A 52,702-nucleotide genomic window follows, 5' to 3' on the forward strand; every position below is an offset into this window, starting at 1 on the left:
ATCTGCACGCCGCGCAGCACCGTTCACGTCATATTGCGATGGTCTGGCCGGCCACGCTCAAGACTTTGACCGTCGTGCATGCCTTGGCTACGCTGGTGCGTTGGCACGAAGGCGATAAGCAGGGCGTTCGAGGCCTGCTCTTCCCAACGAAGACCAACGTTTTCTATCGGCTAAACCACCTACACTTAGACCGAAAGTCTCTGTTGCACATTGCTAACGACCTAGTCGAGGGCAACGGCAACGCCAAAGTCATTCGGTCGATGCGAGACAAGGATGCTTTCCTTTTCTCGCTCGCTGACAAATGTCTTCCTGAGATTTCGGGGGAGCCCTTCAATCCGACCATTGGTGAATTGTTGCCGCTTTTCTTGGCCACGCCCGACTCCAACGGTTGGAGTGCTTGTGATGGCCGATTGCTCGCGCTCGTTCGAGCCAAGCTTGCCAGGCGAGCGCATGCGAAGGCGTTGCAGATGAATTGCGCCGTCATTGGCGACCCCCATACCGCACCGGACGCGCTTTTCGCGCTTGATGGGCGAATGAGAGAGGAGGAGCTCCGTAAGGCCTGCAAGGCGCTGTCGAAACTCGGCCCGCCAGAGGTGGTGCTGGTGCAAGCAACGCGCTCGGTGCGTTTCGCGGCTCCAGGCTGGAAAGGGCAATTGGCACGCTTTTGCCTCATGCTCGAAGATATTTTTCAGAGTGCTATGCCGGGAGTGGTCGTCGTCACGGATGAGCCGCATGCCGCCTACCGGCTCAAGGATGAGCTCTGGGAGCGAAATCATAAGCGTGACCTTCACCATCGCTGGCACACGCCGAACGAGTTTCGCGTTTCCGGTATTCCAAGCACTGTGGGCAATGAAGGGCTGCTCACGCCAGGAACTCGCGAGGCTGCTCATCCGTCTCCTCGCGAATTCGATGTACATATCGTGGATGCCGATGCGGCCAAGGTGGCGAACAGACTCATTCGCATTGCCGGTGCTGCCCCGGGTGGGCAAGCATCAGCGAAGCCGCTTGCCGACGCTGCCGCCTTCATTTCGCGTTTGGCTGCCCTCCCTTGCGGCATACGCCATATGTCGGAATATTTAGCCGGCCCGGACGTGACCGACCGCACACGTAGGGAGTTCGACTGGCCTACTCATTTGGGCGCCGCCCTCGAGTTCGACCGCAGCGTTGGTGTCGGAGACGACCGGCCGTTCCTACTTGATTACTTGGAGCGCGGCTCGAAGCTCTTCGGCAACTACTATGCTGCGACTCCCTTTGCCCACAAGCTGGCCACCCTCGTCGGGAATGCCGCTATGGGAAAGAAGCGCAGCGTGGCCATCGTGTTCCCCAATGCGCTTTACCGGCGCTTGGCCGAGCGCTTCCTCACCGAGTATGACCAGTACCCGGCAGGTGCAACTTACGATTCCTTCGGCGACCGCGTGCATCTACTGCCTTCTGCGCAACTGGAGGAGCACATTGATGACCTGCGTGGTGCGACGCTTGTGTTCGCTGGACTCAACGAAGATTGTCTGCGCGTGCTGTTGACCGACGACCGAGTCCCCGCGCACTCGGTGCTCTTGCTGACGCAGCGGGCTGGTCAGTTTCTGCGAGCAACCCTCAAGCCCATCGTAGAGCGCATGCCGGAGTTCAAATCCTACAAACCGCGGATAGAGTCCATTCTGCGGCAACTAAAGGACTTGCCTGAGGACGCATCTGTACTTTCTACCGGCGACTATGTGTTGCCGACCTTCCGGGTCGAGCTGTCGTCCGATATTGCGTCGCACGAGCAGGAGGTCGACCCTGATTCATGGGGCATCCGGTTCGACAACGGCCTCACGCAATATCGCCGTGGTACATCGGACGTGTACGTCTATGAGCCGGCTTCGCAACATGCCACTGAAGCGGGATTCAGGACGTGTCAGGTACGCTCTTTGGAAGTCGGAGACAGGGTCTTCCTGATGTCTGCGGAGCTGCGCGAGATGGTCGAGCAGGTATTGTGTGACGCAGGGGTATCCATCCAGTCCGACAAGACGTTCGAGTCAGCACTTCGTAGCTACCACGAGCTGGTGCAAAAGCGCCTTGCGCAGCGGTTTCCGCAAGCTACAGTGGCAGACCAAGTACGCGCCGTTCGCCAGTCGATGGTGGAACTTGATGCTAGCTTGGAACGCAGATTGCCTACATTGAAGGCGATGCGCCACTGGATTGACCTAGGGCGCTCTCCCGACACTCCCTTCGAGCAATTAAGGCCGCAAGCGCCAAATCGCGAAGACGTATTCAAAGCCTTCGCAGAGGTGCTCGGTTTTTCTTCACTTGAAGCTGCCTATCATTGGCAACGTGTCATCACGGCCGTCCGCACCTCGCGCCGGCTAGACGGACGCCATGTTTCCGACATCTACGCATACATGCTCTTGCAGCCCGAGTCGGTTATGGCTCATTCCAGCATCAGAAGGAAGACGCTTCAACAGTTGTTCGACAAGGCACGTGAGAACGTTGCTACCGTCGAAATCGTTGGCCCCCTGAAGGAGTCGAAAGAATGAGCCAGTCTGTTTTGCGCGCTGACCCTGCGAAAATCTCCCCCACGCTGAAGGAGGCGGTGGTCGACAGTCTCCTCAACTTGACTTATGCACAACTCAGCGGTCAAGGACCAACCGGACAATACATCTTCGGCGCCCGGCCGCGAGCACTACTCAATTCAGGCTTTCTGCTGCCCCAGCGCAGTGTCGCGGGCGACGATGAGGTGACTTCTCCCATTTGGGTCTCGTCGCATGGCCTACAGATGCAGCTCAACACTGTGACACCGGCAGTGATGACAGTCTTGCCTCGGTTTAGCGTTTATGTACGCGTGCTGCCCCGCGAGGAGGACCTAAGGCGACCGAACTGCCGCCCGGTTTTCATGTTGCGACAAGCGCTGGTCGATGAAATCAAAGCCGAGCGTGACCGCAGACTGGAGGACGAGTGGGAGAAGGTCAAGGGGGAGTACACCTCCAAGTTGAAGCACCCAGACTGGCCCATGATTCGAGCCCGGGTTGTCGACGAAGTCTACAAAGCCAAGGGTGTCCCTCGGCATCTCCTGACCGTTGATGCCCCGCAAGACGAGGGTGACTCCGAGGTCAATGAGGCGCGAGACGAAGCTGACAGTGCAGGGGAGAGCGCGAAGGAAGGGGTACTAGTCAAAGCTGACGAGTCTTTGCCCATCAAGGACGAGCATTTTGAGCCATTGACCATCCCGCACAAATGGATACGACTGGATGTGCAGCTCCCGCCGCTTGAGCTTGATACCGCGAAGAGCGCAGAAGAACTGCGGCACGACCTCAACGCCCACGCTGTATACATGAATGCTGCCGTGGCCAAGCGCCTAGCAGAGTGGGCGCAAAGCGACGACTCAGACACCGGTGGCAAGGCGTGGGGCTACCGGCACGACCTGCGCATCCCTGCAAGCCGTTATACTAAATGGGCCGATTTCCTCGACTTGGCCCGCCAGTCGAACTTGCGCATCACGTTGCCCCAGATTCAGCTCAATTGGGACCTTGAGCTGCACTCCGACTGGCTGGACTCGTCAAAGCGCAGCTTGTTTCTTGCGCTTGAGAATATCAGCAAGATGCCTGAGCAGCACAGCGACGAGACCGAAGAAGCCGTCTTTCTCGTGTCGCTTCGCGTTGAGTTACCTGCCGCGCTCCATCACCCCCTTAAACTCGAGCGCGTCGAACCCTCCTATCGGTACAACAAGTACCTGACTTATCCAGCGATGGGCCACAACTGTGGCATCGTGCAGGTACAGTCTAATCCCGCGGTTTGCGTGCTTGAGACGACGTGGACACCTCGCTACACGCAACCGCGCATTGTCCCGACGAGTTCGAACGGAGTCCAGCGGCGAGTGCGGGCGCTCGCGCGGCCTGACGGACTAGACGGCTTGTCGCCGCTCTTGCCTGCAATGCGGGAGTGGCTGAAGAGTCTACCAGCGGAGGTTAACCCAGGCGAAGGCCTCGACTCATCCGACATGGCGGGCATTGCTCGGGAGGAGGAAGCGTTCCGGCAGGACTTGGGCAAATGGGAGGCGGAGATTAAGGCGGTCGAGGCAGGCTTGAAATGTCTACGCGAGTCACACGACACCTGGCGCAATCGGGGTCTCCAGACAGACCCGAGAGCGGTTGTCTACGAAGCGTGGTTGGCCACGAACGAGACGATGGCCGACTTCATGCAGATGCGTTTCGGGGGGGACGACAACGAATGGCGCCTGTTCCAGTTGGCTTTCATTGTCGCCAACATTCCAGCACTCGCCTCGCGCGTCCCGGAATTATCGCACTTCTACGATGAGCGCCGCGACGACGCGGTGACGCTGCTGTACTTCGCCACTGGTGGCGGCAAGTCCGAGGCGTTCTTCGGACTGCTCGTATTCAACCTGATGCTCGACCGTCTGCGCGGCAAGCACCGTGGGGTGACGGCCCTGATTCGCTACCCGTTGCGCCTGCTGACGATTCAGCAGGCGCAACGGGGCGCGCGCGTGCTAGCGCATGGCGAGCGTGTACGCCGTCGTCATGGCTACGGTGGAGACCCGCTATCCATTGGCTTCTGGGTGGGAAGTGGCGGCTCACCCAACCGCCATAGCGCCAAAGGGGTCAAGAGTATTCCGCCTGTGTCGGAGGCACCTCCTGCTCTTGCTGATGAGCAGTCCCTTCGGGAGCGCGACAGCAAATACATGTTGGCCATGCGCGCGTGGAGAAAGCTACCCCAGTGCCCATTTTGCGGCAGCGAAACCGCACTGCGATTGTTCGGCGACTCCAAGAACCAGACGCTGGGCCATGTCTGCACCGACATCCAGTGTGATTCCAACGGAGGGCAGTGGAAGCCGCTCCCCTTCTACATCGTCGATGAGGACATCTACGACCTGGCGCCATCGGTCCTGCTCGGCACGGTCGATAAGTTAGCGCTCATTGGTCACTCGAACCACACCATCCGCCGTATCTACGGCATGTTCGGTGTTGCACCTTGGGTCAATCCGTCTAACGGGCGGCTGTACGTTCCCATCGACAACCGTGAACTCGCGGCTGGTCCTGCCGCAAAAGGTATGGAGGGTGTGTACCCGGCCTATCTGGCGGGCAAGCGCGTTTTCCACGACCCGTTTCCGAGCCTCATAATCCAGGATGAAGCGCACCTGCTTGACGAATCCCTCGGCACATTCGCCGGTCTTTTCGAGTCTACGCTGGACGCTGTCTTCGAGTATCTGGCGAGGCCGCTTGACGGCCTGATAGCGGTCGACGGGCAAGGCCGCCGACGACGAGCGAAGGTCATCGCCGCGTCAGCCACCGTGTCCGACCCCGAGCGACAGCTGGAGCATCTCTATCAGCGCTCGATTCCCGCTACTCAGTTCCCGGAACCTGGGCCGTCGCTCTATGAGTCCTTCTACGCCCGGCCCGCACAAGCGAAGGAGGCGCAGCGCCAGGCTTATCCGGATGTCGAAGTGGCGAGTCAGCAGGCACGGGTGTACACAGCCTTTATGACCAACGGTAAGCCGCACACGTCGACCAGCGTGGCAGTGCTGTCCGGATTTCACCTGACCGTTACGCGGCTCTTCGACAACCTCACGAGCGATGTGGCCGCGCATTTCCATGCGGCACAGAGAATGTTGGTCAATCATGTCTCCGCAGGGCCGCTTGAGCAACTGCACAAGCAGGTGTTGGCTGCTGCAGATGCTTCGCAGTTGGTCACGCTAATTGACCTGCACCGTATTGCGCTCACCTATGTCACCAACAAGAAGGGCGGCGACCAAATCATGGCCGCTGAAGCTGAAGAGACTCGAAAGCGCCACCTCAACGAGGGCATCGCGCTGGAAGGCCTCGATACGCGCCTGATTACCGGCTCGGTGGAGCAAGGCGAAATTCAGGCAGTCGTCGACACCGCACAGCGTCGAGTAGGGCCCGGCCAGCCGTTGCCGTCGATTCGAGAGCAGCTTCGCTCGGTCATCGCGACCTCAGCCATCTCGCATGGTGTAGACGTCGACGAATTTAACTCAATGTTTTTTGCCGGCATGCCTTCCGACATCGCGGAGTACATTCAGGCCTCGTCACGTGTTGGACGTACGCACATCGGTTTCGTGGTACTGGTTCCCACGCCACAGCGTCGTCGCGACCGTCACATCGTGCATGTCTTCGACATCTTTCATCGCTTCTTGGAGCGCATGGTGCAGCCAGCAGCTATCGACCGCTGGGCGGAGCGTGCCGTGGAACGAGTCTTCCCGAGCCTGCTGCAGGCATACCTGCTCGGTGTCGTTCCAAGCCGCGAGCTGATTCGCCTGCCGGAGCACGAGAAAGGCAGAACGCCGGATTTCAGCTTCATCCCCAACGTGCGCAAGGAACTTAATTCCCGCGGCGACGCCTTCATCCACGAAATCGACAAGTTCGTCGAATTGGCCATCGGACTGCGCGGTGCCTTCGCGCCAGAGGGCGAGGAGCATTACCGTGCCCGCGTCGACCAAAAGACCCGCGACCTTATTGTCAATGCGTGGAGTAGTCCGGTTTGGGGCAGCGGAAATATGGATGGCTACTTCAAGACTCAAACGGACCTAATGCTTAAGCCTATGACATCGCTGCGCGACGTCGACCAAGGTGGTGTTATTCAGGCGTCTATCCGTGATGCGGAAGGCAATACCCAGACGTCCGGGGAAGTTCTGCTGGTGATGGACTTCGTCCGACACGGCGTGGCCAACAATGACGGTGCTGACAACGCGCAGGCAGGGGGCTGAGATGGCAATTCGCAGGAATTTCTTGAGTACCGAAGACGACGAAAGAACGCTCAACGCGCCCACGATGGCACGGTCCCGTGGGCAACTCGGCTCTGCGTATGCACCTGGCGCCTTCTTCACCTTTGAAGGCGGCCTTGGCGCCTGCATTTCGTTGCCGGATTTCTCGGCAACGGTCGACGACGCTCCGATTGACGCGGTCACGAAAGCACAAATCATCCTGCGACTGCAGGAGATTTGGCAGAGTTGGTTCACGCGGGCTTATGCGGTAGGTACCGGCGGCCGAAAAATTGACCCACGCCAATGCCTGGATGAAGCGCTTCTCAGAGGCGCTACGGTCGTGCCTTTGGGAGTAGACCAATTGGCGTTCCTAACTCCGGTCCGCATGGGATACGCGCCAGCGCCGCTGACCTTCGTGTGCAACAAGTGTCGGCTCTTCAAGCGATTCGAATCAGCGCGCGACTTGGCGCAAAACATCGACCGTTTGCGCAAGATGCATTGCACCGCAACTGATGTCAAGACAGCTTGCCAGTGGCGCCAGCTCGACGTCGTCTTTGTACACTGGTCCGGCGAATGGATGCCTGCGACTCCTGGTCGATGGGAGTGGGACGACCGTAGGAATGTCCTGAGGCTTTTCAGAGAGGAGTGTGCTGTATGCGGCAAAAGCGACTTCAAACTGAACACTGACTCGCCGCGCATCGGTCAGTGGCACTTCTACTGCGCCAACCCGACATGTGGCCATAAAGGGTCGGCTGAGTGGCGACAAAACGACCCGTTCACAACGGAGGTATTCAGGGAAAGCGCAGGTGGGCGCATGAGCGAGCGTCGTATGGAACCCATTTCGTACCGTGCTTCTTCCGCCTATTACGCCCAATCCGAACAGTTCGTTCTATTTCCGGCGTCCGAGCATCAGCTGATGGCGATGCTTGAACCTCAACGACAGTCCGAGCTCGCCGCATTTATCGGCAAGCAGTTTCGATTTGGAGGGGGCGAGCTCACTCCTGACGAGATGAAGGTGGCGCTCCTAGCGGTGGGCAAAGCTAGCGAGTGGGAGACGTACGAGAGCCTCTCTGGAATCAGAAAGAGCGCTAGGGAATCTGGAGACACGAGCATTCAACAAATGATGGATGCGGAGCTTAAAAAGCTCGTAGACAGATGGACGGCAAGCGACCCGCCGCTTGTGCGACCACGTGTCGACCTGCCGCCGGCAATCAACGCACAGCTTGCCGTCCGTAGCGAGTATACGAGCCGCTTCGACCCCTTTGTTTTAGCGGTAGAGCATGAGGCGCTCAACCGGGGCAAGCTCTCCGCTGCACCAGACGGTATTCGCGCTAAGTTTGTGCGTTTCAACCATCTCGATGACGACCTCGCACCGAAAAATGCCATCGATAAGGCAGCCCAAGAGTCGCAGACCCAACATCTGATGACCAAGCTCGGCATCGCCGACCTCGGCCTGATTCGTGAGTTCGACCTGTGTCGATTCACGCACGGCTATACGCGAGTTAGCGCGACGCCGACTTTGGAGAAGCGCAGGCAGTTTATGCCCGTACGCTTGCGTTTGTTCGAACCGCTGCGGAGTCGCAAACGCCCTGTCTATGTTGTGACGCAAGCCAACGAAGCGCTGTATGTGCGCCTCGACCCGGGCGCTGTTTACAGGTGGCTGCAAACCGTCGGCGTCGTTGACCTGCCAGATTGGGACGAAAGCGGCACTGTCAAACTCGGTGGAAAGATTCTGGAGGTTGCACAGCCTTTCGGGCGGTACTTCTCTTTGCTCAAGGAAGGCGACGCAGCTACCTATCGCTACGTCTACACTTTGCTCCATACCTACGCTCATTCCATGATGAAGAACGTGGCTGAGCTCTCTGGTCTGGACTTGGGTTCGATGGGAGAGTACCTTTTCCCCCTGGACTTGGCGTTCGTCGTCTACCGAAACGGTACGACCATGGACTTGGGCAACCTTTCGTCGCTGTGGCGTAACGAGAACAACCGGTTCCTGTCTCGCTTGCTTGAACCGTCCACGCATCGCTGCAACTCGGGCCGCCTCTGTGACACGGCCGGCGGGGCCTGCCCTGACTGCATCATGATTCCCGAGACATCATGTCTCGCACAGAATCAACTGTTGTCTCGCGCCGTTCTCAAAGGCGGCCCACCGCCGCGCGAGGACGCCACACACAAGGGCACGCGAATCCCCGGGTTTCTCGAGGTGGCTAACGAAGGGATTATGGACTGAACAGCTGAACGCGTTCGACATGTTGACCTCTCACTCTGAGGTGACCGCTGCTCTATGCGTGGAAGCCGCTCGACGCGCGCTGGACGTGCCCGCGACCGTGCACTCCATCTGCACCAGGCCGGACGTGCCGCAAGAGCGCGCTGCCGAAGTTGGAGAGATTCTTGACCGGGCAAACGAGCGGGCTGTTCGAAAAGAGCACGCTCCCGACCAGGTGCGTGCGAAACTGCGCTCTAGCACTGGGGTTGGCACCCTTGTACCAGAGCGCAACGCTGTACCCTCTTATCGAGACATACGCCTCTATTCGCCGAAAACACGGACGAAGCCGGCTTGGAGTCGCTCGTACAACTCGGCGGAAAGCAATCGATTCTCGTCGAGCTCAATGACGGTCGAGTCTTTCTCCAGAGTTTGCATCGCGGCATGGCGTGTCGCACATACAAACAACTGAGTGTCCTTCGTCGCACGGCGCTTGAGTTCTTCCGAAACGAGGCCATAATTCAGCGCCCCTTGGTCTTGCTGATTTGGCGTGTCGAGAATCAACGGTGCGAGTACCTCAGTCTTGAAATGACGAATGAGGCGATGCATCGTCAAGTGATAGGCCAATTGCATCCGAGAGCTGTCTGCTCCGCCACCTGAGACGGCAAGTTCTCTATATCCAGTTGGTAGGGCCGTGCGTACATCGAAGGCCGGTGAGAGCCGAAGGGTGTCGCAAAGGCCGGCCAGCTCGCTCTGGTAATAGGCGTTGATGCTCTCTTCTTTTCCATCCTCAATGAGCTCACTCTGTGCTGCTCGCTGCTCAGCGAGAGTTTTCTTGTTGGCACGCAATCGCAATCTCGCAGTGGTGGTCACCTCCTCCGCGCGTCGTCGTACTGAATCGGTCCCCATGGTCTCGAGGATGCTCTTGACGGTCACGTCTTTGTCGAGTCGCTTGAAGCGCCGGTTGAGCTTGGCTAATTCTTCGCGAACGGCGTCGAGCCGCCTGAGTGTCGTTTCGATTGCCGCCTCGATTTTCGACTGCGTAGCCGTGAGCGACGCAACCTGCTGTTCGGCCTGTGCGCGGTCTTGCAAGAGCGACGCGCGCTCTAGGAGAGTGTTGTCATGCAATGTGCCGCATAGAGGGCAGACAAGAACATCATCGCGCAGTTGGGTAGATGCGAAATCGTAGTCCTTCTCGATGTCATCCACGGCCGCTTGTGCAATTCCCCGCTGGACCTTGGTAATTTCGAGTTCTTCATGCTTGGCACGTAAAACGGACAATGCACGCTGCTCACGCCGCTTAACGGCGACCATTGAATTCTGGATGTCTGCAATGGCCGAATCGAGTTCGGCGTCGGTCGTTGGAAGTTCTTCTGGTGGAGCGAGCAGCGTCAAGACCTCAACCGCGCGGCCATACTTTTCAATGAGTCCCTCGTCGGCGTCGATGTGCTGAAGGCCTTTCGCTATCTCGGCACCTACCTCGAAATAGGCTGCGGAATGATAGCCCACGTGGAAGTTGATAACAGGGCGTCGCCAGTCCTCATATTTGTGGATGACGAAACTTCCCCACGGCTCAGTCCATCCGCGTCGCTGGTCGACGTAGAAAGCGGAGAAATAGCAGGCAGGCGGCGGCACTTCATGAATCCACTTTTCTTTGCGGCGTGGTAACACCGCACCGAATTGGACGATGCTGGCGAATGCCTGCTCATAAGCATCGCTCGTACTGTGGTAGACCGTCCACGGCTCCTCGCCACCCTTGAGACGAATTTGGTTGCGATGACGTGCAGCAAGGTATGTACGACCGTCAACCTCGAACTCCAGAATCGTTCTGGCATCGAAGGGGGCCCAGAGAGTGTCAAAATCAAAATCGCAGCCTAGAGTCCACAGCGGCAATCGCACCAGCGTAGACTTGCCGATGGAATTGTCATCACCTGTTATCAGATTTAAGCCGGGTTCGAATCGGAATCGTCCTGCGAGCTTTTGGGAAGTCGATTGAACGAACAGTTGCTTGAATATCAATGCGCTCATAGGCTTTGGTACGTAGCTTTCTGACGAGCAGTTTATAGTTCGGAAGGGCCATTTCAGGCTCGCAGGTATTCAATGATGTATGCGGCGACCAACGAGGTTTCGTCGACAAGGTGTTCACGCACGACATCCGGGGATGCCGCTACGAGGCTCGTCAACAGGTCAGTGGTCAGCCTTATCGGGAAGTCGGCCTGCAAATGTCTTGACACCGCAGCTCGTACCTGCAGATGTGCGAGAGACCCGCCGTCAAGAGTGTTCAGGACGTAAGTCCGAGCGGACTGCCGGAGTTTTCGCCGTTCTCTCGGTTCGTATTGGAGCTGAGCCGTCGCGTACTCAAAGTCCGAGAGGAGGTCGTCGACCGTGGCGGACGACGCAAACTGTTCGAACAGTGCGTCCACTCGTTGGCCAGTGAGGCCCTTGTTGCGGACAAGGCTTTCCCAGTCGGAATAGTCCCAGGTATGGACACCCTTCCGGCGGAGTTCGTCTTGCAGAACATGGTAAATGGCCTGGCAGTCTCCGCCTCCATTCGGGACCCGTTCACTGATAAGGTCGGCTATCAGCCCGATGACGGCTCTGCGGTGTTGCAGTTCGGGAAGCTGTGGCTTATGGAAATGGAGCTTTTCCAGCGCGCAGTCAGTCCCGAGTTCCGCCGCGAGAGCTGCGCTTATCTCGTTCGCTGTCTCTTGGTGCAGCGCATCCCATGGGATTTCTTCGAGTTGAAAGCCTTTTTCTGCTAACTCAAGCTTGAAACCACCGGTTGCCACAAGCCGAACCTTGTCCACCCGGGCGGCAATTTTCTTGTCGCCCACGCTTGTGAACATTTTCCCAAGCACTGATGGCTTCTGCTTTATTCGTTTGACGAGCGATTTCTTGTTGAAGTTCGCGCTCGCACCGGCCTTAACTTGGCAGAACACGAATCTGGCGTCGGCAGCGTCCAGAGAAGAGCTGAAGACGACGTCTTCGTGAAACTCGACGAATACGATGCTCACCTGATTGAGCTTGTGCTGCTCCAGGAACTCATAAAGCGCCCAGTCGTACTGGAAGTTGAAGCGGTCGAAAGTAGCAGCGCCGGCTTTCTCCCGCTGAGACACGTAGAGCGGGTTGCTCGCGGGCGTACCACTCGATGCCGCTGCCGTCTTGGTCAGGCGCGGTTTGGGGTCTCTCACGATAGTGTTCGGGCTCGAAATTTGAACTGATTATAGCGACTGCGCACATGAGGCGAACTGCCTTCGTGCAACCGTACAGAAGCTCGTTGGTCCACCAGAACCCAACTGGGCTGGCGGGGGCTAGGTAGCCTCCATCACCTGTCGCGGCCCTCCCCAGTATCAGGCTTAGATTCACAAGAAGGGCTATGGCCGAGCCTGCGGGCGATTGTTAAGCTGCTCGCTCGCATACTTTGCGTCAGCGCCTACGTACAAAATCCTCCAGCGCTTGAAACTCGAGCTCGCGCATCAGTTTCTCGTCTGCGGATGCTATTTGGCGGAGAATTTCGTTAAGGTCGGACGGGGCGAAACGGTTTTTGTCGATAACAGCGACCAGAAGTGATAGCGCTGGCCTAGGAAACCGTTCGCCGATTTTCTCCACGTTCATCTCTTTGAGCAGCTGGTAGGGGTACGAAATCGGTTTGAGCCATGACTTGACGGTGTCGAGAGCATCTGGAAACTCCCTGTCTGCGGCTACCGCTATCCTTGCCAAAATCTCGGGCAGCCGCGCATCCATCGACGCCGTGGTTTTTGGCCAGATACTTGCGAAATACGGCTGCACTGCCAATGTCCAGTATTCGTTCTGCCTCGCATTGGCACCTTTTAATGCGCTGTGCACTGCATGGGCACTGGCAACAAGTCCATCGTCCGGCAGTGCCCGCACTGCCTTCTGCAGCTCTGCGCGGCTGAAAATGTCTGTCGTATCCAGTGCGGCAAGCGTCAGCATTGAAGCGTAATTCACCCGGGCATCACCGAATCGCATGTACTGTTGCGCCGAATCCAAGAACGGCGTCTTCAGTTCGACGAGTAGGTCCTTGTGCAGCCGTGGCGCCCACAGATAACCCATCCACGTGGCGTATGCCTCCCGGTCTGACTTCCGCCAGTCGAAGAGCGGGAGCAGGTGCGCTTGCGTCCATAGCCGGTCAACCCTGTAGAGGGCGACCACATTGGAAGCGAGCAAAGTTCGCCCGTGACGGAAGCGATGGACCGCGGGGTCGCACAGCCGCGTGAAAATCGAAGCTATGGTTCGCGGCAGCCCTTGATTGTCTTTAAGCGGTTCGCTGAACCACCAGTTGAGCAGAGCCTGAGTGACCTGCCCGAGAGGATTGCTCATCGACCGCATCACCGCGTCGTCGGTGTCAGGAAAATCGTCGGTCGGCAATCGCAGTACGCGCTCGCAGATTGAAATGAATGTCGCTTGATGTACATCCAATTGCTTACCGACTTCGTGCAGCCACCAGGCAGTCGCGCTAACGACTTCCCTAAAGACATCATCTGGCATCGAGAGCACGCAGTTCGCGAGTCGACTCCATGAGCGTCTGACAAAACCGTCGTTGCTCCACGTGCTCAATGCTTCGCTCCAGCGCTCTCTTGGCCACACGTCACGCGCAGCGAGTTCAAGCAAGGAGGCGATGGCGACACGGGAGTCGGTACGGCAGAGTTCTCGCCAGTCATCTTCCCTGAAGAGCGCTCTTTCGGGCTCTTTTTGAAGCCAGGTCGTCAAAGCGCTCCGCCGTCTAGGAGCGAGGTCAATTTGGGGCTGGAAGTGGTAGTCTGGGTCACCGGTTCCGCTCATCCAGTGAGCAAACTCTTCCCGCTCGAAATCGCTGCCAATATGCCATTGCGGATGCTTAGTCTCCAGTCCAGCGAGTCGCTCTGTGGTGCCGGCGACAAGTGCTCCACCCCCAGCTTTGAACTTTGCGAGCCGTAACCACTGCATCCGCTCAACGATATCCTCCCAGCGCGCGTCGTCGACGTCTTCCCTAAACATTCGTCGAGGAGGCCCCGTGAGAATTGCCTGCTGCAAGCGTTCTGCCGAGTCCAGCGTCAACCACTTTGAGCTGGTGGCCAAAAGCCGCATCGTCTCACGCTGTGTTTCGGTCGACCATAGCCACCATGCGTCGTCCTCAAGGAGCCATTTGACCCAAGCGCCGGTCGACTTGTCACCTTCCTCGCGTGCCGCGTTGAGCGCAAGTCTCATAAACGTCGGATACGGCATCTGTCGCAACGTATTCATGAGGTCGTGCGCTCGTTCGGGATTAGACTGAAATATCGCGCTCCAGGAATCGCGGACAAGCTCAATCAGAAGTGTCCAATCTTTGTAGTGTCGGTTCTGCCAGTGCGCAATGATGGAGGGCATGTCCCACATGCTGGCGTCACTACGTTCATTTGCTTGTCCAATTTCTCTCATCAGGTCCAGCACGTCACGGAGCGCCTCGCACGCAATTCCAAATAGCTCCGGAAGGGCGTTTTGCCATTGAAGCGAGTCTTTGACTTCTTCCATCGCTATTCGCAGATGGTCATCCGTCAGGACAACTTCGGCGTTCACAAGGTGTCGGAGTTGTTGCTCGCGCTCGATATCAACGGATGTTTCGCTCAGGAGCCGGATTGGCTTGCGCAGAATCACTCGGGCACCCAGAAATTGCTTGAATTGCAAGCGCAGCGCCGTGGTCATGCCTTCTCGCAGGAAGTGCCTCACCCACTCGAAAATGTGAAAGTCAGTATTGGCTGACCCGACGCGCCCCAGCAGAACCAGGTTCCACAGCGTGCGCATCGCGGGTCTAGGAATGCCGTGCGGGGAGTCATCCTTGAATCGCTTAATCTCTTCGGCGCTCTCCCGCTCCTCCATTTGTGCCGTTTCTTCGAGCCTCTTGCGAACCTGGCTGGCAAACGGCTCGCTAAGGTGGCCGCCGCGACTGGCAAGCCAAAGGAGCAGTTCTGGGGCATCGAGATATCGCACCAGCCACAGAGCGAGATAGGACATCACGCGGTCCATGGCGCGCGGGTTGCCCCCGTGGCTGACGATGCTCATCTCGGCCGCCAGGCTGTATGGCATCGGCCGATGTGCCAAGCTGAATCGTAGTTTCACATCGACCTCTTTGTCTGGACTAACGCCGAATCGAGGGAGGTCCCTGTGCTCGAACCGCGTGTCGCAAAAGTGCGGAAGCCAGTCCAGCGTCGGTGCTGGGGAGTGCTCCGCAAACAGTCTTGCAGGCGTTCCGTCAGGCTCGCTAATGGCCCATAGCATGCGGCCGATTAGGTCATCTTCGACTGTGCTCGCGAGCGGGCCTGCAAGGATGCAATCCTGGACGATTTTTCCTTTGCCGCGAGCGCCAGCGCTGTATGTCTTTTCCCAAGCTCGGATGGTCTTGTGAAGGTAGGAATGGTCTTTCGTTTCCTTGTACAGCAGAGGAATGACATTCTTCGCCCGCCATTCCCGTGATGCTTTGTCATGAGACGCCTTTGTTCCGGCATAAGAGGCGAAAGCAAACATCTCCGGAGATGCTTCTCCGCGAAGACGGTCGGCGGCCAGTGCATCTGTCATATAGCGGAGCACAGGGTCGGCGAGACTATAACCGACGAAGCAGACGACATAGTTTCGGAAGAGTTCGCTTACGAAGCGTGCAGCCCATCTTTCGGTAAGGTAGGCGAGGCCAAAGTCGCCGCTTGAAATGACTAGGCGGTCGAGCTCATCCCGGGACGGACTCGTGCTGAGGAGCCCATGCAGATACACGAGTCCGTTCCATCTGTTTTTCGGGACCGGTAGCAGAGGAGCACAAAAGGGTTCCAGCTTTAGACCGTCGCGTGCAATGACCTCTTCAAATAGTCGGTCAAAGTTCGTCGTGATGAGCCGCGTCGACCCCTTTCTAGTTTTTGCCAGCGATAACAGCGCGCGATGCGTGGTGAAAGCATCACGAGCGCTCAGGTCCGGCGTCAGGACTTTTGCCATTTCGCGGCGGACTACTTCTCTGCTCCCGAGTTCGTCTTCTAGTAGGCCGACGGCAATGTCGTACTGCTGGTTGGTGATGGCGGCTTCTTGCACGTCGTTCGGAGCTGGCTGTAGCGAATCGTACAGCTTATTCACGAGGGTCTTGAAACCTGGTAACCCCGCGGGAAACGAGATGCCCGCGCCGCAAAAGAACACGACCCGGCCCTCCTCATGCGCTAGGAGAAGAGTCTCGGGGATGGTCGGCCCATTCTTGATGAACTGCACTGGCTGTCTCTCAGAAGTTATACAACGCCAACCTGGTCTCTATGCTGGCTGTATGAATACTAGTTGTAGCTCGGCAGGATGCGGTTGATTATTCGTCAAGCTCGCCGCGAGCTCCTAAAAGCGTGACAATGCCTGAGGTAGGGATGTGTGGCAATTGTTCTCACCATCACCAGCGTTCTCGTGAACAACACGCGCAGGGAAGCCGAATAACCGTCACGGCCGCTCGGATGCTGGGCGTCGTCACCGAAGAACAGGACGGACGGTGCTACGTGCGCCGTGCGTCCGGACGGTACTTGCGGATGCAGCGCAAGGTGTGCGTATCGAGCGGCCCAGAGTATTACCTCGACAGACATCAACGAGAGACGTGGCAGCCCGCACCACACGACGTCGCGGGCGCGCTTTTCCGACACATCTACGAGCTTGAATCCGAGCCGGCCGATGTACGCCATGCAATACGACAGAATGACTGCAATCTTCGAGTTGCTCGAGTTGATGTAGGAGTCAAGCCGAGTGATGATTTCAAGGAACAACTTCTGCAGGTCATCGCATTCACGCGGGTTCGCCGTCTAGATTTCCTTTAACTTCCGGCGAGGCGCCGCGTTGAAATTGTGACGCTCTCGCCAGCCAGGGGTGTGTGAGTGTGCGTGTTAGCAGGCCCGTCATGCGGTGCGACGTCCCGGACTAGCAAACATAAGTTCGAGTTCGTCAAACCAGTTGCGCGTATGGATGAGGCGCCGCTGGTGCGCTCCGGCGGAGAGGATTTCCGCTTTGGACATTTGCGAAACGCGCTCCCAGTCCGTGTCCGAAAGCACATAGGTAGCGTTGTTCACCTGACGGCTCTCGAGCAGGCAGAATCCTTGACGGGGAAACCCGAACACGGCATAGCCGTCGAATCCGGCCGCGCCAACCGCAACGAAGTCAGGCGAGTGGCTGCCAATGGCCGCAAACCGTGCGGCGATAACGTCGCGATTACCTGCCGGTGCGCTCGAGACGATTCGGTCGAGCGCGGGTTTTGCGCTGAGCCAGGGATTGCGACCGGGCGGCAGCAGTTCCCAGTTCAAGCGGCGCACGGGGGTTGCGACCCATGCTCCGAGAGTCACGTTCAGAATCTCGTAGCCGCCAAACTGCTCGCAGAAGACGTTGGCGGTATTGGTAGCGACGGCATCGAGTTCGCTACCGACGGTGAACGGACCGGCGACTACGAATGATGCGCCGTCGCGACGCGTTTGAATCTGCAGCTCGACCGCGTAGGGAGGAATGGACGTGCGGGGATACCGCAGGTACGGCACGTCCTTCACGCCCGTCTTCTCGACGGTGTCGCGGCCGTGGTGTTCCGTCCAGGTCCAACTGATTTGGCGGTACCGCGTTTCCTTCGGCTGGTCGCGGTGGATAATGTCGAACCCATTCGCGTTGCGGCGGCTGGCCGCGCCGCCGGTTGCCGGCGGCAACACGCGGGTGCCGTTTGTGGGACGCGCGCCGAGGCCAGCCCGCTCCAGGCGTTGCGGCTGAATCGTGTTGAGCGGAAGCCCCAGAAGGTACTGCTCGCCTGCGCGCAGATGCGCCAAGTCCCTGTTGATATTACGAGTTTTGCGACTTACCATCATTTTCATTGTCCTTATACAGTGTGGGCGCGGCGCACCTTGCGCTCTTGCCCTTACTAGACAGGACTCTTGAGAAGCAGTCCGTGGACGCCGGCAGAAATTTTTTTTCTCGCGTCCACCGAAGGCGGTTGAAGAGTCATATTTCAGGAGCGGGTACGGGGATGTCCGATACCGTGGAGAACGACAGTCGGCTGAGCAAACGCGAGGTCGAGGAAGAGTTGCAGAAGCTTAGCGAAGCTGACTGGACGCGGGCGGAGATTTATGCCGACTTCTTGTCGAGAAGCCTCGCCGGGTGCGACGGCAACGACTTACTGCAAATGGCGATGGAAAAGTTTCTCAACATGCGCCGCAGGTGGCCGAGGGGCCTCGAACCGCTCAAGGCCTTGTTCGGCGCGATGAGGAGCATTTCTTCGAATGAGCTGAAGAAAGAGACGAACGGTCCAATCGATACGTTCGCGGTCGTATCGACGACCGACGAGTCTCCCGACGAGGGGCAGGTCCAGCCGTACGCGGTCGCAACGACTCTGGAGACCCCGGAAGACGTGCTCGTCGGGCGGCAACTGGTAGAGCAGATTGAAGCGGAACTTTCCGACGACGAGGAAGCTGGTTTGTTATTTATGTTTTGGATTGAGGGAACACGCGGGGCCGAAGCGGCCGCCGAATTGGGTTGGGACCAGAAGCGCTTTGACGCGGCGAGAAAGCGCTTGCTGCGTCGGCTCGCACCTCACGATAGGCAGGGGTGAAGCAATGAATATAACGAAGAAACCCGAGCCATTCGACCATCTAGCTGACGCCTTGGAGCGTGAGCTCCTGAACATGTCCGACGAAGACGTCCTTGAAGGAAGAAACGGGGATGCGGCGAAGGCAAATGGGTTGAGGCTACTGAAAGCTGCAAAGGCCACCGCTGGCAAACAACGGCTGGCTGCGGCCAAGGAGGCCGTAGCGTTGGCTCGTAGCGGGGTTTTATCTGTCCCGCTCGAAGTCAAGTTGGATGACATCAAAGCCTATATACGGAACGCGTCGAATGATGGCCGATATACACTCGCCGCGCGAAGTCTGGACGAGATGACCGAGTCCGACTTGCGACGAATCTATGCCCAGCTTAAGAGGCTAGAGTCCTCTCTGGACTCAAGCGAGGATGACGGTCAATGAGTCCGGGTGAGCGAGCTGAAAACCTCATAGCAGAGTTTGGTATTACCTCGCCTGACGAGTTGGATGTTAGGGCTTTCGCCTACGACGCCGGTCTCGAAGTTGAGTTCGACGACTTGGAGGGGTGCGAGGCAACTCTTGTGGGAGTCGGAAATCGAGGAATTGCGACCATTCGACCGTCAAACGTTGTCGGACGGGAACGCTTTTCCATTGGTCACGAACTCGGCCATTGGGAAATGCATCGGGGCAAGTCATTCCGTTGTCGCGTTGACGACCCGAGTGACAATCTTGCGTCGAACAGTGAGCAAGAGAAGCACGCGGATGAATATGCATCTCATCTTTTGATGCCGCGCCCGTTGCTGCAGCCAATGGTTAAGAGCGTTGGATGCCCTGGTTTCAAGCACATCAACGAATTCGCGGAAATTTTCCAAACGAGTCGCACCGCAACGTGTATCCGACTGGCACAAATCGATACGCTACCGATTATCGCCGCCTGTTACCGCGGGAACGACCTGCGGTGGCTGTCTCGGGCGCCGGACGTGCCTAGAAAGTGGTTTCTCAAGCGCCGCCTAGACGAAGACAGCTTTGCTTACGACGTCTTGCAGCACGGTAGGGAAGCACAAGGAAAACAGCCTGCAGAAGTCTGGTTCGACGATGACGGTGCGGACGAGTACGAAGTCATGGAGCACAGTGCTCGCGGCCGGGACGGTGAAGTGCTTGTGCTCGTCTACCTGACCGATGTCGAAATGATGACTTCACGAAGCAGTCGCTCGCGAGACGCTGAAGGGGCGTGGCGGTCCAGAGGGGGCTATTAAGAGACGGGGGCTAGGTCCGACGCCGAAGTGGCTGCTCGAGGTAAAGCCCACAGGTCGGCAGAGCGGAGTTTCTCAGAGCAAGCGTCACGGGAGCACGCTTTCGCTATATACATATAGGCGTCGGTCAGGCGAGCTCGTTATAGTGCCTATAAAAAGGGCGTGACTACGTGGATTTGACGTGTCGCTGACTTTGGCATCAGAAGGGCAAGCGCTATGCATTGGGGACCGTGCGGCAAGGCCGGTAGGAAGAGCAGCGAGTACTCACGCTGCTCTTCTTCGGCGGCTACTACTTAGTCGTCGCCCGTTTCTTCCTCATTAGCAGCGGGATACAACTGCTCATACTTCATTTCGATGTGTTCTTCGCTAGCAGCCAGGAGGTCGTCGTTAGCTTCCTTCAAACGCTTAAAGCCCAGCTTGACCCATGAGTCAGCTTTGGATAGGTCAACGACAGCGTACTCGCCCGGAAGGCGCACGAGCAGCAAGTTCAGCTCGGCTAGTTCCTCTTCGAGTTCATTCAGAAAGCTCTCACGAATCGCGGTGCGGTTCGCCAGACGGCGAAGGGTGTTGGCTGAAAAGCGGTAGCGCGTAATCTGGCGGTCGCGCTCCTTCTCATACAGCTTGGCATTGATTGCAAGCAACTGGGCAGTTGCTCGGGTGGAGCGGCGTTTTTTCATCATCGAGTCCTAATTAGGAGAGGAAAGTAGAGGTGCCTTTCAAGGCTGAACTGCGACTGCGGGTGAATTGTATATGGCGCCGTATTCGGTGTCAATTCACATGAATTAGATGGCCATGTTGAGATTTTAGTGCCGATCTCCTGTCGAGGTGCGTGGCGTTCGTAAGGCTGCGGAAATAAAGGGGAGTGATTGAGGTCTTTTGAAGCGGCTGCTGACAAACGCGACGAGAACAGCTTGTGTTTGTGGTGGGGCGGTCTTGCGGAAGTCTGATTTGCCTAGTGGAACGACAAGAACAGGTTGTCTTGGAGCGACAACAACAGCTTAACTGCACACTTCAATCCATTCCCCCAATTCCCTGAAGCGTCGCATCGCGCATTCGTTCGCGTTCGCACGGCTTTCCCGCGCCGTTTTGCCGCCGGACCGTTATGCGAGACGTCAACGCAGCGACAACGCCAAGCGTCGATCGCGACGGCTGTCCGCGCATCGCGCGGACTCTCGCGCCGCCACGAACCGCCCGGGCACGAACGACCAAGACCCGGTCAGTCCTGCATCCAAGCGCCCCCCGTCTCCTCCCCCGATGCAACGAATTACGGGTGTTTTGCTCGACTGATCGACCCTTCGAAACCCCGCGAACGTCGCGACAATATCCGCGAGTTTCCTGCCGTCGGCGCTGATACGCCGGCATGTCCGCGCCCGCCTTTCAAGCGACCGGCGCCCCCGGCCTCACGGCACGGGCGCCGGCTGCCGCACGCCTGAAGCGCCGTCCGGGCATCGTCCGGGGCTATCGCCCGGGCGGCTGGCTCGTCATCCATGCCTATCGCAGACCCAGCGGACCCAGCGGAAGCCCGGCCTATGAACGAACACCTGCTCGAACGCGGACACCCGTCCGACGGCCTGTCCGGCGCGGACACGCCAGTCGAGGCACTGCTGGCATGCGCGCTCGAACATTACGACGCAGGCCGGCTCGATGCCGCCGCGCGCCTATGCCGGGAGGCCCTGCAACGCGAACCCGAACGCGCCGACGCGCTGCACGTGCAAGGACTGCTCGCGTTTCGTCGCGGCGACTTCGACGGCGCGGTCGCGGCGATCGCGGACGCGATCCGGCGCGATCCGCAGGCACGCTATTACTACAACCTGGGCACCGTGATGGCCGCCCACAATCGGCCCGCGGCGGCCGCCGAGTGTTTCCGGCAGGCGCTTGCGCTGCAACCGGACAATGCCGATACATACAACAACCTCGGCAACGCGTTGCGCGCGCTGAAGGATTGCGAAGGCGCGGTGGAGGCGCTGGGCACGGCGATCCGGCTGCGGCCCGACCACGCGCAGGCGTACAACAATCTCGCGAACGCGATGCTCGATGCGGGCGAACTGGAGGCCGCGCTCGATGGCTACCGCGCCGCGATCGCATTGCGGCCGGACCTTCTCGAGCCGCACGACAACCTGCTGTTCGCGTTGAATTACAGCGCGGCCGCCGCGCCGCAAGTTCATTTCGATGCCGCGCGGCGCTACGGCGCACAGGCGGCCGCGCGCGCGGTGCCGTACCGCTCGTGGCCGACCAGTGACGGCGCGAGACCACTGCGGGTCGGCATCGTATCGGGTGACCTGAAGCATCACCCGGTCGGCTATTTCCTCGAAAGCGTGCTGCGCGCGACCGATCGCACGCGCGTCGTGTTCGTCGCGTATCCGACCCGCGACGTCGAGGACGACCTGACGCAGCGGCTGCGCCCGCTGTTCGCCGGCTGGACGAGCCTCGCCGCGTTGAGCGACGAGGCCGCGGCCCGGCGAATTCGCGACGATGCGATCGACATCCTGGTCGACGCGGCGGGCCACACGATCTTCAACCGGCTCGCGCTGTTCGCGTGGAAGCCGGCGCCGGTGCAGGTTTCGTGGATCGGCTATGTCGCGACCACCGGGCTGGACGCGATCGATTACGTGCTGGGCGACCGCCATGTGCTGCCGCCCGAAGAGGAAGCGCATTTCGTCGAGCGGCCGTGGCGGCTGCCCGACAGCTACCTGTGCTACACGCCGCCGCGCGATGCGATCGTGCCCGGCCCGCTGCCGCAACTGACGGGCGGCGCGGTGACGTTCGGCTATTTCGGCAAGCTCGGCAAGATGAGCGACACGGTCGTGCGCGTGTGGTCGCGGGTGCTCGCGGCGGTGCCCCGGTCGCGGCTGCTGCTCAAGGCGAGCGAGCTGGCCGGCGCATATGCGGTGCGCCGCACGCGCGAGCGGTTCGCGCAGCACGGCATCGATCCGGCGCGGCTGCTGCTCGAACCGAATGCGCCGCGCGGCGAATACCTGGCGTCGTACCGTCGCGTCGACGTGATGCTCAGCCCGTTTCCGTATTCGGGCGGCACGACGACCGCCGATGCGCTGTGGATGGGCGTGCCCGTGCTCGGCATCCGGGGCGACCGGTTCGTCACGCACATCTGCGAAAGCCTGCTGCACACGGTCGGCCTGTCCGACTGGATCGCGTGCGACGAAGACGACTACGTCGCGAAAGCCGCGACGTTCGCGACCGATCCGGCGCAACTGCGGCTGCTGCGGACCGGCCTGCGCATGCAGTTGATCGCATCGCCGCTGTGCAACGCGCCGCGCTTCGCACGGCACCTCGAGGACGCATTTCACGAAATGTGGGCTCGTCGCGCGGACCGGGCCGGCGATGTCGCCAGCCCGCGCGACTGACCGATCGACCGAACCGCGCGCGAACGACGCAACGACGACATGCAACAGACCACGGACATTCTCGGCGCCGCACTGGCGCATCACCAGGCGGGCCGGCTGGGCGACGCGAAGGCGGGCTACGAGCAGCTGCTCGCGCGCGAGCCCGCGCATCCGGACGCGCTGCATTTCCTCGGACTGCTGACTTGTCAGGCAGGGCAGCCGGAAGAAGGAATCGCACTGATGCGCCGCTCGATCGACGCGTATCCGAGCGCGATCTATCACAACAACCTGGGCAATGCGCTGCGCGAGCGCGGCCGGCTCGACGATGCGATCGCGCAGTACCGCGAAGCGGTGCGGCGGCAGCCGGACTACGCGGAAGCGCACAACAACCTGGGCGACGCGTTGCGCGAGGCGCGGCAGCCGGATGCGTCGATGCAGCACTGCGCGCAGGCGATCGCGTTGCGGCCGGACTACGCGCAGGCGTACAACAACCTGGGCAACGCGCTGAAGGATCTCGGCCAGTCGGATGCGGCGGTGCTCGCGTACGGCAAGGCGATCGAACACGACCCGCGTTACGCGGACGCGTACAACAACCTCGGCAACGTGCTGACGACGCAGCGCAAGTTCGACGCGGCGGTGGACAGCTATCGCGTGGCCGTCGCGCTCGCCCCCGAAAACCCGATCGCGCACCGCAATCTCGGTGCCGCGCTGCTCGCGCGCGGCGACCTCGACGAGGCGATCGCGACCTTGCACCGTCTCGTCGAACTGGCGCCTGCCGACGCGCAGGCGCGTGTCGATCTCGGTACCGCGTTGCGCGACGCCGGGCAGGCCGACGCGGCAACCGCACAGTTCGAACGCGCCGCGCAACTGTCGCCGTTGCGTGCCGACGCGCACGCGGGCCTTGCCGAGGTGCTGTACCGCCGCCGGCAGACGGCGCGTGCGGCCGAGTCCATGACGCGCGCGCTCGAACTGGCGCCCGATCACGGTCCCGCCTATCGCATGCTCGGCGACATGTATCACGATCTGGGCAAGTACGACGCATCCGTCATGTGCTACCGCGCCGCGACCGAGCTCGATGCGAACGACATCGACGCGCATCATCGCTGCGCGATGGTGCTGTTGAAGCAGAACCGCGCCGACGACGCGCTGCATCACGCGCGCGCGGCGCTCGCATTGAACGACCGCGCCGCGCCCGCGCACATGACGCTCGGCGACGTGCTGGGCATGCTCGGCGATGTGGACGGTGAGCTCGCGCATTACCGCCGCGCGGTCGAGCTCGACGTGACGAACCCGGTCCTGCACGACCGGCTGATCTTCGCGCTCGCCACGCATCCGTCGATCGACCAGCAAGAGACGCGCCGGGCGGCGCGCCGTTTCGGCGAATACGTCGAAGCCGATGCGCGGCCGCTCGCGGATATCGACACCAGCGTGCGCGCGTCGAACCGACGGTTGCGCATCGGCTGGGTGTCGGGCGACCTGGTGACGCATCCGGTCGGCATTTTCCTCGAAGGCGTGCTGGCGCATCTCGATCGACACCGGCTCGAATTGATCGCGTATCCGACGTCGGCGGCGGAAGACGACACGACCGCGCGCCTGAAGCCGCACTTCGACGCGTGGCATCCACTGCTCGAGCTGTCGGACGGGCAGGCGGCGCAGCGGATCCGCGCGGACGGCATCGACGTCCTCGTCGACCTGTCGGGCCACACGGCGCAAAACCGGCTTGGCGTGTTCGCGTGGAAGCCCGCGCCGGTGCAGGTCACGTGGATCGGCTTCTTCGCGTCGACGGGGCTGCGCGCGATCGACTACGTGCTGGGCGACCGGCACGTGCTGCCGCCGGGCGAGGAAGCGCATTTCGTCGAGCGGCCGTGGCGGCTGCCCGACAGCTATCTGTGCTTCACGCCGCCGCATGCGGCGCCCGACGTCGGCCCGTTGCCGCAACGCGAGAACGGTGCGATGACGTTCGGCTATTTCGGCAAGCTCGGGAAGATGAACGATGCGGTCGTGCGCGTGTGGTCGCGGGTGCTTGCCGCGGTACCGGGCGCGCGGCTGTTCCTGAAGGCGGGCGAGCTCGACGGCGAGCGTGCGCTGCGCCGGACGGCCGAGCGGTTCGCGCGCAACGGAATCGACGCGAGCCGGCTGGTGATGGAAGGCCGCTCGCCGCGCACCGATTACCTGACGGCCTATCGCCGCGTCGACATGATGCTGAGCCCGTTTCCGTATCCGGGCGGCACGACGACGGCCGAGTCGCTGTGGATGGGCGTGCCGGTGCTCGGGATGAAGGGCGAGCGGTTCGTCACGCACATCTGCGAGAGCGTGCTGCAGACGGCCGGGCTGGCCGACTGGATCGCGCGCGACGAAGACGACTACGTCGCGAAGGCGGTGGCCGCCGCGGCCGATCCCGAGCGGCTCGACGCGCTGCGGCACGCATTGCGGGCGCGGCTGCTCGCGTCGCCGCTGTGCGATGCGCCGCGCTTCGCGAAACATCTCGAGGACGCGTTTTACGGAATGTGGATGGACAGGGCCAACGCCGGCGCCGACGAGCGGGTTGCCGCAGGCGACGAACGGAATTGAGCCGCCCGGCAGGGCGGCGCGCGAACGACGAAACGACGCAACGACGCAACGACGATATGCAACAGACCACGGACATTCTCGGCGCCGCACTGGCGCATCACCAGGCGGGCCGGCTGGGCGACGCGAAGGCGGGCTACGAGCAGCTGCTCGCGCGCGAGCCCGCGCATCCGGACGCGCTGCATTTCCTCGGACTGCTGACCTGTCAGGCAGGGCAGCCGGATGAAGGCATCGCGCTGATGCGCCGCTCGATCGACGCGTATCCGAGCGCGATCTATCACAACAACCTGGGCAATGCGCTGCGCGAGCGCGGCCGGCTCGACGACGCGATCGCGCAGTACCGCGAAGCGGTGCGTCGGCAGCCGGACTACGCGGAAGCGCACAACAACCTGGGCGACGCGCTGCGCGAAGCGCGGCAGCCGGATGCGTCGATGCAGCACTGCGCGCAGGCGATCGCGTTGCGGCCGGACTACGCGCAGGCGTACAACAACCTGGGCAACGCGCTGAAGGATCTCGGCCAGTCGGATGCGGCGGTGCTCGCGTACGGCAAGGCGATCGAACACGACCCGCGCTACGCGGACGCGTACAACAACCTCGGCAACGTGCTGACGACGCAGCGCAAGTTCGACGCGGCGGTGGACAGCTATCGCGCAGCCGTCGCGCTGAATCCGGGCCGGGCGATCGTGCACGGCAATCTCGGCACCGCGCTGCTCGCGCGCGGCGACCTCGACGAATCCATCGCGACGCTGCGCCGCGCGGTCGAACTCGATCCGCTGGATCCGCAAGTCCACAACTGTCTGGGCAGCGCGCTGCGCGAAGCGGGCCGCAACGACGAAGCGATCGTGCATTTCGAACGGGTAATCGAGCTGTCCGGCGGCGACGTCGATGCGCACCTGAATCTGAGCCGGGCGCTGAAGAGCCAGAACCGGATCGAGGAATCCGTCGAGGCCGGCAAGCGGGCCATCGAGCTCGATCCGCGCCGCGCGGAGGGCTACGTGAACCTGGCCCACGCGTATTACTGGCTAGACCGTGTCGACGACGCGATCGTGCAGTACCGGCGCGCGCTCGAATTCGATCCGGATTCGGCGGACATTCACCAGAACCTGTCGATCGCGCTGTGCCAGGCGCGACGCGTCCATGAGGCGCTGGAAAGCGCGCAAGCCGCCGTGGCGCTGGAACCCGGCACCGCGCGCCGGCATGCGCATCTCGCGGACGTGCTGCGCAAGACCGGCGACGTCGACGCGGCGATCAAGTGCTATCGCCGCGCGCTGGAATGCGATCCCGACAATCCGGGCACCTACACGTCGCTGCTGTTCTGCCTCGCGGGCCAGACCGACTTCGATCCCGACGCGTATCTGGCGGATGCGCGCGTGTTCGGCGCGCGCATGTCGATGCACGCGAAGCCGTGGCGGCACCAGCCGGCGCCGTTGAACGGGCGCAGGTTGCGTGTCGGATTCGTGTCGGGCGATTTCCGGCGGCACCCGGTCGGCATCTTTCTCGAAAGCGTCGTCGCGCATCTCGATCGGTCGCGCGTCGAACTGGTCGCGTTCACGACCTTCGACACCGAGGACGACTACACCGCGCGGCTGAAGCCGCATTTCGACGGCTGGCATCGCATCACGGATCTCGGCACGGAGCAGACGGCCCGGCGCATCCACGACGAGCGCATCGACGTGCTCGTCGATCTGGCCGGGCATACGGCGCACAACCGGCTGCCGGCCTTTGCGTGGAAGCCGGCGCCGATCCAGGTGAGCTGGCTCGGCTTTTTCGCGTCGACCGGTATCGCGGAGATGGACTATTTCCTCGGCGATGCGCACGTGCTGCCGGCCGCCGAGGAAGCGCACTTCGTCGAGCGGCCGTGGCGGCTGCCCGACAGCTACCTGTGTTTCACGCCGCCGCCGCACGACGTGCAGGTCGGCCCGCTGCCGATGCTGCGCAACGGGCACATCACGTTCGGCTGCTTCGGCAAGCTGGTGAAGGTGACCGACGAAGTGGTGCGCGTCTGGTCGCGCCTGCTGCATGCCGTGCCGGGCGCGAAGCTGCTGCTCAAGGCGTACGAACTCGCGGTCGAGGACATCTGCGATGCAACGCGTGCGCGTTTCGCGGCGCACGGCATCGGCGCCGACCGGCTGATCCTCGAGCAGGGCTCGTCGCGCGACGCGTACTTCGCTGCGTACAACCGCGCGGACGTGATGCTCAGCCCGTTCCCGTATCCGGGCGGCACGACGACGGCCGAGTCTCTGTGGATGGGCGTGCCGGTGCTCGGGATGAAAGGCGAGCGGTTCGTCACGCACATCTGCGAGAGCCTGCTGCATGCGGCCGGGCTCGGCGACTGGATCGCAAGCGACGAAGCGGACTACATCGCGAAGGCCGTCGCGTTCTCCCGCGATCGCGGCGAGCTCGCGGCAATGCGCGCCGGGTTGCGCCAGCAGATGCAGCGTTCGCCGCTCGGCGACGCGAAGCGGTTCGCCCGCCACCTCGAGGATGCGTTTCACGGCATGTGGGACGCATGGCTCGCCGGCACGCCGGAAGACTCGCCGGCGCGGTAACGGCGGCGCCCAGCCGCTCCCGGCCACGCGCCGCGCCGCCGGGTATCGCGGTGCGGTGCGGTTCGGACGCACCAAAAAAAGAAGCCGCATCGCTGCGGCTCTTCGAGGAGAGCGCCCTCGCGGGCGTCGTTGTTGTTCTCGTTCGTTGGTTCGGCGCTAGTGCGGCTCAGCCGAGCATGCCGGTGGACTGATAACGCGACGCCGCGTCGATGCGCTGCATCGCCACCCGGTGATTCGTCATCAATCGCTCGCGGCCGGCCATCGCCAGTTCGGTGATGTGCGCATCGAGCCGCTGGATCTCGCGGATGATCGCGAGTGCATCGGGCGTCTGGTCCGCGTCGAGCGACATCAGCAGCGCGGCGCGCTCGTTGACGAGTTCGGCGGCGCGCTCCCATGCGTCGTGCGAGACGGCGTCCGCGAGCGCGTGCGTGAGCGCCAGCGCGCGTGTCAGCGAAGTATGTTCCATGGCGGGATGTCCTCGTGGGCGGCGGCCGGATGCCGGTCCGTCACTTGTTGGTGGCGAGCGTGCCGGCGCTGTTCGACCCGCCGAACAGCTGCGTCAGGTACTGCTGGTTGTTCTGCATCTGCGTCATCAGCGTGTTGAGCGCGGTGAACTGCGCGTTGTACTGGGCCGTGAGCGCGGTCTGGTAGTTCTTCAGTTGCGTCGCCTGATCCTGCAGGTTCGACAGGTCCTTGTTCAGCGAGGCCGTGCGCTGGTCGATCAGCCCGCCCGTCTGCGAGTACGAATTCGCGAAGTTGTTCAGCGCGACCCCGACGCCGTTCGTCGAGTTGAAGATCGCGGAGACGGCCGAGCCGTTGGTCGTGAGCGCGGTCTGCAGCTTCGTGCTGTCGACCGTCAACGTGCCGTCGGTGTTCAGGTTGATGCCGATCGACGACAGGCTGTAGGTCTTGCCGCCCGTCGTGACGCCGCCGCTGAGCGCGGTCGCGAGGCCGTTCGTGATCGAGTTCAGCATCGCGTCGCCGAGCAGCGGGCCGGCCGTCGAGCCCGACGACGAGGTCGTGTACGACGACAGGCTCGATGCCGTCGTGACGAAGGTCGAGTACGCCTTCGCGAAATTGTTGATCGCCGTCGTGATGCCGGTCGTATCCTGCGCGATCGTGAGCGTTTGCGTCGTGTTGACCGCGGCTGCCGTCAGGTTCAGCGTGACGCCCGTCAGTGCGTTGGAGATCTGGTTGGTCGCGCTCGTCACGGTGCTGCCGGCGATCGTGATGTTCGCGTCCGCGGCGGGCGTCACCGTGTTGTAGGTCGACTGGGTCGAGTCGAGCTTGCTGTTCAGGCCGGCGCCGGCGGTGATCGACACCGTGTTCGCTGCGCCGGTGTTGTTCGACGAGAGCACCAGGTGCTGGCCGTCGGACGCATTGATCACCGTGGCGGTCACGCCCGGGTTGTTCGAGGCCTTGTTGATGTTCGCGGCGATCGTCGCGAGCGTATCGGTCGACGAGACCGACACCTGCATCGAGCCGGTGCCGACGCCGACGGTCAGCGTGCCGCTGCCGATGGTATCGGCCGACGTGATCGCCGGCGACGAAATCGAGTTGGCGGTCGCGACGGCATTGACCTTCACCGCGTACGTGCCGGCGGCCGCGCCGCTCGCGGTGGTGGCGGTGAGGCCGGAGCCGCTCGCCGTCGCGGTCAGCGCCGACAGCGCCGTGCCGTCGGTGAGGCCCTGCAGCGCGGTCTGCAGCGCCGCGAGCTGCGACTTGATCTGCCCGATCGCGGACAGTTCGGTGTTGTCGGAGGTCTGCTTGTTCGCGAGCGCGGTCGATTGCGCGGCGGTCTTCGCGGTGACGAGCGCCGAGACGAGCGAATTGACGTCGAGCGACGACTTCGTCGAGCCGCTGATGATGGACTGCGCAGCCTGCTGGAGCGCGGTGTTCAGGTCGCTGGAGGACGTGGTGGTGGTAGTCGTCGAGGTCATTCGGGGGCTCCGGTCCGCGTCGCCGGGCAGTGTCGGGCGAATCGCGCGTCGGTGTCGAACAAGCGCGCAACGGGAGGCCAGCCTCCCGGGTGCGCGATGAAAAGGCGCGGGCGCCGGACCCAGGTCGCGGCGCCCGTGCCGGCGGACGGCGCGTCGCGAGACGCGCGCCGCCGGTCGTGGGGTATTAACCCAGGAGCTTCAGGACTTGCTGCGGCAGCGAGTTCGCCTGTGCCAGCACCGAGATGCCTGCTTGCTGGAGCACTTGCGCCTTGCTCAGGTTCGCCGTTTCCGTCGCGAAGTCCGCGTCGGTGATCTGCGAACGGGCTGCCGACATGTTGGTCGACTGCGTCTGCGTGTTCGTGATCGCCGACTGGAACGTGTTCTGCGTTGCGCCGAGCGTTGCCTGGAACGTGTTGACCTTCGTCAGCACTGCATCGATCGAGCCCATCGCAGCTTGCGAATCGGTGACGCTCGAAACCGTCAGCGCGGACAGGCCGAGGTTGGCCGAGTCCCAGCTTTGCGTGCCGAAGTCAGCGGCGATCGTCTGGCCGTTGACCGCGCCGATCTGGAAGCTGACCGTGCTCAGGCCTTGCAGGACCGACTGGCCGTTGAACGTCGTTTGCGTTGCGACGCGCGAGATTTCCGTCAGGCGGGTCGAGACTTCCGATTGCAGGTTTGCACGTGCGTTGGAGTCGAGCGAGCCGTCGCCTGCTTCAACTGCCAGCTGGCGGATACGCTGCAGGTTGTCGACGATCGACTGGAGCGCGCCGGCCGTCGTCTGGACCATCGAGATGCCGTTGTTCGCGTTCGACACGCCCTGGTTCAGCGCGTTGATCGCGGCCGTCTGGGTCGTCGCGATTGCGAGGCCCGCTGCGTCGTCTGCCGCGCTGTTCACTCGCTTGCCCGACGACAGGCGGTTGATCGCTTGCGACAGCGCGTTTTGCGAGCCCGACAGGTTCGTCTGCGTCGACAGCGAAAGGATGTTGGTGTTGATGTTCAGCATTTGCTTCCTCGTTTTGGAAAATGCCTGAGTACAGACAGGGATCAGGTTCGTTTTCGGCGTTGCGCTTTATCGCGAGTGGCGCTGCCCGCCTTTCCTGGTTGACGGCGGCACCCGGCGAAAACTTTAGAGGGATGCGTGACGAAAATCGGGACGGAAGCATGCCGCTGCCGCGAAGTCCGCGCCCGGCGTGGCTGGCAGCGATTTTGGCCGGCGTGCGCGACGGCTCGTTCGACGGTGCGGGTGGCCGTGCCGCGCGGGGCGGCGAACCGGAAGCGACAAAAGGATGGTTTTGTCTGTGATTTCCTGATATGATGGCGGGCTGAATTGAGATTTTCTGTCAAGCCTGTGCCGTCCCGGCACTCTTGCTGGCAGTCAAACGCGGCGCTGCACGCGGCTTGTGAAGCGTACTCGCGGTGCTTTGTGCCTCTCTTTTCCGGCCTCCGAGGCCGTATTTCCGCTCGTTTCGCCTGTTGTGGGGACGCCCGGATGGCCGGTGCGTGGCGCTTGGCCGCTACGTTTTTGACCGTTTAAGCAATTTAGGAACGACATGACGACGATTCTTCTGAAAGAAAACGAGCCGTTCGAAGTGGCGATTCGCCGCTTTCGCCGTGCTATCGAAAAAAATGGCCTGATCGCTGAACTGCGCGAACGCCAGTCCTACGAAAAGCCGACCGCAGTCCGCAAGCGCAAGAAGGCAGCAGCCGTCAAGCGCCTGCACAAGCGTCTGCGCAGCCAGATGCTGCCGAAGAAGCTCCACTAAGAGCATCTACGGTTCGCCGCGAAACGGCGGAGCGTGCTTCGAAAGAAGCCGCTCCGCCGTTTTGCTTTTCGGCGCCGGGAAACGGGCATCGGTCTCGGGATTCAAGCGCCGGCGCAGCGGCCGCTGAGCGCGACGCGGCGGTTTCGATGGATTGCCGGGCTTCGGGCCGCCGCGGCCGGGTGCGCTCCGGAGTCGTCATCGCAACGTTCGGCAGCGGCGTGACGGCGGCGGCGCGTGCGTGAAGAATGAAGAGAAAAGTGCAGCGCGTGCGCGCCGGGCCACGCATGACCCGATGACGTGCCGAATGCCCCCCGCCCGGCGCGCGGAGCGGGTTTCGCGCCGTCAGCCTGCCTTGCGGCGCCCCGCCGGCTGCTGCTTGCCGCCGAGCGCCGCGCATCTGGCGTGGCACGGACAGCCGGTCTCGTGGTCGTTGACCATCCCGGTTGCCTGCATCAGCGCGTAGCAGATCGTCGAGCCGACGAACTTGCAGCCGTATTCCTTCAGCGCCTTGCTGAGCGCATCCGACTGGGCCGTCGATGCGGGCGCGTCGCGATACGACTGCCACGCGTTCTGCACCGGCGTGTGGTCGACGAACGACCACAGGAACTGCGCGAGCGACCCGTGGTCGTCCCGAATGCGCTGCACGGCCCGCGCATTGGTTACCGCGGATTCCACCTTCGCCCGATTGCGCACGATGCCGGGATTTTCGAGCAGTTTCTCGATGCGCTTCGGCGTGAAGCGCGCGACCGCGTCGACATCGAACTCGGCGAACGCCTCGCGATAGCCGGCGCGCTTGTTCAGGATCGTCGACCAGGACAGCCCCGCCTGCGCGCCTTCCAGAATCAGCATTTCGAACAGGTGACGATCGTCATGCGACGGCACGCCCCACTCGGTATCGTGATAGTGAGCATCCGCTTCCGTCTTTACCCAGTTGCACCGCTGCGACATCGTCCGCCTCGTTCCAGTGTCGATTCGATCGTGCCAGCATAGCGGAACGGCCATTCGCGGCATAGCCGGCCGAACGGCAGATGGGCGCGCGGCGCCGATCCGGTTAAGCTTGGCGCCTGTTCGAATCAGCAGGATCAACGCATGACGGCATTACTTTTCGCGATCGGCATCGACGGCGGCGGCACCGGCACCCGCGCGGTACTGGCCGACCGGCACGGGCGCGAGCTCGCGCAGGGGCGCGGCGGCCCGTCGGGGCTCGGCCTCGGCATCGAGCGCGCGTGGGCATCGATCGGCGCGGCCTGTGCCGACGCCTTCGCGCGGGCGGGGCTCGCTTTCGACTGGTCGCAATGCGCGCTCGGCTGCGGGCTCGCGGGCGTCAACAATGCCGCGTGGCTCGCCGCGTTCCGTGCGCAGGCGCCGCTCGGCGCGCTCGCGATCGAGAGCGACGCGTATACGACCGTCGTCGGCGCGCACGGCGGCGCACCGGGCCTCATCGTCGCGCTCGGCACGGGCAGTATCGCCGCGGCGCTCGACGCGGCGGGCGATTGCCGCATCGCGGGCGGCTTCGGCTTTCCGTCCGGCGACGAGGCGAGCGGCGCGTGGCTCGGCATGCGCGCGCTGGCCTACGCTCAGCAGGCGCTGGACGGCCGGGCGCCGCGCGACGCGTTTGCCGACGCGCTGCTCGCGGAAACGGGCGCGCACGATCGCGATGCCCTCGTCCAGTGGTCGTGCGATGCGAACCAGACGATCTACGCGCGCCTCGCGCCGATCGTGTTCGCGCACCGCAACCATCCTTGCGCGGCGGCGCTGATCGCGCAGGCCGGCGACGAGATCGGCAAGATGATCGACGCGCTCGATCCTGCACAGGCGCTGCCGGTCGCGCTGTGCGGCGGGCTCGCCGACGCGCTGGCGCCGGCCGTGCCGGCGCGCCACGCGGCCCGGCTGCGCGCGCCGCTCGACGATTCCGCGCACGGCGCGTTGCGGCTCGCGCTGCGGGCGTTGGGGGCGACGCAAGCGGAGTGAGTGGTCCGGACGGCCGGTGTGCGGCGGGCAGGCCGGGCAGGCTGTGCCGGTCGCGCAGCCCGAAACCCGTGCCGGTCGCTAACCGTCCGGCGGCTCCCGGTGCACGACGTTAAAATGGCGGTTCCGCAGCGTCCTGCGCGTCATTCCCCGTCCATGTACAAAGTCATCGCCACCGATCTCGACGGCACTCTGCTGAACAGCGACCACCAGCTCGACCCGTACACGATCGAAACCGTCCGCCGGCTCGACCGCGACGGCCTGCAGTTCGTGATCGCGACGGGGCGCCACTACGCGGACGTCGCCGGTATCCGCGACGTGCTGGGCATCCGGCCTTACCTGATCACGTCGAACGGCGCGCGCGTGCATGCGCCGGACGACACGGCGATCCATGCGCAGGACATCGATCCCGCGATCGTGCGCGGCCTCGTGCAGCCGGAGGTGACGGGCGCGCACGGGCGGGTGATCGTCAACCTGTTCACCGATCGCGGCTGGCTGATCGATCGCGACGCGCCGCACCTGCTCGAATTCCACCAGGATTCGGGGTTCCGCTACGACGTGATCGACATGACCGCGCACGACGGTGCCGATATCGCGAAGGTGCTGTACATCGGCGAGCCGGCCGATCTGGCGGTGGTCGCCGAGCAGATGCGCGTGCGGTACGGCGACGCGCTGTACGTCACGTACTCGCTGCCGGACTGTCTGGAGGTGATGACCGCCAACGTGTCGAAGGGCCGCGCGCTGCGTGCGGTGCTTGCGCGGCTCGGCGTCGATGCCGGCCACTGCATCGCCTTCGGCGACAACATGAACGACATCGATCTGCTCGAAACGGCCGGCCACGCGTTCATGATGAACAACGCGAACCCCGACCTGATCGCGCAACTGCCGCATATTCCGCGGATCGGCAACAACTTCGACGCGGGCGTCGCCCGTCACCTGCGCACGCTGTTCGCGCTCGAGGACACCCTCGACGGCGTCGCCGCTTCCTGAGCGGCCGAGACGAGCGGCCATGAAAAACGGGCGCCAGCGGCGCCCGTCCAAATTACCTGCCTCGATGTTGTTCGACAGCGTGAGGCTCGCTGCTCTGCTCGCGCGACCCCGTAGTGTTTATTCGCTGGTGCGAGCGGATGCGGGCAGCAGGGAGACAGCATCGTCGCGCCCGGCGATCAGCGGGTAGACGATCCCTGCGATGGCCGCACCGATGATCGGCGCGACCCAGAACAGCCACAACTGACCGATCGCGTCGCCGCCGACGAACAGCGCAGGGCCGGTCGAGCGAGCCGGGTTCACCGACGTGTTGGTGACCGGGATCGAGATCAGGTGAATCAACGTGAGGCACAGGCCGATCGCGATCGGCGCGAAGCCGGCCGGCGCGCGCTTGTCGGTGGCGCCGAGAATCACGAACAGGAAGAAGCCCGTCATCACGACTTCGCAGATGAACGCCGCGCCGAGCGAGTAGTGGCCGGGCGAGCGCTCGCCGAAGCCGTTCGTCGCGAAGCCGCTGCCGACGACGTCGAAGCCGGGCTTGCCGGTCGCGATCAGGTACAGCACGAATGCACCCAGCGTGGCGCCGACCACCTGCGCAACGATGTACGGCGCGAGATCGCGCGCCGGGAAGCGGCCGGCGACCGTCAGACCGACGCTCACCGCCGGATTCAGATGGCAGCCCGAAATATGGCCGATCGCGAATGCCATCGTCAGCACGGTCAGGCCGAAGGCAAGCGCGACGCCGGCAAAGCCGATGCCGAGGCCCGGAAAGGCGGCGGCCAGCACGGCGCTTCCGCACCCGCCGAGCACCAGCCAGAACGTGCCGAATACCTCTGCAGCCAGACGCTGAGAAAGATTCATGTAAGGACCTCGTTCAAGTGGGTTGAAGACAAACGGACGGCCGGATGATTTATTCCGACGCCCGAATTGGTCTGGATTATAGGAAATGAATCGGCTTCGAGAGGGTCAACGATTGTTAAATTTGAATGAGCGGCGAATGGCTTTTATTAGAATAAGTCCGCATTCTCGATATCGACGAATCGGTTAAAGATGACGGCATTAATTTCGAAGCGCAGGGCGGCAGTACGATGACGTAACGGATGTTGGTGTTCCGGCCGGACTCGCCGGAGCCGCATCATGGAAAAGGGGAGTCGAAAAATGTCTCAATACGCGAAACTCAAGGCGCAGATCGCCGAGTTGCAGGCCCAGGCGGATGATGTGCGTCGCCAGGAAGTGGCGGCGGTGATCGCCGATGTCCAGCGAATGATTGCCGAATATGGCCTGACGGCCGAGGACCTGGGCTTCGCGGAGCGAGCGCGGCGCGGCCGTCCGCCGAAAAAGGCACCGCTGCCCCCGAAATACCGCGATCCGAAGTCGGGCGCAACCTGGAGCGGGCGCGGCAAGCCGCCGAATTGGATCGTCGGGAAAAACCGCGACCGTTTCCTGATCGAATGACCGCAAAAAGAAAGAGCCGCATCGACGATGCGGCTCTTTCGCGTGTTCGGGATTTTCACGCCGATTTCGGCGCAAATTTTGCCCGATATTTCCTGACGAATTTCAGCGTCACGCGCCTGCGACCTGACGCAACACCGGCCGTTTTGCCGCCGTGCAAAGCGATTCGTAAGTTTCGACATAACGCCGCGCCATCGCTTTCGCGCTGAAGCGCGTCTCGAAACGTGCGCGGATCGCGTCGCGCGACAGGCTGTCGATCCGGTGCAGCGCACCCACGGCGCCCTGCACGTCCTCGACGATGAAGCCGGTCATGCCGTCCTCGATCACTTCCGGCACCGAGCCGCGGTTGAACGCGACGACCGGCGTGCCGCAGGCCATCGCCTCGATCATCACCAGCCCGAACGGCTCCGGCCAGTCGATCGGGAACAGCAGCGCCTTCGCGCCCGACAGGAACGCGGGCTTCTGCGCCTCGTTGATCTCGCCGATGAATTCGACGTGCGCCTCGCCCAGCAGCGGTTCGATCACTTCCTTGAAGTAGTCGGCGTCGGCCTTGTCGACCTTCGCGGCGATCTTCAGCGGCAGCCCGCTTTGCGCGGCGATCCGGATCGCGGTGTCGACCCGCTTTTCGGGACAGATCCGGCCGAGGAATGCGAGATATTCGGGCTTCACGTCCGGTTGCGGCGTGAGCAGCGTGTCGGGCAGCCCGTGATACACGGTGCCGGCCCACGCGGCCTGCGGCAGCGGCTTGCGCTGGTTGTTCGAGATCGACACGACCGGCGCGTCCGGGAATGCGTCGAATACCGGCTGCAGCTCCGGCAGGTCGAGGCGGCCGTGCAGCGTCGTCACGTACGGCGTATCGAGGCGCGACATCAGCGAGAACGGCAGGTAGTCGAGATGGAAGTGCAGCACGTCGAATTCGTGCGCGACACGGGCGACCTGCTCGATCAGGCGCATATGGGGCGCCATCGAATCGCGAATCGACGGGTCGAGCCGCAGTGCGCGCGGCCATGCCGCCTCGAGACGGGCGGACGTGACCGAGTCGCCGCTCGCGAACAGCGTCACGTCGTGGCCGAGCTCGACGAGCGCCTCGGTGAGGTAGGACACGACACGCTCGGTGCCGCCATAGAGTTTCGGCGGGACAGCTTCGTAAAGCGGCGCGATCTGGGCAATACGCATGGGCGTTCTCCGGTGTCGACCAGCGCGGGGCGCTCTGGTGCGCACGCTGGTCCGATGCAAGGTTGCGGAACTCGCCGACGCACGCGCTGTGCGGTACGTGGCCCGGTCCGGCGCGCGGTGCGCGGAAGGCGGGCGGCAAGCTGCGGGGCGGGCCGGCGCGGCTACAGCCACCGCCCATTGGAGTCCATTATCGATATCGCCTTCGGGGGTTCGAGTGTTTTTTCAAACACTTAAGGCTTGTTACACCGTGAAATACGCGAAAACCCCGATAAAAAGGGTGCGGAAACGCAAAGCGATATGGCAACGAGAATTGTTGCGCTATCGTGAAAAACCACTATAATTTTTACCGATTCATTTCCCGGCAGCCTTGCCGGGACGCCCTCAGCCGGATTCTTCCCATGCGCAAGTGCATCGTCGACGAATTCGCGCATCATTCGCCCCGCCGTTTGTTCCCTTTCAATTCGCTTTGTCGGAAAAATTCCTACACGGTTTACAGACAAATCCTGCGCGGCATACGCCACTTCGCTGATACCGGCATAAATGCCGTTTGGCCAAAATTCGCCCTGTAAGACTATAAACGTGCCGACGGTGCGCCCAACGGGGCCTGATCGAGCAAACGTTTTCATAACATGAAAGGCCAAAGCAAAGCTCTTAACGGGGGAATCATGAGCGCCACCAGCGAAATGCTCAGTGAGATCAAAGAGGTCAACCTGTCGTACCTCCTCCTCGCGCAGCGCCTGCTGCGGGAAGACAAAGCGATGGGCATGTTCCGCATGGGCGTGTCCGAGGAACTGGCCGACGTGCTCGCGAACCTCACGCTCGCCCAGACCGTGAAGCTCGCCGCGTCGAACCAGATGCTGTGCCGCTTCCGCTTCGACGATCACGCGTTGCTGTCGTCGCTCGCCGACAAGGGGCGCAGCGATGTCGTCACGCACGCGCATTCGGCCATCCTGATGGCCGGACAGCCGGTCGAAAGCGTCCGCTGATCACTTCCCGCCTTGCGTTCGTCCCGGCGCGCCGCGCCGGCAGGCGACGTATTGGCCACTCATTCGAACAACGTCAGCGGACGGTTATTCACCATGGCAAGCAAAAGCGTCGTGATCGAGGTGAAGGAAATCACCCTCGCCATCGAACTGATCGAACTGGGCGCCCGCCTGCAGCTGCTGGAGGCGGAGACGAGCCTGTCGCGCGATCGCCTGATCAAGCTCTACAAGGAGCTCAAGGGTGCGTCGCCGCCGAAGGGGATGCTGCCGTTCTCGACCGACTGGTTCATGACGTGGCAGCCGAACATCCACTCGTCGCTGTTCTACAACATCTACCGGTTCATGCAGGACCACGGCCGTTGCGAGCCGATCCAGTCGATCGTGAAGGCGTACCGGCTGTATCTGGAGCACGTGAACCTGTCCGGCGACGAGGCTGCGCTGAGCCTCACGCGCGCGTGGACGCTGGTGCGCTTCTTCGACTCGGGGATGCTGCAGATGACTCCGTGCACGCGCTGCGGCGGCCACTTCGTCGCGCATGCGCATGATCCGCATCAAGGTTTCGTGTGCGGCCTTTGCCAGCCGCCGTCGCGCGCAGGCAAGACCCGCAAGGCCGCCGCCGCGCGCGCCGAGCTGTCCGCCGCCGCGGCCTGAGCGCCGCCCGGCGGGGCGCGAGCGGTAGCCGCACGGTTGCCGCCCGCCGCGCGAACCGGCCGGGGCTTGCTGGTAAACACCGCCGTGCCGCCGTGGCGCGGCCGCGAAAGTTTTCCTGCCGACTGCCGTAAACCTGATTAACGGCGGTCTCCCCGCCGGTCATTCGTGAGGGACAGGCAGTGCTGATTATCGTGGGAACACTCGTGACGCTGTTGTCCGTCTTCGGCGGTTATGCGCTGGCAGGCGGGCATCTGGGCGCATTGATCCAGCCGGTCGAGATCCTGATGATCGCGGGCGCGGGCGTCGGCGCGTTCATCCTCGGCAACGGCATGAAGACCATCAAGGGGACGCTGCGCGTGCTGCCGACGCTCTTCAAGGGCTCGAAGTACACGAAGGACGTCTACATGGAACTGATGGCGCTCCTCTACGTGCTGCTCGCGAAGGCGCGCAAGGAAGGCACGCTGACCCTCGAGGCCGACATCGACGATCCGGACAAGAGCCCGATCTTCACGCAATACCCGAAGATCCTCGCCGATCGCCACATCGTCGAATTCCTGACCGACTACCTGCGCCTGATGGTGGGCGGCAACATGAACGCGTTCGAGATCGAGAGCCTGATGGACGAGGAGATCGAGACGCACCACGCGGAAGGCGAGGGCCCGGCGCACGCGCTGATGCGCGTCGGCGACGCGATGCCGGCATTCGGGATCGTCGCGGCCGTGATGGGCGTCGTGCACACGATGGCCTCCGCCGACAAGCCGCCCGCAGTGCTCGGCGCGATGATCGCGCAGGCGCTGGTCGGCACGTTCCTCGGGATCCTGCTGTCGTACGGGCTGATCGGCCCGCTCGCGAGCCTCGCCGAGCAGCGCGTGGCCGAGTCGACCAAGATGTTCCAGTGCATCAAGGTGACGATCCTCGCGAGCCTGAACGGCTATGCGCCGGCGATCGCGGTCGAGTTCGGCCGCAAGGTGCTGTTCTCGACCGAGCGGCCGTCGTTTACCGAGCTCGAAGAGCACGTACGCCGCGTGAAGGCGAAGTGACGCGGAGCGTTCGATGAGCAAGAACAAGGATCGCGCGATCGTCGTCAAACGGGTGGCCCCGCAGAAGAAGGGCCACCACGGCGGCGCATGGAAGCTCGCGTATGCGGACTTCATGACCGCGATGATGGCGTTCTTCCTGCTGATGTGGCTGCTGAGCTCGGTCACGCCGGTGCAGCTGAAGGGCATCGCCGAGTACTTCAACACGCCGCTGAAGGCCGCGCTGTTCGGCAGCGGCGACCGCAGCTCGCAGGACTCGAGCATCATCAACGGCGGCGGCCGCGACCTGTCGAGCGTCGATGCCGGCACGCTGCGCCGCACCGACGGCACGACCAACCTCGCCGACCGTGTCGCGAAGGCCGGCGACGACAAGACGCGCTCGCAGGCGCAGGGCGCGCAGGACCGGCTCGAGCAGACGCGCCTGCACGACCTGCAGATCAAGCTGATGGCGGCGATCGAGGCGAACCCGACGCTGCGCCAGTTCAAGCAGCAGATCCGCATCGATTCGACGCTGATGGGGCTGCGCATCGAGATCGTCGATACGCAGAAGCGGCCGATGTTCGCGATGTCGAGCGATCACGTCGAGCCGTACATGCGCGACATCCTGCGCGAGATCGGCAAGACGCTGAACGACGTGCCGAACCGGATCATCGTCCAGGGCCACACCGACGCGGTGCCGTACGCGGGCGGCGAAGGCGGCTACAGCAACTGGGAGCTGTCGGCCGACCGCGCGAACGCGTCGCGCCGCGAGCTGATCGCGGGCGGCATGGACGAGGCGAAGGTGCTGCGCGTGCTCGGCCTCGCGTCGACGCAGAACCTGAACAAGGCCGATCCGCTCGATCCGGAAAACCGCCGGATCAGCGTGATCGTGCTGAACCGCAAATCCGAAGATGCGCTGATGCGCGACGACGCGACGACCACGACGCTGTCGGCCGACGCGGCGGGCTCGAAGCTGCTGGCCCAGCAGCTCGGCGGCCCGGCGCCGGCCGCGCGACCGGCGCTCGCGAGCGCCGTCGCCGTGGCGCCGAAACCCTGACGCTTCCAAGATTCCGGGACACGCATGAAACAACCCTCACGCCCACTTCGTCCGCTGCCCCCCGACGGGGCCGTCAGCCATTCCGGAGCGGACCTGCGGAGGCCGGCATGATCCGCACCATTCTCGCCATCGACGACTCCGCGACGATGCGCGCGCTGCTGCACGCGACGCTCGCGCAGGCCGGCTACGACGTGACGGTGGCGCCGGACGGCGAAGCCGGCTTCGACCTGGCGGCCACCGTGCCGTACGACCTGGTGCTGACCGACCAGAACATGCCGCGCAAGAGCGGGCTGGAGGTGATCGCCGCGCTGCGCAAGCTGACGGCCTACGCAGACACGCCGATCCTCGTGCTGACGACCGAAGGCAGCGATGCCTTCAAGGACGCCGCGCGCGACGCGGGCGCGACGGGCTGGATCGAGAAGCCGATCGACCCGGCCGTGCTGGTTGACCTGGTCGCGACGCTGTCCGAGCAGACCGCCTCCTGACATGAACGCGACGTATCCAACCGGTGACCGGGCATGACTCTCGACATCACGCAGTTCTACCAGACCTTTTTCGACGAAGCGGACGAGTTGCTCGCGCAGATGGAGCAACTGCTGCTGAACCTCGACGTCGGCTCGCCCGACCCCGAGGACCTGGCCGCGATCTTCCGCGCCGCGCATTCGATCAAGGGCGGCGCGGCGACCTTCGGTTTTTCCGCGCTGACCGAGACGACCCACATCCTGGAGTCGCTGCTCGACCGCGCGCGCAACCATGAGCTGACGCTGACCAAGGAAATGGTCGATGCGTTCCTCGAGACCAAGGACGTGTTGTCCGACCAGCTGGCCGACTATCGCGCGAGCGCGGAACCGGATGCGGCGGCTGCCGCGACGATCTGCGCGAAGCTCGAACGCCTGAAGGCAGAAAGCGGCGGCGTGGCCGCGGCGGCGGATGCCGCGCAGGCCGTGCCGTCAGCAACGGCCGTGCCGGCCGAGGCGGCCGCACCGGCGCCGGCGCCTGCCGCAGGCGATCGCGCGCCCGATCACGTGGTCGAACAGGCCGTCGCGGCCGCGCATCCGGCAGAGGACGCCGGCGCGGGCGGCCCGCACCTGAAGATCACGCTCGCAGGCGTCGACGCGAAGGACCAGGCGCTGCTGACCGAAGAACTCGGCAATCTCGGCCGGATCGTCGCCCGCGAGGAAGCGGGTGCCGACCTGACGCTGTGGCTCGAATCGGACGTGCCGTCCGACGACATCGTCGCCGTGTGCTGCTTCGTGATCGACGACAGCCAGATCCGGATCGCGCGCGGGACCGCGCCGGCCGCACCGGCGGCGCCCGCCGCCGCGACGGCCGCGCCCGAACCGGCCGCTGCGCCGGAGCCGGCCGCGCGCGTCGAGGTATTCGCACAAGCCGCCGGTGCCGCACCGGCCGCCGCCGCCGCACCGCAAGCGCCGGCGCAACCGGCGCCGCAAGCCGCCGCGCAACCGCACGCGGAACCTGCCGCGTCGGCTGCGCAGGCCGCCGCGCACCACGACGACAAGCGCCCGCGCCCGGCGGCTGCCGCATCGGGCGCCGAAGGCAGCTCGATCCGCGTCGGCGTCGAGAAGGTCGACCAACTGATCAACCTGGTCGGCGAGCTCGTGATCACGCAGGCGATGCTCGCGGAAACGGCGAGCGCGTTCGATCCGGCGCTGCACGACCGCCTGTTCAACGGGATGGCGCAGCTCGAGCGCAACGCGCGCGACCTGCAGGAAGCGGTGATGTCGATCCGCATGATGCCGATGGACTACGTGTTCAGCCGCTTCCCGCGCCTCGTGCGCGACCTGGCCGGCAAGCTCGGCAAGCAGGTCGAGCTCGTCACGTTCGGTCAGGCGACCGAGCTCGACAAGAGCCTCATCGAGCGGATCATCGACCCGCTCACGCATCTCGTGCGCAACAGCCTCGACCACGGGATCGAGACCGTCGACAAGCGCATCGCCGCGGGCAAGGACGCGGTCGGCCAGCTCGTGCTGTCGGCCGCGCATCACGGCGGCAACATCGTGATCGAAGTCAGCGACGACGGCGGCGGCCTGAACCGCGAACGGATTCTCGCGAAGGCCGCCAAGCAGGGCATGCAGATCCCCGACAACATCAGCGACGACGAAGTCTGGCAGCTGATCTTCGCGCCGGGCTTCTCGACGGCCGAGACGGTGACCGACGTGTCGGGCCGCGGCGTCGGGATGGACGTCGTGAAGCGCAACATCCAGTCGATGGGCGGCCACGTCGAGATCTCGTCGCAGGCCGGCCGCGGCACGACCACGCGGATCGTGCTGCCGCTCACGCTCGCGATCCTCGACGGGATGTCGGTGAAGGTCGGCACGGAGATCTTCATCCTGCCGCTGAACTTCGTGATGGAGTCGCTGCAACCGTCGAACGACGACATCTACACGGTCGGCAACGGCGAGCGCGTGGTGCGCGTGCGCGGCGAATACCTGCCGCTGGTCGCGCTGCACGAAGTGTTCTCGGTCGAGGACGCGCGCACCGACCCGACCCAGGGCATCGTCACGATCATGGAAACCGAGGGGCGCCGCTTCGCGATGCTGATCGACGAGCTCGTCGGCCAGCAGCAGGTGGTCGTGAAGAACCTCGAAACGAACTACCGCAAGGTGCACGGCATCTCGGCGGCGACCATCCTCGGCGACGGCAGCGTCGCACTGATCGTCGACGTCGCGGCGCTGAACCGTGAAACCCGTGCGACGCACGGCGCCCGAGCCGGCGCCGAGCTCGCGATCTTCTGACTCTCGCCATTCAACCGATTGGGGGCAAACGTGTCTGCTGAAGTCCAAATGATCAATCCGGCCGCGGCGAACGCGGCAACCAGCCGCCGCGACGCGGAGCAGGGCGATGCGACGGGCCAGGAGTTCCTCGTCTTCACGCTCGGCGACGAGGAATACGGGATCGACATCCTGAAGGTGCAGGAAATCCGTGGCTACGACAGCGTCACGCGCATCGCGAACGCGCCGGACTTCATCAAGGGCGTGATCAACCTGCGCGGGATCATCGTGCCGATAGTCGACATGCGGATCAAGTTCCATCTGGGCCGCGTCGAGTACGACCACCAGACCGTCGTGATCATCCTGAACGTGTCGAACCGCGTGGTCGGGATGGTGGTCGACGGCGTGTCGGACGTGCTGACGCTGCAGACCGACCAGATCATGCCGGCGCCGGAATTCGGCGCGACGCTGACCACCGAGTACCTGACGGGCCTCGGCACGGTCGACGGCCGGATGCTGATCCTGATGGACATCGAGAAGCTGATGTCGAGCCGGGAAATGGCGCTGATCGAGACGCTCGGCGGGTAAGCGCGCCGCGCGCGCAGGAATTTCGGGAGAATCTGCAATGTTGCATAACTGGTCGATCCGCACGACGCTCACGGCGGTCGGACTCATCCTCGTGGCGCTGGCCGCCGCCGTCGGCGGGCTCGGCCTTTACGCGCTCAATCACGCGAGCCGTTCGCTCGACGAGATCGCGCACGTCGACCTGCCGGCGATTCACACGCTCGACGACACGGCCGCGCACCTGCTGCGCGCCCGTGTCGCGCTCGACCGCTTCCGCACGCTGACCGAAGCCGGCAATTCGGCCGATGCGGCGAAGGTGCTCGACCGCGCGCAGGAGCTGTTCGCGAAGTCGAACCAGAACTGGCAGGCGTTCCAGGCGTTGCCGAAGCCCGGCGTCGAGCAGGCGCTCGTCGACGAGCTCACCGCGCGCTACACGACGATCGTGAAGGAAGGCGTCGAGCCCGAGTTTGCCGCGGCGCGCGCGGGCGACATGGCGGCGTACCACGCGATTGCCGACACGAAGATCAGCCCGATGTTCGTCGCGTTCGACCAGACGGCGGCGGGCGTGATCGCATCGCTGCAAAAGCGCGCGGAAGAACGCCAGACCGCGACGCAATCGCAGATCTCGCTGATGGTCGCGCTGATCGCGGCGGGCATCGCGGTCGCGTTCGTCGTCGTGATCGCGATCCGCTTCGCGCTGCGCGGGTTGATCGTGAAGCCGCTCGAGGACGCGATCGCGCACTTCGAGCGCATCGCCGGCGGCGATCTCACGCAGCCGGTGAACGTGTTCAGCACCAACGAGATCGGCCGCCTGTTCGGCGGCATCAAGCGGATGCAGGACGCCGTGACGGCGATGGTGCAGGCCGTGCATCGCGGCACCGAGTCGATCGATGTCGGCGCGCGCGAGATTTCGACCGGCAACACCGACCTGTCGCAGCGCACCGAGGAACAGGCCGCGTCGCTGCAGGAAACCGCATCGAGCATGGAGCAGCTGACCGGCACCGTGCGGCAGAACGCGGAGAACGCGCGGCAGGCGAGCCAGCTCGCGGTGAACGCGTCGGACATCGCGATGCAGGGCGGCGAGGTCGTCGGCCAGGTCGTGTCGACGATGCAGGACATCGCGGCGAGCTCGGGCAAGGTCGTCGACATCATCGGCACGATCGAAGGCATCGCGTTCCAGACCAACATCCTCGCGCTGAACGCGGCGGTCGAAGCCGCGCGCGCGGGCGAGCAGGGCCGCGGCTTCGCGGTGGTCGCGGGCGAAGTGCGCTCGCTGGCGCAGCGCAGCGCGAGCGCCGCGAAGGAAATCAAGCAACTGATCGGCGACTCGGCCGAGAAGGTCGAAAGCGGCTCGGCGCTCGTCGCGCGCGCCGGCTCGACGATGGACGAGATCGTGCAGGCCGTGCGCCGCGTGACCGACATCATGGGCGAGATCAGCGCCGCGTCGGACGAGCAGTCGACCGGCATCGAGCAGGTCAATCGCGCGGTCGGCCAGATGGATTCGGTCACGCAGCAGAACGCGGCGCTCGTCGAGCAGGCCGCGGCGGCGGCCGCATCGCTCGAGGAGCAGACGCGCCAGATGAAGGCGGTCGTGTCGGCGTGGCGCGTCGCGGGCGGCATCGCGCTCGCGCCGGCGCGCCCTGCCGCGCAATCGGCCGCGCACGCATCGGCGCCGGCGTTGCCGGCGGCGCACCGTCACGAAACCTCGCCGGCCGCGCTGCCGGCACCGCAGCCCGCCGCGCAGCCGGCCCGTCGCGCCGCGCCGACAGCGCATGCGCCGGCGCCGGCACCGGCACCGGCTGCCGGCCACGCCGGCCAGGACGCGAAGCGCGCGCCGGACGCCGCTGCCGCACGCGCATCGAAGGAAGCGCCGGCCGCCGGCGGCTACGGCCCGCGTCTCGCGAAGACGGCCGCCGCACCGGCGCCGAAGCCTGCCGAGAAGCCCGCACTGGTGCGCCCCGCGCTGAACGGCGAGAAGCCGGCGATGGCGGCGGCCGGCACGTCCGACGACGACTGGGAGACTTTCTAAGCCATGCCGTCCGCGCGCGCACCGTTTCGATCCGATGCACCCGACGCCTCGCCCCGCGCGGGCGAGCCCGGGCGCGACTTCGCGTTCACCGGCGCGGATTTCGCACGCATCCGCGCGCTGATTCATCGACGCGCGGGCATTTCGCTGTCCGAGCACAAGCGCGACATGGCGTACAGCCGGCTTGCACGCCGGCTGCGCGCACGCGGCCTCGACACGTTCCGCGACTACCTGGACCTGCTCGAGCAGGAGGACGATCCGCTCGAGTGGGAAGCGTTCACCAACGCGCTGACGACGAACCTGACCGCCTTTTTCCGCGAGTCGCACCATTTCCCGATCCTGGCCGACTTCGTGAAGGGGCGCCCGGCGCCCGTGTCGGTGTGGTGCTCGGCGGCGTCGACCGGCGAGGAGCCTTACTCGATCGCGATCACGCTGATCGAGGCGCTCGGCGAATCGGCCGCGCGCGGCGCATCGATTCTCGCGACCGACCTCGACACGCAGGTGCTCGCGAAGGCCGAGGCCGGCATCTACACGTACGACCAGGTCAAGCATCTGAGCCCCGAGCGGCTCAAGCGCTTCTTCCTGAAAGGCACGGGCGCGCAGGCCGGCCGCGTGAAGGTGCGCCCGGAGCTGCGCGCGATGATCCGCTTCGAGCAGCTGAACCTGACCGATGCCGACTACGGGATCGCGAAGCCGTTCGATGCGATCTTCTGCCGCAACGTGATGATCTATTTCGACAAGCCGACGCAGGGGCAGGTGCTGTCGCGCTTCGAGCCGCTCGTGAAGCCGGGCGGCCTGCTGTTCGCCGGGCATTCGGAGAATTTCACGTACGTGTCGCAGGCGTTCCGGCTGCGCGGGCAGACGGTGTACGAGCTGGCGCACGATGCCGCGCCGGGCGTGCGCCCGCGTGGCGCCGCGCCGGCCGCGCCGGTGCCGCCGCGCGCCCATGCGCGTGCCGCGGGCGCCGCCCCCGCGTATGGAGAACGCGGATGAGCGGCCTGCCGATCGCGACCAATCGCTACTTCGACAACCACTTCGAACGCCCGGGCGTGAAGCTGCTGCCGAACGAGTTCTACACGACGGCCGAGGACATGGTGCTGATGACCGTGCTCGGCTCGTGCGTCGCCGCGTGCCTGCACGATCCGTTCGCGGGCATCGGCGGGATGAATCACTTCATGCTGCCCGACGACGGCGCCGATGCCGGCGCGGCCGCGTCGGAGGCGATGCGCTACGGCGCGTACGCGATGGAAGTGCTCATCAACGAACTGATCAAGGCCGGCGGGCGCCGCGAGCGCTTCGAGGCGAAGGTGTTCGGCGGTGCGGCGGTGCTGGCGGGAATGACGACCATCAACATCGGCGACCGCAACGCGGATTTCGTGCGCCGCTATCTCGCGCTCGAACGCATCCGCATCACCGCGGAGGATTTGCAGGGCGTGCACCCGCGCAAGGTTGCGTTCATGCCGCGCACCGGCCGCGCGATGGTGAAGAAGCTGCGGTTGCAGGTGCCGGGCGTGACCGAGCGCGAAGCCGCGCTCGCGCGCGAGGCCGACCGCCTGCGCGCCGAGCGGCAGCGCGCGCACGTCGAGCTGTTCGCCGCGAAACGGCCGGCCGCGCCGCCGCCGGCCCGCCCGCGCATCGAGCTGTTCGGTGCGCGCGGCGGTGCGGGCGCGCAGACGACGAACACGAAGGCCGGCAGCCCGTATGCGGCCAACCTTTCGAGAAAGCAGGAGGCATGACCGCAGTGCAGAAGATCAAAGTGTTGTGCGTCGACGATTCGGCGCTGATCCGCAGCCTGATGACGGAGATCATCAACAGCCAGCCCGACATGGAAGTGTGCGCGACCGCGCCCGATCCGCTCGTCGCGCGCGAACTCATCAAGCAGCACAACCCGGACGTCCTGACGCTGGACGTCGAAATGCCGCGCATGGACGGGCTCGACTTCCTCGAGAAGCTGATGCGCCTGCGCCCGATGCCGGTCGTGATGGTGTCGTCGCTGACCGAGCGCGGCTCCGAGATCACGCTGCGCGCGCTCGAACTCGGCGCGGTCGATTTCGTCACGAAGCCGCGCGTCGGGATTCGCGACGGCATGCTCGACTACGCGGAAAAGCTCGCGGACAAGATCCGCGCGGCCTCGCGCGCGCGCGTGCGCCAGGCGCCGCAACCGCAGGCAGCCGTGCGCGCGGCGAGCGGCCAGAGCGCCGCGCCGATGGTCAACAACCCGCTCGTCAGTACCGAGAAGCTGATCATCATCGGCGCGTCCACGGGCGGCACCGAGGCGATCCGCGAGGTGCTGACGCCGCTGCCGCCGGACGCGCCGGCGGTGCTGATCGCGCAGCACATGCCGCCCGGCTTCACGAAATCCTTCGCGCAGCGGCTGAACGGCCTGTGCCGGATCGCGGTGAAGGAAGCCGAGCACGGCGAGCGCGTGCTGCCGGGCCATGCGTACATCGCGCCGGGCCATGCGCACCTGCTGCTCGCGCGCAGCGGCGCGAACTACATCGCGCAGCTGTCCGACGAGCCGCCGGTGAACCGCCACCGGCCGTCGGTCGACGTGCTGTTCCGCTCGGCGGCGCAGCACGCGGGCAAGAACGCGATCGGCGTGATCCTCACGGGGATGGGCCGCGACGGCGCGGCCGGGCTGCTCGACATGAAGCGCGCGGGCGCCCACACGTTCGCGCAGGACGAGGCGAGCTGCATCGTGTTCGGGATGCCGCGCGAGGCGATCGCGCTCGGCGGCGCGGACGAGGTCGCGCCGCTCTCCGAGATGAGCCGGCGCGTGATGGCGCGACTGGCGACGATGGGCGACCGCGTACAGCGCGTCTGAATGAAATGTCACGGGGCACGTGCGATGCTGCGGGCCCCGACGGTAACGAATCTGCAAAGGAACGACGATGGACAAGAGCATGAAAATCCTGGTGGTGGACGACTTCCCGACGATGCGCCGGATCGTCCGCAACCTGCTCAAGGAACTGGGCTACACGAACGTCGACGAAGCCGAGGACGGCGCGGCCGGCCTCGCGCGCCTGCGCGGCGGCGGCTTCGACTTCGTGATTTCCGACTGGAACATGCCGAACCTCGATGGCCTCGCGATGCTGAAGGAAATTCGCGCGGACGCGACGCTCACGCACCTGCCGGTGCTGATGGTCACGGCCGAGTCGAAGAAGGAGAACATCATCGCGGCCGCGCAGGCAGGCGCGAGCGGCTACGTCGTGAAGCCGTTCACGGCCGCGACGCTCGACGAGAAGCTGAACAAGATCATCGACAAGATGGCCAAGGCCGGGAGCTGACGTGAACGAGCCGATCCATGCGGCGCTCGCCGGCGCGGCAATCAACGCCGACGGCCATGCCGAAGGCGCCGATTACGCGAGCGACCGGATCCTCGCGCGCATCGGCCACGTCACGCGCACGCTGCGCGATTCGATGCGTGAGCTCGGGCTCGACAAGCACGTCGAGCGCGCGGCGGAAGCCGTGCCCGATGCGCGCGACCGGCTGCGCTACGTCGCGACGATGACCGAGCAGGCGGCCGAGCGCGTGCTGAACGCGATCGAGGTCGCCAAGCCGATGCAGGAGCGCATCCAGAACGAGGCCGAGGCGCTCGACGCGCGCTGGGCGCAATGGTATGCGGCGCCGATCGAGCACGCGGAAGTGCGCGAGCTGATGGATGACACGCGCACGTTCCTGCGCACGCTGCCCGAGGCGGCGTCGGCGACCAGCGCGCAGCTGCTCGAGATCATGCTCGCGCAGGATTTCCAGGACCTGACCGGGCAGGTGATCAAGAAGATCATGGACATGGTCTACCTGATCGAGCAGCAACTGCTCACCGTGCTCGTCGAGAACATCGCGCCCGAGCGGCGCGAGCAGTTCGCGGCGACCGCGGCCGCGCTCGCGGCCGAGCAGATCAGCGCGACCGGCAGCCCCGAGTCGCTGCTGAACGGGCCGCAGATCGCGCCGGAAGGCAAGTCCGACGTCGTGCAGGACCAGGCGCAGGTCGACGACCTGCTCGCCAGTCTCGGCTTCTGATCCCGCGCCATCGCATCGACGTCGCTCCCGATCGCGGAGCGGCCCGGTGCGCATGGCTTTCCCCCATGCCCGGGTCGTGCCGCGCGGCATGCTGCGGTGCGTCACGCAACGCGGATTTGACACTGCGACACACTCCGCAGGCATACTACGCGTCAGCAGCAACGAAGCGTCATTCTTAAGACTTTGATTTGTTTGCCCGCGGCGTAGCGCCTGATGGCGACACCGCCGGCAACGAAGCCAGTCCCTTGGGGGGGAACGTGAAGCTGAAACGCTTGGGCTGGGCCGCCGCGCACGCGACGGCCGCAATGGGTGTGCTGTGGGCCGTCCACGCACAGGCCGAACTGGGCGGCGCGCCGATGTCGCCGCCGGCGGACGATCGCGCCGCCACGGTGCGCGCGCTGCAGCGCGCGATGCGCTCCGCCGACGGCGCGCAGGCGAACGCGGCCGCCTATACCGTGCGCGAGATCACGCTCGGGTCGGGCACCGTCATCCACGAATACACGAGCGCGGCGGGCACCGTGTTCGGCCTCGCGTGGCGCGGGCCGAGCATGCCGGACCTCGAGTCGCTGCTCGGCAGCTATTTCCCGCAGTACACCGCCGGCGTCCAGGTCGCGCATGCGGCGCGCGGCTGGCGTGCGCCCGTGTCCGTCGATACGAGCGGCCTCGTGATCCGCACGGGCGGCCACATGGGCGCCTTCGCGGGCCAGGCATGGCTGCCGACGGCGCTGCCTGCCGGGCTGACCGGCAACGACATCCAGTGACAGCGGGAGAGCGATCTTGCGAATTCCTCGTACCTTCAAGCGCTGGCTCGGCCTGCTGAGCGTCGCGGCCGCGACGGCCATGCTCGTGACCGCCTGCGGCGGCGGCGACGACAACAACGGCGGGGGCGGCAGCAATGGCGGCGGCTCCAGCGTCTCCGACGGCAATACCGCGAACACGGCCGTGATCACGGTCGGCACCGGCGTCGCGCACGTGATCAACATCCCGACCGTCAACGTGAAGATCTGCGTGCCGGGCACGTCGAACTGCCAGGTGGTCAACAACGTGCTGGTCGATACGGCATCGTACGGGCTGCGGCTGGTCAGCAGCGTGCTGTCGTCGGGCGTGTTGAACAACCTGCCGCAAACGACGGCCGGCGGCGCGCCGGTGGCCGAGTGCGGCAAGTTCGTGTCGAGTTTCACCTGGGGCTCCGTGCGGACCGTCGACCTGTCGATCGGCACCGAGCAGGCGAGCTCGCTGCCGGTGCAGATCATCGGCGATCTCGGCACGAGCAACGTGCCGGGTTCGTGCTCGAACAACGGCGCCCGGACGTCGGCCAACACGGCCAGCGACCTCGGCGCGAACGGCATCCTCGGCATCGGGCCGGCACCGGTCGATTGCGGCACGGCCTGCGCGACCTCGACGTCGGCGACGTCGAACAACTATTACGCGTGCCCGAACGGCAATTCCAGCTGCGCGGTGGCGCTGGTGCCGGTCGCGCAGCAGGTGGCCAACCCGGTCCATCGCTTCGCGACCGACAACAACGGCGTGATCGTGCAGATGCCGAACATCTCGAACAGCGGGCAGGGCAGCGCGACGGGCCTGCTCACGTTCGGGATCAATACGCAGAGCAACAACGCGCTCGGGGCGTCGACGGTGCTCACGTCGACGACGACGGGCGACGTCGATGCGACGTTCCTCGGCGGCAGCGTGACCGCGTTCTTCGATACGGGCTCGAACGCGTACTTCTTCAACGATTCGACGCAGAAGGCCTGCTCGACCAACACGCAGTTCTACTGCCCGTCGTCGACGACCACCTATACGGCGACGCTGACCGGCAAGAACGGTGTGTCGGGCGGCGTGTCGATGCCGGTCGCGAATGCCGATGCGCTGTTCGCGAATCCGTCGACGTTCGCGTTCAACGACATCGCCGGCCCGTTCGGCGCGGCCGGCTGGCTCGACATCGGCATGCCGCACTTCTACGGCAAGACGATCTACTTCGGGATGGACCGCACCGGCAGCGGCGGCGCGCAGCCTTACGTCGCGTTCTGATCGCGCCCGAACGGCGGCAGCGGGAAAGGGGGCGAGCGATCGCCCCCTTTTTTTTGGTTCATCGAGGATTACCGGGGAACGCGGCGCGGATTTTGAGGAAGAAGTATTCCTCGTCGCGGTACCCGTAGGCCCGACGCTTGATGACCTTAATGGTGTTGTTGATGCCTTCGACGACGCTGG

General features: G+C 63.9%; 41 protein-coding genes (1 of these 41 cut by a window edge). 28 read left to right on the top strand and 13 right to left on the bottom strand.

Features of this window, described 5'->3' with window-relative positions; all coding sequences use genetic code 11:
- The 3 genes in view from HW466_RS22885 to HW466_RS22895 are tightly spaced (at most 22 nt apart) and all read left to right on the top strand, a layout consistent with a single transcriptional unit that may run on beyond the window.
- Positions 1 to 2,513: the 3' portion of a hypothetical protein gene (locus HW466_RS22885; RefSeq protein WP_151003154.1), read on the top strand. 100 nt of this gene lie to the left of the window's left edge; only the last 2,513 of its 2,613 coding nucleotides appear in the window; its start codon lies off the left edge, out of view; its stop codon occupies positions 2,511 to 2,513.
- The gene (locus tag HW466_RS22890; protein ID WP_151003152.1) at positions 2,510 to 6,715 is read left to right on the top strand and encodes a DEAD/DEAH box helicase family protein; all 4,206 of its coding nucleotides are present in this window, start codon (positions 2,510 to 2,512) and stop codon (positions 6,713 to 6,715) included. The genes HW466_RS22885 and HW466_RS22890 overlap by 4 nt, the downstream gene beginning before the upstream one ends.
- Positions 6,716 to 6,737: 22 nt before the next feature.
- A complete protein-coding gene (locus tag HW466_RS22895; protein ID WP_239006151.1) occupies positions 6,738 to 8,942 on the top strand; it encodes a hypothetical protein in 2,205 nt (734 codons plus the stop codon).
- A 297-nt stretch (positions 8,943 to 9,239) separates the two neighbouring features.
- On the opposite strand, the gene HW466_RS22900 is transcribed toward HW466_RS22895, so the two are convergent.
- The 4 genes from HW466_RS22900 to HW466_RS22915 all read right to left on the bottom strand — a co-directional run bounded on the left by HW466_RS22900 (position 9,240) and on the right by HW466_RS22915 (position 17,746).
- A complete protein-coding gene (locus HW466_RS22900) occupies positions 9,240 to 10,943 on the bottom strand; it encodes a coiled-coil domain-containing protein (protein ID WP_151003150.1) in 1,704 nt (567 codons plus the stop codon).
- Positions 10,944 to 10,996: 53 nt separating this feature from the next.
- Positions 10,997 to 12,106, bottom strand: a complete 1,110-nt coding sequence (locus tag HW466_RS22905; protein WP_151003148.1) for a dsDNA nuclease domain-containing protein — start codon at positions 12,104 to 12,106, stop codon at positions 10,997 to 10,999.
- A gap of 235 nt (positions 12,107 to 12,341) precedes the next feature.
- Positions 12,342 to 16,136, bottom strand: coding sequence for an anti-phage defense-associated sirtuin Dsr1 (gene dsr1, locus HW466_RS22910; RefSeq protein ID WP_151003146.1), 3,795 nt, complete (start codon positions 16,134 to 16,136; stop codon positions 12,342 to 12,344).
- A 659-nt stretch (positions 16,137 to 16,795) separates the two neighbouring features.
- A complete protein-coding gene (locus HW466_RS22915) occupies positions 16,796 to 17,746 on the bottom strand; it encodes a hypothetical protein (RefSeq protein WP_239006150.1) in 951 nt (316 codons plus the stop codon).
- Between the two features lie 152 nt (positions 17,747 to 17,898).
- On the opposite strand from HW466_RS22915, the gene HW466_RS22920 reads away from it, so the two are divergent.
- From HW466_RS22920 to HW466_RS22930, 3 genes are read left to right on the top strand one after another with little or no spacing between them, the layout of a single operon-like run.
- The gene (locus tag HW466_RS22920; RefSeq protein WP_011546735.1) at positions 17,899 to 18,480 is read left to right on the top strand and encodes a hypothetical protein; all 582 of its coding nucleotides are present in this window, start codon (positions 17,899 to 17,901) and stop codon (positions 18,478 to 18,480) included.
- A gap of 4 nt (positions 18,481 to 18,484) precedes the next feature.
- Entirely contained in the window at positions 18,485 to 18,889 is a 405-nt protein-coding gene (locus HW466_RS22925; protein ID WP_151003144.1) for a hypothetical protein, read from the top strand.
- Positions 18,886 to 19,701 carry an ImmA/IrrE family metallo-endopeptidase gene (locus HW466_RS22930; RefSeq protein WP_151003142.1) on the top strand — a complete coding sequence of 272 codons (816 nt, stop codon included), beginning with the start codon at positions 18,886 to 18,888 and terminating at the stop codon, positions 19,699 to 19,701. Before HW466_RS22925 ends, HW466_RS22930 begins: the two co-directional genes overlap by 4 nt.
- 290 nt (positions 19,702 to 19,991) lie before the next feature.
- Here the strand turns inward: HW466_RS22930 and HW466_RS22935 are convergent, their stop codons facing one another.
- Positions 19,992 to 20,375, bottom strand: coding sequence for a hypothetical protein (locus tag HW466_RS22935; protein ID WP_239006149.1), 384 nt, complete (start codon positions 20,373 to 20,375; stop codon positions 19,992 to 19,994).
- An 852-nt stretch (positions 20,376 to 21,227) separates the two neighbouring features.
- Here HW466_RS22935 and HW466_RS22940 point away from each other — a divergent pair.
- From HW466_RS22940 to HW466_RS22950, 3 genes are read left to right on the top strand one after another with little or no spacing between them, the layout of a single operon-like run.
- Positions 21,228 to 23,060 carry an O-linked N-acetylglucosamine transferase, SPINDLY family protein gene (locus HW466_RS22940; RefSeq protein WP_151003136.1) on the top strand — a complete coding sequence of 611 codons (1,833 nt, stop codon included), beginning with the start codon at positions 21,228 to 21,230 and terminating at the stop codon, positions 23,058 to 23,060.
- A 39-nt stretch (positions 23,061 to 23,099) separates the two neighbouring features.
- On the top strand, positions 23,100 to 25,610 hold the full coding sequence (locus tag HW466_RS22945; protein ID WP_151003134.1) for a tetratricopeptide repeat protein: 2,511 nt from the start codon (positions 23,100 to 23,102) through the stop codon (positions 25,608 to 25,610).
- 56 nt (positions 25,611 to 25,666) lie between these two features.
- A complete protein-coding gene (locus tag HW466_RS22950) occupies positions 25,667 to 28,156 on the top strand; it encodes a tetratricopeptide repeat protein (protein WP_174905976.1) in 2,490 nt (829 codons plus the stop codon).
- A gap of 166 nt (positions 28,157 to 28,322) precedes the next feature.
- Here the strand turns inward: HW466_RS22950 and HW466_RS22955 are convergent, their stop codons facing one another.
- The 3 genes from HW466_RS22955 to HW466_RS22965 all read right to left on the bottom strand — a co-directional run bounded on the left by HW466_RS22955 (position 28,323) and on the right by HW466_RS22965 (position 31,099).
- Positions 28,323 to 28,622 (bottom strand): flagellar protein FliT, encoded by a 300-nt coding sequence (locus HW466_RS22955; protein ID WP_059505504.1) that lies wholly within the window; start codon positions 28,620 to 28,622, stop codon positions 28,323 to 28,325.
- 40 nt (positions 28,623 to 28,662) lie between these two features.
- Entirely contained in the window at positions 28,663 to 30,096 is a 1,434-nt protein-coding gene (gene fliD / locus HW466_RS22960; RefSeq protein ID WP_059505502.1) for a flagellar filament capping protein FliD, read from the bottom strand.
- 184 nt (positions 30,097 to 30,280) lie between these two features.
- Positions 30,281 to 31,099, bottom strand: a complete 819-nt coding sequence (locus tag HW466_RS22965) for a flagellin domain-containing protein (RefSeq protein ID WP_059452616.1) — start codon at positions 31,097 to 31,099, stop codon at positions 30,281 to 30,283.
- 547 nt (positions 31,100 to 31,646) lie between these two features.
- Here HW466_RS22965 and rpsU point away from each other — a divergent pair.
- Complete coding sequence (rpsU, locus tag HW466_RS22970; protein WP_006401410.1) at positions 31,647 to 31,859, top strand: 30S ribosomal protein S21; 213 nt, start codon at positions 31,647 to 31,649, stop codon at positions 31,857 to 31,859.
- 342 nt (positions 31,860 to 32,201) lie between these two features.
- Here the strand turns inward: rpsU and HW466_RS22975 are convergent, their stop codons facing one another.
- Positions 32,202 to 32,807, bottom strand: a complete 606-nt coding sequence (locus HW466_RS22975; RefSeq protein WP_059452617.1) for a DNA-3-methyladenine glycosylase I — start codon at positions 32,805 to 32,807, stop codon at positions 32,202 to 32,204.
- Between the two features lie 141 nt (positions 32,808 to 32,948).
- Between HW466_RS22975 and HW466_RS22980 the strand changes: the two genes are divergently transcribed.
- Complete coding sequence (locus HW466_RS22980) at positions 32,949 to 33,830, top strand: glucosamine kinase nucleotide-binding domain-containing protein (RefSeq protein WP_060347761.1); 882 nt, start codon at positions 32,949 to 32,951, stop codon at positions 33,828 to 33,830.
- 153 nt (positions 33,831 to 33,983) lie between these two features.
- Positions 33,984 to 34,817: a Cof-type HAD-IIB family hydrolase gene (locus HW466_RS22985; protein ID WP_059505497.1), complete on the top strand. Its 834-nt coding sequence runs from the start codon at positions 33,984 to 33,986 to the stop codon at positions 34,815 to 34,817.
- A gap of 117 nt (positions 34,818 to 34,934) precedes the next feature.
- On the opposite strand, the gene aqpZ is transcribed toward HW466_RS22985, so the two are convergent.
- A complete protein-coding gene (gene aqpZ / locus HW466_RS22990; protein WP_059452620.1) occupies positions 34,935 to 35,675 on the bottom strand; it encodes an aquaporin Z in 741 nt (246 codons plus the stop codon).
- A gap of 297 nt (positions 35,676 to 35,972) precedes the next feature.
- Between aqpZ and HW466_RS22995 the strand changes: the two genes are divergently transcribed.
- Positions 35,973 to 36,269, top strand: a complete 297-nt coding sequence (locus HW466_RS22995) for an H-NS histone family protein (protein WP_059452621.1) — start codon at positions 35,973 to 35,975, stop codon at positions 36,267 to 36,269.
- 108 nt (positions 36,270 to 36,377) lie between these two features.
- Here HW466_RS22995 and HW466_RS23000 read toward each other — a convergent pair whose 3' ends face one another.
- Both HW466_RS23000 and HW466_RS23005 read right to left on the bottom strand, forming a co-directional pair.
- Positions 36,378 to 37,442 (bottom strand): glycosyltransferase family 4 protein, encoded by a 1,065-nt coding sequence (locus tag HW466_RS23000; protein WP_059505495.1) that lies wholly within the window; start codon positions 37,440 to 37,442, stop codon positions 36,378 to 36,380.
- 230 nt (positions 37,443 to 37,672) lie between these two features.
- Positions 37,673 to 38,068 carry a hypothetical protein gene (locus HW466_RS23005; RefSeq protein ID WP_147955871.1) on the bottom strand — a complete coding sequence of 132 codons (396 nt, stop codon included), beginning with the start codon at positions 38,066 to 38,068 and terminating at the stop codon, positions 37,673 to 37,675.
- Between the two features lie 39 nt (positions 38,069 to 38,107).
- On the opposite strand from HW466_RS23005, the gene flhD reads away from it, so the two are divergent.
- The 15 genes from flhD (at position 38,108) to HW466_RS23080 (ending at position 52,522) form a co-directional block, all read left to right on the top strand.
- Positions 38,108 to 38,428 carry a flagellar transcriptional regulator FlhD gene (gene flhD, locus HW466_RS23010; RefSeq protein WP_034193026.1) on the top strand — a complete coding sequence of 107 codons (321 nt, stop codon included), beginning with the start codon at positions 38,108 to 38,110 and terminating at the stop codon, positions 38,426 to 38,428.
- Positions 38,429 to 38,521: 93 nt separating this feature from the next.
- Positions 38,522 to 39,076: a flagellar transcriptional regulator FlhC gene (flhC, locus tag HW466_RS23015; RefSeq protein ID WP_059452623.1), complete on the top strand. Its 555-nt coding sequence runs from the start codon at positions 38,522 to 38,524 to the stop codon at positions 39,074 to 39,076.
- A 179-nt stretch (positions 39,077 to 39,255) separates the two neighbouring features.
- Complete coding sequence (motA, locus tag HW466_RS23020) at positions 39,256 to 40,116, top strand: flagellar motor stator protein MotA (protein ID WP_059452624.1); 861 nt, start codon at positions 39,256 to 39,258, stop codon at positions 40,114 to 40,116.
- A gap of 13 nt (positions 40,117 to 40,129) precedes the next feature.
- Positions 40,130 to 41,149 carry a flagellar motor protein MotB gene (gene motB, locus HW466_RS23025; RefSeq protein WP_059505493.1) on the top strand — a complete coding sequence of 340 codons (1,020 nt, stop codon included), beginning with the start codon at positions 40,130 to 40,132 and terminating at the stop codon, positions 41,147 to 41,149.
- Positions 41,150 to 41,256: 107 nt separating this feature from the next.
- The gene (locus tag HW466_RS23030; protein WP_060347760.1) at positions 41,257 to 41,634 is read left to right on the top strand and encodes a response regulator; all 378 of its coding nucleotides are present in this window, start codon (positions 41,257 to 41,259) and stop codon (positions 41,632 to 41,634) included.
- Between the two features lie 33 nt (positions 41,635 to 41,667).
- A complete protein-coding gene (cheA, locus tag HW466_RS23035; protein ID WP_176316101.1) occupies positions 41,668 to 43,905 on the top strand; it encodes a chemotaxis protein CheA in 2,238 nt (745 codons plus the stop codon).
- A gap of 48 nt (positions 43,906 to 43,953) precedes the next feature.
- A complete protein-coding gene (gene cheW, locus HW466_RS23040) occupies positions 43,954 to 44,469 on the top strand; it encodes a chemotaxis protein CheW (protein WP_031397017.1) in 516 nt (171 codons plus the stop codon).
- A 37-nt stretch (positions 44,470 to 44,506) separates the two neighbouring features.
- Positions 44,507 to 46,474, top strand: coding sequence for a methyl-accepting chemotaxis protein (locus HW466_RS23045; RefSeq protein ID WP_176316102.1), 1,968 nt, complete (start codon positions 44,507 to 44,509; stop codon positions 46,472 to 46,474).
- 3 nt (positions 46,475 to 46,477) lie between these two features.
- Positions 46,478 to 47,464 (top strand): CheR family methyltransferase, encoded by a 987-nt coding sequence (locus tag HW466_RS23050; RefSeq protein ID WP_059792014.1) that lies wholly within the window; start codon positions 46,478 to 46,480, stop codon positions 47,462 to 47,464.
- Positions 47,461 to 48,207, top strand: a complete 747-nt coding sequence (gene cheD / locus HW466_RS23055; protein ID WP_174906110.1) for a chemoreceptor glutamine deamidase CheD — start codon at positions 47,461 to 47,463, stop codon at positions 48,205 to 48,207. Before HW466_RS23050 ends, cheD begins: the two co-directional genes overlap by 4 nt.
- Positions 48,204 to 49,295 (top strand): protein-glutamate methylesterase/protein-glutamine glutaminase, encoded by a 1,092-nt coding sequence (locus tag HW466_RS23060; RefSeq protein ID WP_059452631.1) that lies wholly within the window; start codon positions 48,204 to 48,206, stop codon positions 49,293 to 49,295. The genes cheD and HW466_RS23060 overlap by 4 nt, the downstream gene beginning before the upstream one ends.
- Positions 49,296 to 49,362: 67 nt before the next feature.
- A complete protein-coding gene (gene cheY, locus HW466_RS23065; protein WP_006754880.1) occupies positions 49,363 to 49,758 on the top strand; it encodes a chemotaxis response regulator CheY in 396 nt (131 codons plus the stop codon).
- Position 49,759: 1 nt separating this feature from the next.
- The gene (gene cheZ / locus HW466_RS23070; protein ID WP_059452632.1) at positions 49,760 to 50,491 is read left to right on the top strand and encodes a protein phosphatase CheZ; all 732 of its coding nucleotides are present in this window, start codon (positions 49,760 to 49,762) and stop codon (positions 50,489 to 50,491) included.
- A gap of 257 nt (positions 50,492 to 50,748) precedes the next feature.
- Entirely contained in the window at positions 50,749 to 51,252 is a 504-nt protein-coding gene (locus tag HW466_RS23075; RefSeq protein WP_059505484.1) for a DUF2844 domain-containing protein, read from the top strand.
- Between the two features lie 16 nt (positions 51,253 to 51,268).
- Positions 51,269 to 52,522: a DUF3443 domain-containing protein gene (locus HW466_RS23080; RefSeq protein ID WP_151007002.1), complete on the top strand. Its 1,254-nt coding sequence runs from the start codon at positions 51,269 to 51,271 to the stop codon at positions 52,520 to 52,522.
- Positions 52,523 to 52,580: 58 nt separating this feature from the next.
- On the opposite strand, the gene HW466_RS23085 is transcribed toward HW466_RS23080, so the two are convergent.
- On the bottom strand, positions 52,581 to 52,702 hold a 122-nt coding region (locus HW466_RS23085), incomplete at its 5' end, for a transposase (protein WP_166966332.1).

This window comes from Burkholderia territorii (genome assembly GCF_902833055.1).
Lineage (GTDB): Bacteria > Pseudomonadota > Gammaproteobacteria > Burkholderiales > Burkholderiaceae > Burkholderia > Burkholderia territorii.

Excerpts from the sequence above, each read along its gene's own strand:
- HW466_RS22890 (WP_151003152.1), top strand. The coding sequence starts at position 2,510 with ATGAGCCAGTCTGTTTTGCGCGCTGACCCTGCGAAAATCTCCCCCACG.
- HW466_RS22900 (WP_151003150.1), bottom strand. The coding sequence starts at position 10,943 with ATGAGCGCATTGATATTCAAGCAACTGTTCGTTCAATCGACTTCCCAA.
- HW466_RS22915 (WP_239006150.1), bottom strand. The coding sequence starts at position 17,746 with ATGAAAATGATGGTAAGTCGCAAAACTCGTAATATCAACAGGGACTTG.
- HW466_RS22920 (WP_011546735.1), top strand. The coding sequence starts at position 17,899 with ATGTCCGATACCGTGGAGAACGACAGTCGGCTGAGCAAACGCGAGGTC.
- HW466_RS22925 (WP_151003144.1), top strand. The coding sequence starts at position 18,485 with ATGAATATAACGAAGAAACCCGAGCCATTCGACCATCTAGCTGACGCC.
- HW466_RS22930 (WP_151003142.1), top strand. The coding sequence starts at position 18,886 with ATGAGTCCGGGTGAGCGAGCTGAAAACCTCATAGCAGAGTTTGGTATT.
- HW466_RS22935 (WP_239006149.1), bottom strand. The coding sequence starts at position 20,375 with ATGAAAAAACGCCGCTCCACCCGAGCAACTGCCCAGTTGCTTGCAATC.
- HW466_RS22940 (WP_151003136.1), top strand. The coding sequence starts at position 21,228 with ATGAACGAACACCTGCTCGAACGCGGACACCCGTCCGACGGCCTGTCC.
- HW466_RS22945 (WP_151003134.1), top strand. The coding sequence starts at position 23,100 with ATGCAACAGACCACGGACATTCTCGGCGCCGCACTGGCGCATCACCAG.
- HW466_RS22950 (WP_174905976.1), top strand. The coding sequence starts at position 25,667 with ATGCAACAGACCACGGACATTCTCGGCGCCGCACTGGCGCATCACCAG.
- HW466_RS22955 (WP_059505504.1), bottom strand. The coding sequence starts at position 28,622 with ATGGAACATACTTCGCTGACACGCGCGCTGGCGCTCACGCACGCGCTC.
- fliD (WP_059505502.1), bottom strand. The coding sequence starts at position 30,096 with ATGACCTCGACGACTACCACCACCACGTCCTCCAGCGACCTGAACACC.
- HW466_RS22965 (WP_059452616.1), bottom strand. The coding sequence starts at position 31,099 with ATGCTGAACATCAACACCAACATCCTTTCGCTGTCGACGCAGACGAAC.
- rpsU (WP_006401410.1), top strand. The coding sequence starts at position 31,647 with ATGACGACGATTCTTCTGAAAGAAAACGAGCCGTTCGAAGTGGCGATT.
- HW466_RS22975 (WP_059452617.1), bottom strand. The coding sequence starts at position 32,807 with ATGTCGCAGCGGTGCAACTGGGTAAAGACGGAAGCGGATGCTCACTAT.
- HW466_RS22980 (WP_060347761.1), top strand. The coding sequence starts at position 32,949 with ATGACGGCATTACTTTTCGCGATCGGCATCGACGGCGGCGGCACCGGC.
- HW466_RS22985 (WP_059505497.1), top strand. The coding sequence starts at position 33,984 with ATGTACAAAGTCATCGCCACCGATCTCGACGGCACTCTGCTGAACAGC.
- aqpZ (WP_059452620.1), bottom strand. The coding sequence starts at position 35,675 with ATGAATCTTTCTCAGCGTCTGGCTGCAGAGGTATTCGGCACGTTCTGG.
- HW466_RS22995 (WP_059452621.1), top strand. The coding sequence starts at position 35,973 with ATGTCTCAATACGCGAAACTCAAGGCGCAGATCGCCGAGTTGCAGGCC.
- HW466_RS23000 (WP_059505495.1), bottom strand. The coding sequence starts at position 37,442 with ATGCGTATTGCCCAGATCGCGCCGCTTTACGAAGCTGTCCCGCCGAAA.
- HW466_RS23005 (WP_147955871.1), bottom strand. The coding sequence starts at position 38,068 with ATGAAAACGTTTGCTCGATCAGGCCCCGTTGGGCGCACCGTCGGCACG.
- flhD (WP_034193026.1), top strand. The coding sequence starts at position 38,108 with ATGAGCGCCACCAGCGAAATGCTCAGTGAGATCAAAGAGGTCAACCTG.
- flhC (WP_059452623.1), top strand. The coding sequence starts at position 38,522 with ATGGCAAGCAAAAGCGTCGTGATCGAGGTGAAGGAAATCACCCTCGCC.
- motB (WP_059505493.1), top strand. The coding sequence starts at position 40,130 with ATGAGCAAGAACAAGGATCGCGCGATCGTCGTCAAACGGGTGGCCCCG.
- HW466_RS23030 (WP_060347760.1), top strand. The coding sequence starts at position 41,257 with ATGATCCGCACCATTCTCGCCATCGACGACTCCGCGACGATGCGCGCG.
- cheA (WP_176316101.1), top strand. The coding sequence starts at position 41,668 with ATGACTCTCGACATCACGCAGTTCTACCAGACCTTTTTCGACGAAGCG.
- cheW (WP_031397017.1), top strand. The coding sequence starts at position 43,954 with ATGATCAATCCGGCCGCGGCGAACGCGGCAACCAGCCGCCGCGACGCG.
- HW466_RS23045 (WP_176316102.1), top strand. The coding sequence starts at position 44,507 with ATGTTGCATAACTGGTCGATCCGCACGACGCTCACGGCGGTCGGACTC.
- HW466_RS23050 (WP_059792014.1), top strand. The coding sequence starts at position 46,478 with ATGCCGTCCGCGCGCGCACCGTTTCGATCCGATGCACCCGACGCCTCG.
- cheD (WP_174906110.1), top strand. The coding sequence starts at position 47,461 with ATGAGCGGCCTGCCGATCGCGACCAATCGCTACTTCGACAACCACTTC.
- HW466_RS23060 (WP_059452631.1), top strand. The coding sequence starts at position 48,204 with ATGACCGCAGTGCAGAAGATCAAAGTGTTGTGCGTCGACGATTCGGCG.
- cheY (WP_006754880.1), top strand. The coding sequence starts at position 49,363 with ATGGACAAGAGCATGAAAATCCTGGTGGTGGACGACTTCCCGACGATG.